The organism is Sinorhizobium sp., from assembly GCF_059070375.1.
In genome coordinates this window covers 2,732,699-2,789,121 of sequence record NZ_JCACWC010000003.1, presented here as the reverse complement: position 1 = coordinate 2,789,121, position 56,423 = coordinate 2,732,699, and the positions used below count along the sequence as shown (strand labels likewise).

54 protein-coding genes and 1 pseudogene (2 of these 55 running past the window's edge) are annotated in these 56,423 nt (G+C 63.9%); 32 read left to right on the top strand and 23 right to left on the bottom strand.

What is annotated here, in order from left to right:
* The 7 genes from AC5J09_RS25485 to AC5J09_RS25455 form a co-directional block, all read right to left on the bottom strand.
* On the bottom strand, positions 1–621 hold the 5' portion of the coding sequence (locus AC5J09_RS25485) for a branched-chain amino acid ABC transporter permease (RefSeq protein WP_494298830.1). 408 nt of this gene lie to the left of the window's left edge; the window shows 621 of its 1,029 coding nt (coding positions 1–621); it begins with the start codon at positions 619–621; its stop codon lies beyond the left edge, outside the window.
* 13 nt (positions 622–634) lie between these two features.
* On the bottom strand, positions 635–1,525 hold the full coding sequence (locus tag AC5J09_RS25480) for a branched-chain amino acid ABC transporter permease (RefSeq protein ID WP_018095856.1): 891 nt from the start codon (positions 1,523–1,525) through the stop codon (positions 635–637).
* A 3-nt stretch (positions 1,526–1,528) separates the two neighbouring features.
* Positions 1,529–2,236: an ABC transporter ATP-binding protein gene (locus AC5J09_RS25475; protein ID WP_411933753.1), complete on the bottom strand. Its 708-nt coding sequence runs from the start codon at positions 2,234–2,236 to the stop codon at positions 1,529–1,531.
* A complete protein-coding gene (locus AC5J09_RS25470; protein WP_100671952.1) occupies positions 2,229–2,963 on the bottom strand; it encodes an ABC transporter ATP-binding protein in 735 nt (244 codons plus the stop codon). The genes AC5J09_RS25475 and AC5J09_RS25470 overlap by 8 nt, the downstream gene beginning before the upstream one ends.
* A 51-nt stretch (positions 2,964–3,014) precedes the next feature.
* On the bottom strand, positions 3,015–4,187 hold the full coding sequence (locus tag AC5J09_RS25465; protein ID WP_324762214.1) for an ABC transporter substrate-binding protein: 1,173 nt from the start codon (positions 4,185–4,187) through the stop codon (positions 3,015–3,017).
* Positions 4,188–4,307: 120 nt separating this feature from the next.
* Positions 4,308–4,958 carry a cysteine hydrolase family protein gene (locus AC5J09_RS25460; RefSeq protein WP_275597455.1) on the bottom strand — a complete coding sequence of 217 codons (651 nt, stop codon included), beginning with the start codon at positions 4,956–4,958 and terminating at the stop codon, positions 4,308–4,310.
* Complete coding sequence (locus tag AC5J09_RS25455; RefSeq protein WP_494298829.1) at positions 4,948–5,763, bottom strand: N-formylglutamate amidohydrolase; 816 nt, start codon at positions 5,761–5,763, stop codon at positions 4,948–4,950. Before AC5J09_RS25455 ends, AC5J09_RS25460 begins: the two co-directional genes overlap by 11 nt.
* A gap of 158 nt (positions 5,764–5,921) precedes the next feature.
* On the opposite strand from AC5J09_RS25455, the gene AC5J09_RS25450 reads away from it, so the two are divergent.
* The 5 genes from AC5J09_RS25450 to AC5J09_RS25430 all read left to right on the top strand — a co-directional run bounded on the left by AC5J09_RS25450 (position 5,922) and on the right by AC5J09_RS25430 (position 12,273).
* Positions 5,922–6,824: a MurR/RpiR family transcriptional regulator gene (locus AC5J09_RS25450; protein WP_494298828.1), complete on the top strand. Its 903-nt coding sequence runs from the start codon at positions 5,922–5,924 to the stop codon at positions 6,822–6,824.
* Positions 6,814–8,127, top strand: a complete 1,314-nt coding sequence (locus AC5J09_RS25445) for a glutamine synthetase family protein (protein ID WP_275597458.1) — start codon at positions 6,814–6,816, stop codon at positions 8,125–8,127. The genes AC5J09_RS25450 and AC5J09_RS25445 overlap by 11 nt, the downstream gene beginning before the upstream one ends.
* Before the next feature lie 135 nt (positions 8,128–8,262).
* A complete protein-coding gene (locus AC5J09_RS25440) occupies positions 8,263–8,730 on the top strand; it encodes a group III truncated hemoglobin (protein WP_275597459.1) in 468 nt (155 codons plus the stop codon).
* A gap of 88 nt (positions 8,731–8,818) precedes the next feature.
* Positions 8,819–10,813, top strand: coding sequence for a transketolase (tkt, locus tag AC5J09_RS25435; protein ID WP_494298827.1), 1,995 nt, complete (start codon positions 8,819–8,821; stop codon positions 10,811–10,813).
* A 26-nt stretch (positions 10,814–10,839) separates the two neighbouring features.
* On the top strand, positions 10,840–12,273 hold the full coding sequence (locus AC5J09_RS25430; RefSeq protein ID WP_494298826.1) for a xylulokinase: 1,434 nt from the start codon (positions 10,840–10,842) through the stop codon (positions 12,271–12,273).
* 16 nt (positions 12,274–12,289) lie between these two features.
* On the opposite strand, the gene AC5J09_RS25425 is transcribed toward AC5J09_RS25430, so the two are convergent.
* The gene (locus tag AC5J09_RS25425) at positions 12,290–13,024 is read right to left on the bottom strand and encodes a GntR family transcriptional regulator (RefSeq protein ID WP_411921532.1); all 735 of its coding nucleotides are present in this window, start codon (positions 13,022–13,024) and stop codon (positions 12,290–12,292) included.
* Positions 13,025–13,522: 498 nt separating this feature from the next.
* On the opposite strand from AC5J09_RS25425, the gene AC5J09_RS25420 reads away from it, so the two are divergent.
* From AC5J09_RS25420 to AC5J09_RS25405, 4 genes are read left to right on the top strand one after another with little or no spacing between them, the layout of a single operon-like run.
* Positions 13,523–14,293: an SDR family NAD(P)-dependent oxidoreductase gene (locus tag AC5J09_RS25420; protein WP_494298825.1), complete on the top strand. Its 771-nt coding sequence runs from the start codon at positions 13,523–13,525 to the stop codon at positions 14,291–14,293.
* Between the two features lie 57 nt (positions 14,294–14,350).
* Positions 14,351–15,316: a substrate-binding domain-containing protein gene (locus tag AC5J09_RS25415; protein ID WP_494298824.1), complete on the top strand. Its 966-nt coding sequence runs from the start codon at positions 14,351–14,353 to the stop codon at positions 15,314–15,316.
* Between the two features lie 53 nt (positions 15,317–15,369).
* Positions 15,370–16,875 (top strand): sugar ABC transporter ATP-binding protein, encoded by a 1,506-nt coding sequence (locus AC5J09_RS25410; RefSeq protein ID WP_018095842.1) that lies wholly within the window; start codon positions 15,370–15,372, stop codon positions 16,873–16,875.
* Positions 16,872–17,864: an ABC transporter permease gene (locus AC5J09_RS25405; protein ID WP_494298823.1), complete on the top strand. Its 993-nt coding sequence runs from the start codon at positions 16,872–16,874 to the stop codon at positions 17,862–17,864. The genes AC5J09_RS25410 and AC5J09_RS25405 overlap by 4 nt, the downstream gene beginning before the upstream one ends.
* A gap of 240 nt (positions 17,865–18,104) precedes the next feature.
* Here the strand turns inward: AC5J09_RS25405 and AC5J09_RS25400 are convergent, their stop codons facing one another.
* The 15 genes and pseudogenes from AC5J09_RS25400 to AC5J09_RS25330 form a co-directional block, all read right to left on the bottom strand.
* A complete protein-coding gene (locus AC5J09_RS25400; RefSeq protein WP_026168682.1) occupies positions 18,105–18,863 on the bottom strand; it encodes an SDR family NAD(P)-dependent oxidoreductase in 759 nt (252 codons plus the stop codon).
* Positions 18,864–18,893: 30 nt separating this feature from the next.
* On the bottom strand, positions 18,894–20,423 hold the full coding sequence (locus tag AC5J09_RS25395) for a xylulokinase (RefSeq protein WP_494298822.1): 1,530 nt from the start codon (positions 20,421–20,423) through the stop codon (positions 18,894–18,896).
* Entirely contained in the window at positions 20,420–21,967 is a 1,548-nt protein-coding gene (locus AC5J09_RS25390) for a xylulokinase (RefSeq protein ID WP_494298821.1), read from the bottom strand. Before AC5J09_RS25390 ends, AC5J09_RS25395 begins: the two co-directional genes overlap by 4 nt.
* Positions 21,968–21,971: 4 nt before the next feature.
* A complete protein-coding gene (gene deoC / locus AC5J09_RS25385; protein WP_411921539.1) occupies positions 21,972–22,712 on the bottom strand; it encodes a deoxyribose-phosphate aldolase in 741 nt (246 codons plus the stop codon).
* Between the two features lie 2 nt (positions 22,713–22,714).
* Positions 22,715–23,605: an SIS domain-containing protein gene (locus tag AC5J09_RS25380; protein ID WP_411921540.1), complete on the bottom strand. Its 891-nt coding sequence runs from the start codon at positions 23,603–23,605 to the stop codon at positions 22,715–22,717.
* A gap of 12 nt (positions 23,606–23,617) precedes the next feature.
* Positions 23,618–24,478, bottom strand: a complete 861-nt coding sequence (locus AC5J09_RS25375; RefSeq protein ID WP_494298820.1) for an MBL fold metallo-hydrolase — start codon at positions 24,476–24,478, stop codon at positions 23,618–23,620.
* Positions 24,475–25,407 carry a phosphoglycerate dehydrogenase gene (locus tag AC5J09_RS25370; protein ID WP_494298819.1) on the bottom strand — a complete coding sequence of 311 codons (933 nt, stop codon included), beginning with the start codon at positions 25,405–25,407 and terminating at the stop codon, positions 24,475–24,477. Before AC5J09_RS25370 ends, AC5J09_RS25375 begins: the two co-directional genes overlap by 4 nt.
* A 4-nt stretch (positions 25,408–25,411) precedes the next feature.
* Positions 25,412–26,365, bottom strand: a complete 954-nt coding sequence (locus AC5J09_RS25365) for a shikimate dehydrogenase family protein (RefSeq protein WP_494298818.1) — start codon at positions 26,363–26,365, stop codon at positions 25,412–25,414.
* Positions 26,362–27,015 carry a bifunctional 4-hydroxy-2-oxoglutarate aldolase/2-dehydro-3-deoxy-phosphogluconate aldolase gene (locus AC5J09_RS25360; protein ID WP_440852149.1) on the bottom strand — a complete coding sequence of 218 codons (654 nt, stop codon included), beginning with the start codon at positions 27,013–27,015 and terminating at the stop codon, positions 26,362–26,364. Before AC5J09_RS25360 ends, AC5J09_RS25365 begins: the two co-directional genes overlap by 4 nt.
* The gene (locus AC5J09_RS25355) at positions 27,012–27,656 is read right to left on the bottom strand and encodes a glucose-6-phosphate isomerase (RefSeq protein ID WP_494298817.1); all 645 of its coding nucleotides are present in this window, start codon (positions 27,654–27,656) and stop codon (positions 27,012–27,014) included. Before AC5J09_RS25355 ends, AC5J09_RS25360 begins: the two co-directional genes overlap by 4 nt.
* A 30-nt stretch (positions 27,657–27,686) precedes the next feature.
* Positions 27,687–28,451 carry an SDR family oxidoreductase gene (locus AC5J09_RS25350; protein ID WP_494298816.1) on the bottom strand — a complete coding sequence of 255 codons (765 nt, stop codon included), beginning with the start codon at positions 28,449–28,451 and terminating at the stop codon, positions 27,687–27,689.
* A 1-nt stretch (position 28,452) separates the two neighbouring features.
* Positions 28,453–29,181 (bottom strand): SDR family oxidoreductase, encoded by a 729-nt coding sequence (locus tag AC5J09_RS25345; protein WP_494298815.1) that lies wholly within the window; start codon positions 29,179–29,181, stop codon positions 28,453–28,455.
* A 17-nt stretch (positions 29,182–29,198) separates the two neighbouring features.
* A complete protein-coding gene (locus tag AC5J09_RS25340; RefSeq protein ID WP_494298814.1) occupies positions 29,199–30,293 on the bottom strand; it encodes a glycerol dehydrogenase in 1,095 nt (364 codons plus the stop codon).
* A gap of 35 nt (positions 30,294–30,328) precedes the next feature.
* On the bottom strand, positions 30,329–31,099 hold the full coding sequence (locus AC5J09_RS25335) for an SDR family NAD(P)-dependent oxidoreductase (RefSeq protein ID WP_411921549.1): 771 nt from the start codon (positions 31,097–31,099) through the stop codon (positions 30,329–30,331).
* 239 nt (positions 31,100–31,338) lie between these two features.
* Positions 31,339–31,524: pseudogene (locus AC5J09_RS25330) on the bottom strand (GntR family transcriptional regulator); the annotation flags it as partial.
* Positions 31,525–31,556: 32 nt separating this feature from the next.
* Between AC5J09_RS25330 and AC5J09_RS25325 the strand changes: the two are divergent.
* The 23 genes from AC5J09_RS25325 to AC5J09_RS25215 all read left to right on the top strand — a co-directional run.
* Positions 31,557–32,627, top strand: coding sequence for an Ldh family oxidoreductase (locus AC5J09_RS25325; RefSeq protein WP_411921550.1), 1,071 nt, complete (start codon positions 31,557–31,559; stop codon positions 32,625–32,627).
* A 60-nt stretch (positions 32,628–32,687) separates the two neighbouring features.
* Positions 32,688–34,040, top strand: coding sequence for an ABC transporter substrate-binding protein (locus AC5J09_RS25320; RefSeq protein ID WP_494298813.1), 1,353 nt, complete (start codon positions 32,688–32,690; stop codon positions 34,038–34,040).
* A 142-nt stretch (positions 34,041–34,182) separates the two neighbouring features.
* Positions 34,183–35,082: a carbohydrate ABC transporter permease gene (locus AC5J09_RS25315; RefSeq protein WP_411933770.1), complete on the top strand. Its 900-nt coding sequence runs from the start codon at positions 34,183–34,185 to the stop codon at positions 35,080–35,082.
* Positions 35,083–35,092: 10 nt separating this feature from the next.
* Positions 35,093–35,953 carry a carbohydrate ABC transporter permease gene (locus AC5J09_RS25310; protein ID WP_018095822.1) on the top strand — a complete coding sequence of 287 codons (861 nt, stop codon included), beginning with the start codon at positions 35,093–35,095 and terminating at the stop codon, positions 35,951–35,953.
* A gap of 4 nt (positions 35,954–35,957) precedes the next feature.
* Entirely contained in the window at positions 35,958–36,200 is a 243-nt protein-coding gene (locus AC5J09_RS25305; protein WP_411921554.1) for a hypothetical protein, read from the top strand.
* Positions 36,200–37,309, top strand: coding sequence for an ABC transporter ATP-binding protein (locus tag AC5J09_RS25300; RefSeq protein WP_494298812.1), 1,110 nt, complete (start codon positions 36,200–36,202; stop codon positions 37,307–37,309). Before AC5J09_RS25305 ends, AC5J09_RS25300 begins: the two co-directional genes overlap by 1 nt.
* Before the next feature lie 3 nt (positions 37,310–37,312).
* A complete protein-coding gene (locus AC5J09_RS25295) occupies positions 37,313–38,407 on the top strand; it encodes an ABC transporter ATP-binding protein (RefSeq protein WP_440852141.1) in 1,095 nt (364 codons plus the stop codon).
* The gene (locus AC5J09_RS25290) at positions 38,404–40,068 is read left to right on the top strand and encodes a GMC family oxidoreductase (protein WP_494298811.1); all 1,665 of its coding nucleotides are present in this window, start codon (positions 38,404–38,406) and stop codon (positions 40,066–40,068) included. The genes AC5J09_RS25295 and AC5J09_RS25290 overlap by 4 nt, the downstream gene beginning before the upstream one ends.
* Before the next feature lie 9 nt (positions 40,069–40,077).
* Positions 40,078–40,605: a 2,4'-dihydroxyacetophenone dioxygenase family protein gene (locus AC5J09_RS25285; RefSeq protein ID WP_411921558.1), complete on the top strand. Its 528-nt coding sequence runs from the start codon at positions 40,078–40,080 to the stop codon at positions 40,603–40,605.
* Positions 40,583–41,374, top strand: a complete 792-nt coding sequence (locus tag AC5J09_RS25280; protein ID WP_494298810.1) for an SDR family NAD(P)-dependent oxidoreductase — start codon at positions 40,583–40,585, stop codon at positions 41,372–41,374. Before AC5J09_RS25285 ends, AC5J09_RS25280 begins: the two co-directional genes overlap by 23 nt.
* 8 nt (positions 41,375–41,382) lie before the next feature.
* Entirely contained in the window at positions 41,383–42,378 is a 996-nt protein-coding gene (locus tag AC5J09_RS25275; protein ID WP_494298809.1) for a zinc-binding dehydrogenase, read from the top strand.
* Between the two features lie 29 nt (positions 42,379–42,407).
* A complete protein-coding gene (gene aldA, locus AC5J09_RS25270; RefSeq protein WP_494298808.1) occupies positions 42,408–43,844 on the top strand; it encodes an aldehyde dehydrogenase in 1,437 nt (478 codons plus the stop codon).
* A gap of 44 nt (positions 43,845–43,888) precedes the next feature.
* Positions 43,889–44,662, top strand: coding sequence for an SDR family NAD(P)-dependent oxidoreductase (locus tag AC5J09_RS25265; RefSeq protein ID WP_494298807.1), 774 nt, complete (start codon positions 43,889–43,891; stop codon positions 44,660–44,662).
* A 403-nt stretch (positions 44,663–45,065) separates the two neighbouring features.
* Positions 45,066–46,253 carry a sugar ABC transporter substrate-binding protein gene (locus AC5J09_RS25260; RefSeq protein WP_494298806.1) on the top strand — a complete coding sequence of 396 codons (1,188 nt, stop codon included), beginning with the start codon at positions 45,066–45,068 and terminating at the stop codon, positions 46,251–46,253.
* Positions 46,254–46,385: 132 nt separating this feature from the next.
* Complete coding sequence (locus AC5J09_RS25255) at positions 46,386–47,870, top strand: sugar ABC transporter ATP-binding protein (RefSeq protein WP_494298805.1); 1,485 nt, start codon at positions 46,386–46,388, stop codon at positions 47,868–47,870.
* A gap of 9 nt (positions 47,871–47,879) precedes the next feature.
* Entirely contained in the window at positions 47,880–48,929 is a 1,050-nt protein-coding gene (locus AC5J09_RS25250) for an ABC transporter permease (RefSeq protein ID WP_494298804.1), read from the top strand.
* 264 nt (positions 48,930–49,193) lie between these two features.
* On the top strand, positions 49,194–50,099 hold the full coding sequence (locus AC5J09_RS25245) for a LysR family transcriptional regulator (protein WP_100671947.1): 906 nt from the start codon (positions 49,194–49,196) through the stop codon (positions 50,097–50,099).
* 179 nt (positions 50,100–50,278) lie between these two features.
* Positions 50,279–51,223: an ABC transporter permease gene (locus AC5J09_RS25240; protein WP_018095808.1), complete on the top strand. Its 945-nt coding sequence runs from the start codon at positions 50,279–50,281 to the stop codon at positions 51,221–51,223.
* Positions 51,220–52,038, top strand: coding sequence for an ABC transporter permease (locus AC5J09_RS25235; protein WP_494298803.1), 819 nt, complete (start codon positions 51,220–51,222; stop codon positions 52,036–52,038). Before AC5J09_RS25240 ends, AC5J09_RS25235 begins: the two co-directional genes overlap by 4 nt.
* Complete coding sequence (locus tag AC5J09_RS25230; protein WP_494298802.1) at positions 52,035–53,663, top strand: dipeptide ABC transporter ATP-binding protein; 1,629 nt, start codon at positions 52,035–52,037, stop codon at positions 53,661–53,663. The genes AC5J09_RS25235 and AC5J09_RS25230 overlap by 4 nt, the downstream gene beginning before the upstream one ends.
* A gap of 1 nt (position 53,664) precedes the next feature.
* A complete protein-coding gene (locus tag AC5J09_RS25225) occupies positions 53,665–54,528 on the top strand; it encodes a serine hydrolase (RefSeq protein WP_324762208.1) in 864 nt (287 codons plus the stop codon).
* 23 nt (positions 54,529–54,551) lie between these two features.
* The gene (locus tag AC5J09_RS25220; RefSeq protein ID WP_494298801.1) at positions 54,552–56,096 is read left to right on the top strand and encodes an ABC transporter substrate-binding protein; all 1,545 of its coding nucleotides are present in this window, start codon (positions 54,552–54,554) and stop codon (positions 56,094–56,096) included.
* A 163-nt stretch (positions 56,097–56,259) separates the two neighbouring features.
* Positions 56,260–56,423 carry the beginning of a M20 family metallopeptidase gene (locus tag AC5J09_RS25215; protein WP_494298800.1) on the top strand. 1,297 nt of this gene lie beyond the right edge of the window, so the window shows 164 of its 1,461 coding nt (coding positions 1–164); it begins with the start codon at positions 56,260–56,262; its stop codon lies off the right edge, out of view.

Here is a 56,423-nt window from a genome sequence, read left to right as displayed (position 1 = left end):
GCCGAGAGCCGCCGCGGCGACCTCGTCCTCCCGCGAGGCGCGCAGCAGCTTGCCTGTCCGCGATTCCTTGAAGGCAAGCGCCACGACCACCACGATCGCCGCGACGATGGCGGCGATCGGCATGTCCGTCGTCTTCGGCAGGCCGAAGAGCGTGCGCGGGCCGTTGGTGAAGGCGCTCCAGTTGTTCATGACCGTGTAGAGCACGACGAGCAGCGCGAAGGAGGTGATCACCGACGCCGCATCCGAAAGCCGCATCAGCGGATAGGCGACGACGGCCGCGACGACGGCGGCCAGCACGCCCGCCGCGAGCATGGCGAGGAGCGGCGAAACTTCCACGACCTTCATGAAATCGTAGAGATCGGGCAGCGCCATGCCCTTCATCTGAGCCGGGATGGTGAGCACGGCGGACGTGTAGGCGCCGAGGCCCATGAAGCCGATATGGGCGAAGGAGAGCAGGCCCGAATTGCCCATGAAGGTCTGCAGGCCGATGACCAGCACGAGCGAGATCAGCAGGTTGGTGGCGATACGGTCATAGAGGCGGATGCCGAGGAGCTGGCTTCCGACGGCGATGATGGCGATGACGCCGATGAGGATGAGGGCGGTGAAATAGGAGTGTTTCATGGTCGCGCTCCCCTCAGGTCCGCTGTCCGCTCGCCGGACCCCTGATGAGGCCGTCGGGGCGCCAGAGCAGGATCAGGATGACGAGGCTGAAGGTGAAGGCGTCGCGGAATTTCAGCAGATCCTGCGACAGGGTGTAGTTGAGCGTGGTGTCGATGAGCGCGAGCAGGAAACCCCCGACAACGGCGCCGGGCAGGCTCCGCATGCCGCCGATGACCGTGGCGATGAAGGCGACGAGCAGCGGCTCCAGGCCGATGCCCGGAACGACGGTGCCGATGCGGCCGATCCAGAGAATGCCGACGACGCCGGCGAGGAAGCCGGAAAGGGCGAAGGCGGACGAGATGATGAGGTTCGCCGGCACCCCCAGCATGCGCGCCATGGTGAAGTTCGTCGCCGCTGCGCGCATCGCGATGCCGAGCGTCGTCCTGCGCATCAGGAAGGCGACGCCGGCGAGCAGTGCGATGGAGGCGGCGATGGTGATGAGGTTGCGGACCGGGGTGATCGCACCGGCGATCGAGACAGTCTGCGAGAAGATGTCCGGCAGCGGCACGTTGCGTGGTCGCGGCGAGATGAACAGCAGCGCCGCGTTCTGCAGCAGGTTGGAGAAGGCGAAGGAGGTGATCAGCACCGCCGTCACCGATTTGGCCCGCACCGGACGGAAGGCGGCGTAGTCGGTGATGATGCCGAAGAGGATCGCCATACCGACGGCGAGCACCGCCATGACGAGCCAGGGCAGGCCCGAGCCGCTGGCGAGAAACATCGTATAGCCGGCCACCATGATGAGTTCGCCATAGGCGAAGTTCACGAGGCGAAGGATGCCGTAGATGATGACGAGGCCGAGTGCCATGAGCGCATAGGCGCCGCCGAGGCTGAGGACGTCGATGACGAACTGGATCGCGAAAGCCATGGATCAGCCTCCCAGATAATGCGCGCTGAGGTCGCTGGTCGAGCGGATTTCCTCGGCCGTGCCGGATGCGACGATGGCGCCGAGGCGCATGACGAAGGCGCGGTCGGCGACGGCGAGCGCCTGGTTCACGTTCTGCTCGACGAGCAGGATGGTGAGGCCGGATTTCTTCAGTGCCTCGATCATCTCGAAGATGCGTTCGACGATGGCCGGCGCAAGGCCGAGCGAGGGTTCGTCCAGAAGAAGCACCCGTGGCCTTGCCATAAGCGCGCGGGCGATGACGAGCATCTGTTGCTCGCCGCCGGAGAGCGTGCCGGCCGCCTGTTTCGAGCGCTCGGCAAGGCGCGGGAAGAGCGTGTTCAGCTTCTCGAGGTTGTCGCGGTTGCCAGCTTGGTCGCGGCGATGGATATAGGCGCCGAGCATCAGGTTTTCGGCGACCGTCAGGTCCGGGAAGACGTCGCGGGTTTCCGGCACGGTGGCAAGGCCCGCGCGCACGACCTGTTCGGGGCTCGCCGCGGTGATGTCCTTGCCTTCGAGCGTGATCGTGCCGCCGGAGGCTTTCAGCGCGCCGGCGATGCACTTGATGGTCGAGGATTTGCCGGCACCATTGGCGCCGAGCAGGCTCACCAGCTCGCCCTTTCGAAGCGTGAAGCTGATGCTGCGCACAGCGCGGATCGCGCCGTAGCTGACGGAAAGGTCGGTGACGTCAAGCATGGGCCGCCCCCTTGCCGAGATAGGCTTCGATAACGGCCGGGTGGCTGCGGACATGGGCGGCGTCGCCCTCCGCGATCGTGCGGCCGGAGGCGAGCACATGCAGCCTGTGGCAGAGGCGCATGATGAGACCCATGTCGTGGTCGATGATGAGAAGGCCGAGGCCGCGTTTCTCGGGCAGTTCGGCGAGGGTGTGCAGCAGGGTTTCCGTCTCGGCATCGTTCATGCCGGCGGCGGGCTCGTCGAGCAGCAGAAAGCGCGGTTCGGCGGCGAGCGCCCGGGCGATTTCGACGCGGCGCTTGTCGCCATAGCTGAGGCTTTCGCCAAGCTCGTCCGCCTTCGCCGTCAGGCCGAGTTCGGCCAGCAGGTCCTTCGCGCGTTCAGCCGACACAGCGCGGGAGGCGCCCTTTGCCAGCGCCGCCGCCTCGACATTCTCCAGGACGGTCATCGAGTTGAAAATGCGCACGATCTGAAAGGAGCGGCTTACGCCCGCAAGCGCGATCTCGCGCGGCGAGAGACCCGACAGGGTGATGTCGCCGGCGGCGATCGTGCCGGTCGCCAGCTTCACCTGGCCGGTGATGGCATTGATGAGCGTCGTCTTGCCGGAGCCGTTCGGCCCGATGAGGCCGACGACCTCGCCGGCGGAGACCGAGAGCGAGACATGGTCGAGTGCGCGCAGGCCGGTGAATTCCACCGACACGTCGTTTACCGCGAGACGCGTTTCAGACATGGCTTTTCCGAGGTGATGGGGCCGGCATTGCGGCCGGCCCGAATTGACCGATCAGGGCTTAGGCAGGGATTCCGGCTTACGCCATCCAACAAAGCTCGGCTTGCCGCCCTTGAGCTCGATCAAGGCCGCTGCCTTGTTCGGCACATGGCCTTCGTCGTTCGTGCCGTAGTCGAGATCGCCGGTCAGCAGCTTGAACTGGCCATCTTCAAGTGCCTTGGCGAGCGCTGCGCCTTCGGTCGTTCCGGCCGCCTTGACCGCCTCGGCGAGCAGCATGATCGTATCCCAGCCCGTCGAGACGAAGGACGTGTCCGGCGCCTTGCCGAACATCTCCTTGTAGAGCTCGATGAACTTCGGCATGTCCGGATGCGCTTCCGGGCCCATCCAGGTATGCGTGACGAAATAGACGTCATTGCCGAATTTTTCGCCGAGCGCCTCGTGCATGGCCGGGTCGTCATAGGCGTCGCCACCGAGAACCGGCGCATCGTAGCCGACTTCGCGCAACGCGCGGATGATCACACCGATGTCCGTGCCGTAGGAGGAGACGAAGATCACGTCCGGCTTCTTGCCGAGCGCCTGGAGACGGGCGAGCTGGGCGGAAAAATTATTGTCGCCGTTCGTGTAGGTGTCTTCGAGCAGAATCTCGCCGCCATCGGCCTTGAATTGCTCCACGAAATATTTCGAGAGCGATTTGGTATAGGCGATGAACTGGTCGGTGACGACGTAGGCCGTCTTCCAGCCCTTTTCCTTGACGGCGAAATCGGCGGCCGTCGCACCCATCGTGGTATTCCACATGGAGAGCGTGAACTGCTTGTCGCCGAGCGACCAGGAGGAATAGAGCGGGTCGGAGGCGCAGGTCGAGATGCCGACGAGGCCCGCCGACTGCGCCTCACGGCTCGCGGGCGAACCGAAGTCGAAATCGCACGGTGCGACGATGATCTCGGCGCCCTTGTCGATCAGTTCGACCGCGACGTTGCCGACCGTCACCGGATCCGACTTGCCGTCGATATTGACGAATTCGACCTGCTTCCCCAGCAAGCCGCCATTGTCGTTGAGATACTTCACGGCGACCTTCGCGCCGTTGTAGCCGGGCGTGTCGAGGGGAGCCTGAATGCCCGTCATCGAGAGTGCGCCGCCGATCAGGATCTTGTCGTCGTCGGCAATGGCTGTGGAAGAGGCAAGCGCGAAGCTTGCCGCTGCCAGAAACAGTCTGGAAGTCTTGATCATGGTCGTTCCCCTTATTGATGCCATTCGGCGGTGATCGTTGTGCGGCCTGGTCTTTTGACCTTCTTGTGCGGACCGCCCTCGTATGCTCCCTATTTGCCTCCCATCGGCCGTTCGGAAAGGTTACTGCCCGATTTCCTTCAAAAGATCGTCGGTCGATATCTGGCGGCAATAGCCCTTGATTGCGCTCAGCGAGGTGTAGTGGCGTTCCTCCGAATAGGTGCCGCAGGCATCCGGTACGAGCGTCACCAGATAGTTGAGGTCGCAGGCGTCGCGCACTGCCGATTCCACGCATTGGTCGGTCAGGAGGCCGCACAGCACGATCTGCCTCACCCCGAGATTACGCAGCACATAGTCGATATGGGTGGAGACGAAGACACTGGAGGAACTCTTCGGGAAGACGATCTCGTCCTCCAGCGGTTCGAGCTCGTCGATTACCTTACCATCCCAGGAGCCTTTCGGCACGTTGAAGCCGGTGATCTTGTAGTCGAGGCTGCGGTCACGGCCGTCTTTCGTCAGGCTCTCGATCGTCGTGTGCAGCACCTCGATGCCGGCCTTGCGGAAACCGGCGAGCAGGCGCTGCATGTTCGGTATCGCCACCTCGCGGATACGGTTGAAGTAGTAGCCGTACTTGCCGGCAATATCCGCATCGGAGACATCCTTGAACTCGCCCCCCTCGCGGCTGACGGAAAAGTTCTGCACGTCGATGAACAGGATGGCGGAAGCGGCCGGGTCGAGCGGCACGTCGCGGGTGGTCGGATGGTCAGCGGCCATCATTGGTTCCTTCGATGCTTTCTGCCGCAAGTCGGAGGGGGCCGGCCAGCCGGTCCGCCCATTCCTGTTGTCCGCGGGCGTCGTTGATGAGGTCGTTGCGCACTTCGAGAAGCACATGCGGAATGCCGCGCCGCTCGCCGTGCACGGGGATCGTGTAGTCGGAGAGATCGTCGACGTGGTACGGCTCATTGAGCCTGACGGTAACGTCCGGATTGGCGGCGCGGAAGACTTCGGCCAGCCGTTCGGCGAAACGGGCGTCGCGATTGTAGAGAAGGCCGAGTTCGAAATCCCGGACGGCGCCGGTCGCGCGCATGACGGGCGTGAAGCTATGTACCGAGACGAGGAAGAGCGGCTTGCCGGCCGCCTGTCGCTGGTCGAGCGCGACGGCGATCGCCTCGTGGAGCGGCTGATGGATTTCCACGTAGCGGCCGCGACGTTCGCGATCGGACAGGTCGGCGTTGACCGGAACGACGGTCCCGTCGCTCTGCGCCACGAAGCAGTCCGTCGCTTCCAAGGGGCGATTGCAGTCGATGACGAGCCGGCTATAGCGCTGCAGGACGAGTGTTGCATCGAGGCGCTCGGAAATGCCGCGCGCAACACCCTCGGCGCCGACGTCGTAGGCGATGTGACGGTCCATTTCCTCGGGTGCAATGCCGAGATCGCCAAGCGCTGCAGGCAGCGCGCGGCCCGCATGTTCGCAGGTCAAGAAGATCGCCGATCGGCCGGGCGGATTGATCCATTCTACGGGATCCGGGTCACCCGCCTGCAGCAATCTGGTCGTGTCGCGATCTGCGAGCCTGAGCATGAGATGAGATCCGTCGTACGGTCCGGCGCGGGCCGGCGGCGCGGCCTTCAATGGCGAACAGTCAAAGAAATTTTTCAATCATAGTCAATCTGATTTTTCTGTTTGACTAATTTTTTTCAGGACGCGAATATTCGTTCCAACCAAGGGAAGACACACCGATGAGCGATGGGAAATCGTCGACGACGATCCGCACGAGGATCCGCGAGGCCGCCGGGCAGCTGACGGCCAGCGAGCGAAAGATCGCCAATGCCATTCTCGCCGATTACCCCTTCACCGGCCTGGAAAGCATTCAGGAACTGGCGGCCAAGACTGGCGTCAGCGCGCCCTCCATCACCCGTTTCGTCAGTAAGATCGGCTGCGGCGGTTTCCAGGACCTGCAACGGCAATTGATCGCCGAGCTGAAGGAGGGCCGGCGCTCGCCCCTCGACCTGAAATCCAGCCAGAGGCCGGTCGGCCATTTGGAGTTCCTGTCGGAATATGTGGCGCGTGTTTCGGTCGTCATGGGTGAAATGACGGGAATGGTTTCGCAGGCACAGTTCGACATTCTGGCCGAGCTTCTCGCCGACCCGTCGCGCAACATCTTCCTGCTCGGGGGGCGTGTCAGCAACAGCATCGCTTCCTTCCTGTCGATCCATCTCCGGCAGATCCGCAGCGGCATCTACCACATGGCCGACAACCCGGAATTCTGGCCGGAGCATGTGCTGCGCATGCGCCGGAAGGATGTCGTGCTGCTGATCGATTTCCGGCGTTACCAGCTCAGCCTCGCACGCCTTGCCGAGAACATCGCCCAAAAGCGTGGCGCGACCATCGTCGTCGTCACCGACAAGTGGATGTCGCCGGCTGCCCGCAACGCCGATCACATCGTCGCTCTGCCGATCGACGCCGGCACGGCCTGGGACACGGTTTCCGCTGCCATGGCGCTCGTCGAGGCACTCATCGTGCGCGTCTCGGAGACGGACTGGGAGGCGACGCAGAAGCGTATCAAGGATTGGGACGGCATCCGCTTTGCGATGCCGGGCTACGACCAGGACAGGATCAACGGGGACGCAGATGAAACGTGAGGAAATGATGGTCGCCTGCTGCGGCGATCTCTCGGGCAAGGTGCGCGGCAAGGCCTTTCCGCTGGCGCAGATGGACAAGCGCTTGCAGCGGGGCGTCGGCTGGACGCCGACCAATGTACAGATCACCTGCTTCGACGCGATCGCCGAAAGCCCCTTCGGCTCGCTCGGCGACCTCGTGCTCATTCCCGATCCGTCGACCTGCGTCAGCTTCGAAAGCGAGGAGGGGGCGCCGAAGGAGAACTTTGTTCTCGGTAACATTCGCTATACCGACGGCCGCCCCTGGGAATTCTGCACGCGCTCTATTCTCGAGGCCGCCCTGGAGCGGCTGCAGAGCGTGGCGGGTGTCACGCTGTACGGTGCCTTCGAGCATGAATTCCAGCTCAAGCACCGCGTTGGCGAAGTCGGCAAGGCCTTCACGCTCGGAGGGTTCCAGGAGGAACGGCATTTCTGTGAGGCGATCATCGCGGCAATGCGCGAGGCTGGCGTGACGCCCGATACGATCCTGAAGGAGTTCGGCGCCGGTCAGTTCGAGGTGACGATGGGCCCCCAGAGGGGCGTCACCATCGCCGACCATTCGCTGATTACCCGCGAACTTGTCGGCCTCGTCGCGCGCGAGCTTTCTTATGAGCCGACCTTCACGCCGATCCGCGATCCGGCCGGGGTCGGCAACGGCGTGCATGTCCACTTGAGCATGCTGGATTCGGCGGGTGCCCCGGTCACTTACGATCCGAACGGCAAACATGAGCTTTCCGAAGTTGCGGGAAAATTCGTCGCCGGCATTCTGAAATATCTCGACTCGATCATTGCGATCACGGCGCCGAGCGTGGTCTCCTACCTGCGTCTCACACCGCATCGCTGGAGCGCAGCCTTCAACAATCTCGGTTTTCGGGATCGCGAGGCATCGGTGCGCATCTGCCCGGTTTCCGACATCAGCGATATCGCCCGCGCCGCCCAGTTCAACTTCGAGTTTCGTGCGGCCGATGCGACCGCCAATCCGCATCTTGCCCTCGCGGCAATCGTCCATGCCGGGGTACAGGGCATCGAGGAGGGGCTCGCGGTGCCGGAGGCGACGCAGGAAGATCTTTCGCTCCTGAGCGCGGAGGCCCTTGCCGCCCGCGGCTACGTCCGCCTGCCGCAGACACTCGAAGCGGCCCTCCAGCGCTTCAAGGGCAATGCGACCGTGTGCAGCTGGTTCCCCGAAGGCTTTGCCGACGTCTACGTCAAGCATAAGGAGGGCGAGATCGCCTATCTGGCGGACAAGACGCAGACGGAGATTTGTGCGGCCTACGACAGCGTCTATTGACGGCAACTGCCGCCGCTGCCGTTTACGGCCTGATCCTCGTCGGGCAGATTGCCGCATTCTGCAGTTCGGCTTTGGGCGCGACGTCCGCAATCCCTATATAGTGGGCAGCAGATGCGACCGAACCGGGCGGATGGTATGAGCGACGAATTGCAGGGCCACGCTGTGCAAAGCCCCGCTATGCGCGAAAGCGCAAAAGCGGAGATGAAGGCACTCGGGATCGATGAAGCGTTCATCGGTAGGCTGGTCGACACGTTTTATGCGCGTGTGCTCGCGCATCCGGAGCTTGGGCCGGTATTCGACGCAAGGCTTTCGGGACGCTGGCCGGAGCACATGGAGAAGATGAAAAGCTTCTGGTCCGCCGTTGCCTTCCGCAGCGGCGCTTACGGCGGAAAGCCGGTGCAGGCGCATCTCGGCGTCGCCAATATGTCTCCGGAACTCTTTCCGAAATGGCTGGGGCTCTTTGCTGGGACGCTGGACGACATTGCACCGAATGAGGAAGCGAAGGCCTGGTTCATGGCCACGGCAGAGCGCATCGCGCGTAGCCTGACGCTCTCGCTCTTCTACAATCCGGCGCTCGACGACCCGGCACTCAAGCGCTCCTGAAGTTCGCCTTGGCGATTGCCAACGAATCTCCCTTGTCATGTTGTACTTACAACATTATAGGATGAGGAGAGATCTGGAGGCTTTATATATGTCCGACCGCCGCGTGTTGGCGAACGCCATTCGATTCCTGACCGTTGATGTCGTGCAGAAGGCGAATTCGGGCCACCCCGGAACGGCCATGGGAATGGCGGACATTGCCGAGGTTCTGTGGAACGACTTCCTGCGGCACAATCCGGCCAATCCCAAATGGATCAACCGCGACCGTTTCGTGCAGTCGAACGGACATGGGTCGATGCTGACCTATTCGCTGCTTCATCTCTCCGGCTACGGGCTGACGGTTCAGGATCTGAAGGATCACCGCAAGCTGCATTCCAGGACGCCAGGCCATCCGGAATACGGCATCACGGCAGGGGTCGAGACGACGACCGGTCCGCTCGGCCAAGGTTTTGCTACGGCGGCCGGCATGGCACTGGCGGAAAGGAAGCTTGCGCAGGAGTTCAACCGCGACGGCTTTCCCGTGGTCGATCACTTCACCTATGTTTTCGTCGGCGACGGCTGCCTCATGGAGGGCGTAGCGCAGGAGGCGGCCTCGCTCGCCGGCACTTTGAAGCTCAACAAGCTCATCGCCGTCTATGACGACAACAGCATCTCCATCGACGGCGAGACGCCGGGCTGGTTCGCCGACGACACGGCCGCTCGTTTCCGTGCGCTCGGCTGGAACGTCATCGCGGACGTGGACGGGCACGATGCGGAGGCAATCACCGCGGCCTTCGATGCCGCGCGCCGCTCGAGCGACAAGCCGACCATGATCTGCTGCAAGACGATCATCGGCTATGGCTCGCCGAACAAGCAGGGCAAGGAGGAGGTGCACGGGGCGCCGCTTGGCGTGGAGGAGGTGGCCCGCACCCGCGAGCACCTTGGCTGGAAGCATGAGGCTTTCATCGTGCCGGATGCCGTGATGCGGGCATGGGACGCCCGCCCGCGCGGCGAAAGGGCGGAAGCCGAATGGAATGCCCTTTTCGCGGCCTATGAGGCGAAGCATCCCGAACTGGCCGCCGAGCTGAAGCGGCGTACCGCAGGCCGGCTGCCGGACGAGTTCGATGCGGTTGTGGCAAACGAGGCAGAGCGGGTTCTAGCTCACGAACCGGTCGCGCAACCGATCCGCAAGGCTTCCAACCGCGTTCTCGGCAATCTCATCCGAAGCGTGCCGGAGGTGATCGGTGGTTCGGCCGACGTTTCGATGTCGACGCTGGCCTGGACAGGTGCGGCGCGTTCTATCACGCCGGACGATTTTTCAGGAAATTTCGTGCACTATGGCGTGCGCGAGTTCGGCATGTCGGCAATGATGAACGGCATGGCGGCCCATGGCGGTCTCATCCCCTACGGCGCCTGCTATCTCGTGTTCAGCGATTACAGCCGCAATGCCGTGCGCCTTTCGGCGTTGATGGGCCTCAAGACTATCTTCCTCTTCACGCACGATTCGATCGGAGTGGGCGAGGACGGTCCGACGCATCAGCCGTGCGAGCAGCTGGTGGCGCTCCGCGCTATCCCGAACATGTCGCTGTGGCGGCCGGGCAGCGAACTGGAGGCGCTCGTTGCCTGGGAATCGGCGCTGAAGCGTGAAGGGCCAAGCGTTATCGTTGCCGCGCGACAGGACGGTGCGGTTTTCGCGCATAGGAGCGCCGATCTCGACGGTATCCGTCGCGGCGGCTACGTGCTGCAGGACGGGGGCGGCAGGCCCGATATCGTCCTCGTCGCGACCGGCTCTGAGATCGGCCTTGTTCTCGAAGCCGCGGCGGTGCTGGAGGGCCAGGGCAAGGCGGTTCGGCTCGTATCCATTCCCAATGGCAATCTCTTCGCAGCGCAGGACCGTGACTATCAGGAAAGCGTGCTGGCTTTCGGCACGCCGACGATATTTGTCGAGGCGGCCTCTCCGCTTTATTGGTACCAGTTCCTCAAGGGACCGGGTACGGTCGTCGGCGTCGACCGATTCGGCGAATCCGCGCCCGGGCCGGAAATCTACCGCGTCATGAACCTGACGGCTGAACGGATCGTATCCGAGGCCGGTCGGTTCCTGTGCTGACACCTTGATCCAATGACGGGGAAAGCATGTATCTCGGCATCGACCTTGGCACCGGTTCGGTCAAAGCGCTTCTGATCGACGGCGACGGCAAGGCTGTCGCCGAGGCCGCGCGAGCCTATCCCGTCTCCTCGCCCGTGCCGGGTCATGCCGAGACGTCACCCGCGGACTGGTGGGCACAAACCGTGGCGGCCGTGCGCGCCTGCTGCGAGGGGCACGGCGGCGACGTCCGCGGCATCGGCCTGTCGGGCCAGGCACACGGTCTTGTCGCCATCGGTGCAGACGCCAAGCCGCTGCGGCCTGCCATTCTGTGGGCCGACCAGCGGGCGACCGCCGAAATGGAGGCGGTGCTTGCCCTCCCGGAAACGGTGCGGCGTCCGCTGGCCAATCCGGTCGTCAGCGGGATGGCCGGTCTCTCCCTTCTGTGGCTGCGGCGGAACGAGGCGGCCACCTATGGTGCGATTCGCCGCATCCTCGCCCCCAAGGATTGGCTGCGGCTCGTCATGACGGGCGAGGCCGCGACCGAGCCCTCCGACGCGTCGATGACACTGCTCTACGATGTCGGGGCCGAACGCTGGGCAAGCGATGTCCTCAGCCACCTGGCGATCGATCCCGCGATCCTTGCGCCGATCGTCGAATCCCATTCGGTCGCCGGCAGGCTGAGTGCAGCTGCGGCCGCAGAGCTTGGCCTTGCTGCCGGCACGCCGGTGGCCGCAGGCCTTTCCGACACGGCATCCTGCCTGTTCGGCATGGGCCAGACGAAGCCCGGCTCCACCATCCTCCAGGTGGGATCGGGCATCCAGATCATGTCGGTGGTCGAAACCATCGAACCGCGGGTCCAGCCCTTTTATAACAGTTATCGGGGCATCGGCGGCAATCTCTACTCGATGGCCGCCCTCCAGAACGGCGGCACGGCATTCGAATGGGCCCGCACCGTTCTCGGCGCCTCCTGGCCGGAGATGTACCATGCGGGCTTCGAGGAGAACGAAGGCCATGGCGGCGTCATCTTCTTGCCCTATGTGACGGGCGAGCGAGCGCCGCTGCTCGATCCGAACGCCTCCGCCGCCTGGGCCTATATGCGCCTTGGCTGCACGCGCAGCCAACTGATCCGATCGGTCTTCGAAGGCGTTGCCCTCGCCGTGCGCGACAGTTGGGATGCCCTGCGCGCTGTCGGTGTGTCGGCGGATCGGATACTCCTGACCGGTGGCGGCAGCACGGACACGCGCTGGCAGCAATTGCTGGCGGATATTCTGGAGGTGCCGCTTGTGCCGGCACACGATCTCGGCAATGCCACGATCGGCGCGGCCTATCTCGGGGGCATGGCTGCCGGCCATTGGCGCTCAATCGAGGACATCCCGTTGCCGGACAATTCCGGCAGTCTGATCGAACCCCGGCCGTTCGAGGAGCTGGACGCACTCCTGCCCCGGTTTCGCGCCACCTATCGTGGCCTCAAGCACGTCTGAGAATGCCGCGCCGCTCTCAATAGGTCCGGTGCAGGTCGATGGTCAGCCGGGTCCGATCGGGATGGTGCCAGGACTCGTAATATTCGAGCACCTGCTTGTTCTGGTCGTAGGTGACTTCCCGGTTGAACAGGACGTAACTGTTCATTTCCACATGTAACTGGGCGGCGATCGCCTCTTCATTGATGCGAGCGAGCTCGACCTGCCGTCTGCCGGTCGTCGCCACGGCGTTGTAGCGCTCGGCAAGATACTGGTAGAGGGAGACGTCCTCGAGCTCCTTCGACTGCAACAGATCGGGAAAGCGCGAGTAGGGCAGGAAGTTGCGCACCACGAGGAAAACCACCCCGTCCGCATAGCGCAGGCGCTCCAGAAACACCGCATCGTTTTCGCCGATCTGCTCCGCGACATGGGCGGGCGGCTTGATGCGCTCCTGCTTCAACACGCGGGTCGTCAGCTTGAACCCGGCCTTGGCCATGCTTTCAAGCAGGGGATCGAGCTGCTGAACGAGCGCGATCGGCACCTTGCGTTCCAGCACGAAGGCGCCGCGGCCGCGCTCCGTCTCGATGAGATTGTCGTGGGCAAGCGACTGAAGCGCCTGCCGGACGACGCTGCGCGAGATGTCGTACTGCTGACAGAGCTCGCCTTCGGTCGGCAGCTTGCTTCCGGGAGGGTAAGCGCCGGATTCGATCGCGGCCCGCAGCGCCCCGGCGAGCTGAAAATAGAGTGGGATGGGTGAACTGCGTTCGATGCTCATGCGAATCTCTGCCTTTCGTACCGTGGCGGATAACTCTGCCCGTCATACCCATGACCTGACAAGCGGACATCTGTAAATGCGTCCGGACGGGTTGCACGGGGCGTTGACACTCACAACTCGTTCCGGTAACGATGTACGGACAACATTACAAAAAGCCTTTCTGATATAACAGATTGTGCGGGGACATCAAATACGGGAGTGGCGGAGGTGAATCCGAGTAAAGCTGTCGCCGAGCGCATGCCGGATCGCGCCGATGCGGGGTGAGGGTCGGTCGTTTTTGCCCGCGCCACGCAGGTGAAGAACGTGTGGCTGCCTTACGGGGAGTAGGGCAGGGAGGAAGGCGGGCCGCCGGCCCGCCTGCAACATGTGCCGGGCGCGACGAGCTCCCGCACCGCAAATCGAAGACCGACGGTTCGCAGCCGAGGGCCGCGCAGTTGCGCGGCCTCCCCAACGCGCGCTCCTAGGTCAGGTTGCGACATGCACAGAGGGAGGACAGGGGTGTATCTCGAACGCTTCAGGCTCGACGGCGAACTTGCGGTCGTCACCGGAGGAGGACGCGGCATAGGACTCGCGAGCGCCGATGCGCTCGGCGAGGCAGGCGCGCGCCTTGCCATCATCGAACGCGATCCGGCGCTCCTTGAAGAGGCCCATGCGATCCTTCTGGCGAAGGGCTACGACGTTTCCGTGCACCAGGGCGACGTTACCGATCCTGCCCGCATGCAGGCGATCGCGGACGAACTAACCGCGAACGGCGGCGCTTCCATCCTCGTCAACAATGCGGGCATCGCGCTCAGTGATATTCCAGCCGAGGACATGGAGGACGAACGCTGGCTCAAGGTCATCGACGTCAACCTGAATGGCGTCTACTGGTGCAGCCGCGCTTTCGGCCGGCAAATGCTTTCGGCCGGTCGCGGATCGATCGTCAATGTCGGCTCCATGTCCGGCTTCATCGTCAACCGGCCCCAGCCGCAGGCGCATTACAACGCCTCGAAGGCCGCCGTACACCACCTGACCAAGTCGCTCGCCGCTGAATGGGCGCCGCGTGGCGTGCGGGTCAACGCGGTCGCGCCCACCTACATCGAAACGCCGCTCAACGCGCTCGTCGAGAACGACAGGCCCATGCTCGACCGCTGGCTCGATTCCACGCCCATGGGGCGCATGGGCAAGGACCACGAGGTCGCAAGCGTGATCCTCTTCCTGTCCTCCCGGGCGGCCAGCCTGATGACCGGATCGATCGTGCTTGCGGATGGAGGATACACGCTCTGGTGATCGCATCCATGCCGCATGCCGGAACGAACGAATAGCAATCAACAAGGAGGAGTTACAATGTCCCGCATCAAGACGCTTTTGGCAGGGTCCGTGGCCCTGTTCGGCCTGACCTCTGCTGCCGTGGCCGAGGAGTGCAAGGTGGGCCTCACCATGCCCTCGCTCAACGCGCCCTACTTCGCGGCGCAGGTCGCTGCGGTTGAAAAGGCAGCCAACGACCAGGGTTGCGAAATCACGACGGCGGACAGCCAGAATGATTTTTCCAAGCAGATCAACGACGTCGAAGACATGATCGCCAAGGGAATCGACATCCTGATCCTCAACCCGCGTGACCAGGAGGCGCTCGTTCCGGTCGCCGACGCCGCTACCAAAGCCGGCGTGAAGGTCGTCGTGATGGATTCCACGCTGAACCCGAAGGCCAACGTCGTCACCCAGGTCCGTTCCTCGAATGACGAGAACGGCCGTCTCGTCGGCGACTGGATCGCCAAGAAGATGAAGGGCACGCCGATCAAGATGCTCCTCCTGTCCGGCAACCAGGGCAATCCCGGCGGCCTCGATCGCCGCATGGGCGTCATCAAGGGCATCGTGGAAGGCCAGCTCGTCAACGAAGGTGCGGTCAACCTCCAGGTTCTGGGCCAGGGCTGGGGCGACTGGGCGACGGACGGCGGTCTGAAGGCTGCGGAAGACCTGTTCCAGGCCCATCCGGACGCCAACCTCGTTGTCGGCGAAAACGACTCCATGGTCCTCGGCGCGGTTCAAGCCGCGAAGGCTGCCGGTCTCGATGGCATCCTGTTTGCCGCCGCGGCCGACGGGCAGCGCGAGGCGCTGGAGATGGTCAAGGAAGGGACCTACGGCGCCACCGGCCTAAACGATCCGGACCTCGTCGGACGAACAGCCTTCGATATCGCCTACAAGGCCTTCAAGGGCGAGCTTCCGGCCGACTTCCCGAAGCTGCACCTGACACCGGCCGACGTCATCTCCGCGGACAACGTCGACAAATACTACAACCCGCAGTCCGTATTCTGATCGACAATGAAGAAAGGGATGCACCGGGTCTCCGGTGCATCCTTGGAGAGCCAATGACCGTACTTGTCAGACTGTCCGGCATCAGCAAAAACTTTAGCGGAGTACAGGCCCTGAAGGGCGTCGACTTCGACCTGAGGGCCGGCGAAGTCCATGCGCTGGTCGGTGAGAACGGCGCGGGAAAATCCACTCTGATGCGCGTGCTTGCCGGCGAAATGAAGCCGACCTCCGGGACCGTCAGCATTCACCGCGAGACGACGCAGCACTCCGCCCCGCGGGACGCCGCCGGCCGGGGTATTTCGGTGATCCATCAGGAACTGGCGCTGGCGCCCGACCTGACGGTCGCGGAAAACATCTTTCTCGGGCGCCTGCCGCGCATCGTCAATCACCGCCGGCTGCGCAAGGCAGCCAGCGAAATCCTCGAACGTCTCGGCTTCGACATCGACCCCACCACCCACGCCGGACGCCTGACAGTCGCTCACCAGCAGGTCGTGGAAATCGCCAAGGCGCTCTCCAACCGGGCGCGCATCATCGTCTTCGACGAGCCGACCGCGGTGCTTGCCAACAGCGATGCCGAGCGCCTGCTCGCGATCATCCGCGAGTTGCGCGCGGGCGGTACCGGTGTCGTCTACATCTCGCACCGTCTGAACGAGGTCTTCGACCTTTCAGACCGCATCACCGTCATGAAGGACGGCTCGCATGTGGAAACGCTGGAGACCTCCGCCACGGATGTCGACGCGGTGATCGCACGCATGGTCGGGCGGCAGATGTCCGCGCTTTTTCCATCCAAGGCCGGGCGTGTTCCGGGTGACGTGATCGTCCGTGTGCGCAACGTTGCGCGCGGCCGCAAGGTCCGCGACGTCAGTTTCTCGGTTCGCGCCGGCGAAGTCGTCGGCCTCGGCGGTCTCGTCGGTTCGGGCCGTACGGAAGTCGCTCGCCTCGTCTTCGGTGCCGACAAGATGGATTCGGGCACTGTAGAACTCAACGGCAAACCGCTCCATCTCTCCTCACCGCGCGAGGCCGTGCGCGCCCGCATCGGCCTCGTTCCGGAAGACCGCAAGCAGCAGGGCGTCATCCTCGATGCGCCGATCCGGATCAACACGACGCTTGCCAAGATCCGCAGCATATCCCGTCTCGGCTTCCTCGACGTAGGCAAGGAGCGGCAGGTCGCCGTGGCGCTTGGCGCCGAGATGCGGCTCAAGGCGTCGAGCGTCGACGCGCCGGTTTCGAGTCTTTCGGGCGGCAACCAGCAGAAAGTGGCGCTTGCCAAATGGTTCCACGCCGATTGCGACCTGCTCATCCTCGACGAACCGACGCGCGGCGTCGACGTCGGGGCGAAGGGCGAGATCTACAATCTGATCAACGACCTCGCCAAAGCCGGGAAAGCAATCCTCGTTATTTCGTCCGAACATCAGGAACTGTTCGGCATCTGCGACCGCGTTCTCGTGATGGCGGAAGGGGCCATCGTCGGCGAACTCACTGAAAGCCAGTTCACCGAGCAGCAATTGCTGACGCTGGCAATGACCCGGTCGGCCCGGGAAAGGAATGAGACAAGCCCATGAGCATTACGTCCGCAAGCGCCGCCGCGCCCTCGTCGTTTACGCCGCGCGTTCTGGACGCGATCCGCCACTACGGTACGTTCGGCATCTTCCTGGTGCTGGTGGTCGTCGCGTCCTTCTGGTCCGATGCGTTCCTGACGGAGCGCAACCTGATGAACGTCGTGCGCCAGGTCGCCTCCGGCGCCGGCATCATGGCCGTCGGCATGCTCTTCGTCGTGCTCACGCGCGGCATCGACCTTTCGGTCGGCTCCATCGCCGCCGTCGGATCGGTGCTCTGCGCCCACCTTATCGCAACACAGGGCTATGGCGTGCCGATGGCGATCCTGCTGGTCATTCTGACCGGCGCCGCCTGTGGCGTGGTCACCGGTTTCTTCGTCGCCTACATGCGGTTGCCGTCCTTCGTCATCTCGCTGGCGATGATGGCGATCGCCCGCGGCATCTCGCTGATCATCAGTGCGGGGCGCCCGATCACCATGGGATCGCCCGGCGCGTCGCTCGTCGATTTCGGCAGCGGCTTTCTCTTCGGTATTCCACAGCCAGCGATCCTGATGCTGGTCATCTATGCAATCGGGGGCGTGGTGCTGCTCTATACGAGCTTCGGCCGCATCGTCACCGCGATCGGCTCGAACGAGGAGGCCGTGCGGCTCTCCGGCGTGCCGGTCGAGCGCTATGTCCTGTCGGTCTATGTCATCAGCGGCGCACTCGCCGCGGTCGCGGGCATCGTCGCCGCGGGCCGGACGGGCATCGGCACGCCTCAGGTCGGTGTCGGTGCGGAGCTCGATGTCATCGCGGCCGTCGTCATCGGCGGCGCGAGCCTCATGGGCGGGCGCGGCGGCATGTTCAACACGCTGCTCGGCGCGCTGATCCTCGGTATCATCACCAACATCATGAACCTCGCCGGCGTGCCGGGCTATCACCAGAACGTCTATCTCGGACTGATCATCATCCTGGCAATGCTCATACAGTTCGTCACCGCCCGGTCGCGCCGTTAGGCCCCGCAAAGCGGGCGAGGCGACGTGCCCCGCCCGACGCTGGTGATCATGGCGGCGGAGGCGCTCGCCACGCGTCCCTTCGCCCCGCTTGCGGGGAGAAGGTGGCCGACAGGCCGGATGAGGGGCAAGTCAGCCAGAGCGGGACGAGGAAAAGTGTGCGCGCTTTGCCCGCATCCCCTAACTCTTGGAATAGATTACGCTCATGATTTTCAGCTCGATCCGACCTGAAATCACCTTGATCTAGAAGCCGCCGACCACGAAACCGCCATCGACTGGCAAGTCCGCGCCGGTGATGAATTCCGCGGCCGGCGAGGCGAGGAAGAGGGCGGTTCCGACCAGGTCGTCCACGGTGCCCCAGCGCTTGAGCGCCGAACGCTGGGCGATCTTCTCCGCCGGCACCGGGTCGGTCCAAAGACCCTTCGTCATGTCGGTCTTGTGGTAACCGGGGGAGATGGCGTTGACGCGGATGCCGTCGGGGCCGAAGGCGTGGGCAAGATGGCGTGTGAGGCCGAGCACGCCCGATTTGCTGGCGCCATAGGCCGGCACGAGCGGATCGCTGACATAGCTCAGCATCGAGGCCGTGTTGAGAATGACACCGCGCGAGGCCTTCAGGAGCGGCAGGACGGCCATGGCAAAGCGCATCTGGCTATTCAGGTTAACGTCCATCACCTCCATGTAGGTGGCGTCCTCGAATTCCGACTCGGGCCGGGCAATGCCTGCGCCGTTGACCAGAACGTCGAGCTTGCTCAGCGTCCTGGCGAAGGCGTTGATCGCTGCCGGGTCGCGCACGTCGACACGCTCGAAGCGGATTGCCTCGTTTTGGGGATCGGCCGCGGCAGCCTTGAGCTTGGTTTCCGAACTGCCGAGTGCGATGACCGAGCCGCCGAGCCGGGCAAAGCCCTGTGCAATGGCAAGGCCGATGCCGGACGAACCGCCGGTGACGAGAATGTCCTTGCCGGCAAAAAGGTCCGGACGAAACGTATCGACGATGTCTTTCATGAATTCCTCCTCAGGCATGATACTCGTTGTTCAGGTCCGCGTGCCGGCCGGATGGATCCGGGCGGCAAGCGCATCCATGTCGTCATAAAGCGCCATGCTGTGATGATAGAGCCGCTCGAAAACCGGCTGGACATGGCTGTAGACCTCGACCCATGCGGGGTCCGGCGCGATTTCTTCCGCATAACGCACATAGGCGTCCGCCGCGTCGTCCGGCCGGGAAAAGCGACCTGTCGCGGTTGCGGCCATGGCCGCGCAGCCCATGAGGCCGCATTCCGGCTCCTGCGGCACCATCACCGGTGTGTCGAAGACGCTTGCCTTGATCTTGAGCCAGAGCTTCGTGCGGGCACCGCCGCCCGCCGCTATCATGCGCTCCAGGCGCTTGCCCGAGCTGTGCTCCATGATACGGATATGACGCGCCATGGCGAAGGCGATCCCTTCCAGGATGGCCCGGTGCAGGTGCTCCATGCCGTGTCCGGCGCCGAGGCCGAAGAACTGTGCCCGCGCATTGCGATGCTGACCTAGGCGTTCGCCGGTGAGAAACGGCATGAACAGCAGTGCCTCGCAGCCGGCCGGCGCCTTCTCGGCGCGCGCGACGATGTCGCCGTAGCTCAGCGCGCCGTCATGGAAGGCGCGCCGCGCCCAGCGCATGCCGTCGCCGCCGGTTTCGAGGAGCACGAAGGGCGCCCAGTTGCCTTCGATGGTGGCGACGTTGGAAATCTCCGGATCCAGCAAGGGCTTGTCGGCGATCATCGTGACGATGGCACCGGTGCCCGTGCTGTCCGATCCGAGGCCGGGCCGGCAGACGCCCGAGCCGAGCAGCGCCACCGGATAGTCCGCTCCGCCAACCATGACGGGCGTGCCGGCGTTCAGTCCTGTCGCGAGCGCGGCCTGGTCCGTGACGCGGCCGATGATTTCCAGGGGGTTGCGGATGGGCGGAAGCAGCCGGGCATCAAGTCCCATTCGCTCGATCATCGCCGGCGACCAGCCGAGCGTTGCGGGGTTCATCAGAAAGCTGCAGGAGGCGTCGCCGGTATCCATGGCGATCTCGCCGGTCAGCCGCAAGTTGATGTAATCCTTGGGCATGATGGCGACGGCGCTGCGCCGATAGGCCTCGGGGTCGGCATCGCGCACCCATTGCAGCTTGAAGCCCGGCCAGGCCGGCGTCGGCGTGTTGCCGCTTTCTGCGAGATAGCTGTCGGGCTCGTTCTCCGCCTCGAAACGGCGCACGAGGTTCAGCGTGCGCTTGTCGTTCCAGAGCGGTGCGGTATCGCGCGTCAATTGCCCGGCATCGTCGATGAGCACGAGACCGTGCATCTGGCCGCATACGGCGACGATGGAGATGCGCTCGCGCGCGCCTTCCGCCTTGTCGAGTACGGTTCGGATGGCGATGCAGGCCCCCTCCCACCAGTCGAGCGGTCGCTGCTCTGCCCAGCCGAACTGCGGCACGATCTGGTCGTGCTCGCGCGCGGCGATTTCGACGATCTTCCCGCTGGTGTCGATGAGCGCCGCCCGCACGCTCCCGGTACCGACGTCGATCGCAAGAAAGAGTTCTCCGGTCATGTTGCGGCCTCCCTCAATGCGGCGAGTGCGCCGGACAGTTCGTGTTGCTGCTCGGCCGCGAGGCGATAGGCGGCAAGCGCGGCCCGGTAGACCGTGCGTGCATCCGGCGCGGGTTCACTGCGTCCTTCCGGAACGTGCAGTGCGCGGATCGGCAGGAAGTCCTCCCACAGCCCCATGCCGACGAAGGCCAGCGCCGCAGCACCGAGTGCCGCCGCCTGCTGATCGACCCTGGTCTTGACGATCGTGCAGTCGAAGACGTCGGCGAAGACCTGCCGCCAGAAGGCGCTGCGCGCGCCACCACCGACAATGATCATTTCCGGGCCGATCGCCGTCATGCGGCGCAACTCGTCCAATGCGATCCGCAGCCCGAGTGCCACACCCTCGAGCGTCGCGCGCAGGATGTCGGCACGGCCGTGCTGCAGGTCGAGCCCGACGAAGCCGCCGCGCACTGCCGGTCCGCCCTCGAAGTTCGTGCCGCCGCCGAGCGTCGGCACGAAGATCAGGCCGCGCGCACCGGCCGGAGCCTCGCCGGCGAGCCGGAAGAGCGCGTCATGGACGTCCATGCCTGCAACTTCGGCCGCATGCTTCACGTCCGGCAGCAGCGTGTCCGTCACCCAGTTGAAGCTCGTGCCCGAGGAAAAGATCGAGGTCGCCGAAATGAACATGCCCGGCGCCACATGGGCGAATACGAAGGGACGCACCCGATCGTCGAGGAGTGGCTCCGAAGCCGAAACGGTGATCCAGCTCGACGAGCCCATCGAGGCATAGGCGTCGCCCTCGAGAAAGGTGCGACCGCCAAGCGCCATGCAACTGTTGTCGACGCCGCCCGCGACCACTTTCACCCCGGGGGAGAGACCGAGCCGTTCGGCAATGTCGGGCAGGACCTCGCCGAGGACATCGGTGGAGGCGATGATGGGCGCGAACAGGTCCCGGCTCAGTCCCGCCGCTTCGACAAGTTCGCAGGCATAGCGCCCCGCCTTGAGGTCATAGACGCCGGTGCCCGAGGCATAGGACGGATCGGTGGCGATGCGGCCGGTCAGCCGCAGGTTGATGTAGTCCTTCGTGCCGATGATCGTCCGTGTCCGCGCGAAGATGTCGGGTGCGTTCCGGCGCAGCCACATGGCCTTGAACACGGTGTAGAGGGGGGCCGGAAAACCGTTGCCGGTCGTCCGGTACCAGGTGTCCGGATCGACGCGCGTGAAGAAATCCTCCGCTTCCGCGACGGCGCGTCCGTCGGACCAGATCGGTACGAATTCCTGCAGCAGCGCGCCGTTTTCGTCGAGCGGAAGGCAGCCGAGGCTGTGGCCGGAAACGGCAATGGCACGGATGTCGCCGGCTTTTACCGCGGCATTCTCGAACAGAATCCGGAGGCTGGCGCAAATTGCCTCCCACCAGTCTTCGGGACGCTGCTCGTGACAGGAGGACGAGGGGTAGAACGTTCTGTAGGAAACCACCTCTTCCGCAATGCAGGTCCCGTCCGGACGGAATATCGCGGCCTTGACACCGCCGGTTCCGAGGTCGAATGCCGCAACGGTGTCGCCCATGGCGTCAGCCCGCCTTACCGGCAATGTCGAGGCGGCCGCCGGGCAGGGCGGCGCACTGGCGCACGAGGTCGACGGCGACCTGCGTATTGATGCCGAACCGGGTGACCCCCAGACGCATCATGCCGGCGATGGCATCGAGCGAACGGATGCCGCCGGAGGCCTTGATCTCCACCGCGCCCCCAACGCTTTCGACGATGAGTTTCAGCTTTTCCAGCGTCGTGGCGGTCGGCGTCCAGCCGGTGCCGGTCTTCACGAAGGCGGCTCCGCTTTCGGCTACGATCGCCGAAGCCGTCCGGATCTCCTCGTCCGTCAGATGGGCGAGCTCCAGGATGACCTTGAGCGGCACCGGGGCAATAGCCTCTGCGACGGCGCGTATCTCGTTGCGGACATAGCCGAAGTCGCCGGATTTGAGGCGGCCGACATTGATCATCATGTCGAGTTCCTGCGCGCCGTTCCCGGCAAGCTCCACAGCCTCGGCGGTCTTGGTTCGGGTGCTGTGGCCGCCCGAGGGAAAGCCCACCGGACCGCCGACAAGCGTCAGGCCGCCCGAGGGGACGAGGCTTCGCAGCAGCGGCACGAAATTCGGCAGGGCATGCGCAGCGATGAACCCTTCCGCAACCGCGATTTCCGCCAGTTCCCGCACGTCCGCTTCCGTGTGGAAGGCCTGGACGGCGCTGATATCGATCAGGGCGGCGAGATCGCGAGGGGCGAGGGAGGCCGGCGGCTGGCGGCGGGTGTCGTTCATCTCTATGTCTCTGTGCTGGTGCGTAGGTAACGAAGATTGCGCTTCATGCCGGTGAAAAGATCGACATGCTCTGCGCCCCGGCGCAGTGCGACGCTGGTGGACAGGATGTCGACGACCGTCAGCGCGGCGATGCGGGAGATCGTCGGCGTGTAGATGTTGGTGTTTTCCAGCGTCTCGACCATCAGCACGATATCGCAGAATTCGACAAGCGGGCCGTCCGACCCGACGATGCCGATGACCAGACAGCCGCTCTCGCGCGCCCGGCGCGCGGTTTCGATGATCGCCAGCGTCGCGCCGGTATTGGAGATGACGACCGCGACGTCGCCGGGCTTCAGCATGGAAACGACCATGATCTGCTGGTGGGCGTCTGTTTCCGCGCCGCAGGGGACCCCGAAGAGGGGAAACTTCTGCTGGGCGTCGCGTGCGACGATGCCCGATGCGCCGAAGCCGAAGAACTCGATGCGGTTGGCCTTGGCAAGCGCGTCGACGGCTCGGTCGACCTGGACCGGGTCGAGATGATTGCGCACCCAGTCGAGGCTCGTGATCGTATAGTCGAAGATCTTCTCCGATACCTTGGCCGGATTGTCGCCGGCGTCGATGACCGAGTGGGTCGCGGACATGCCGAGCGCCAGACTCTGGGCGAGGCGGAGCTTGAAGTCCTGGTATCCAGTGCAACCGATCGAGGTGCAGAAACGGATCACCGTCGGCTGGCTCACCTCCGCCCATTCCGCCGCCTCGGCGATGGTCGCATTGATCACGCGCTTCGGATCGGCCAGAACGAGTTCGGCGACCTTGCGGTCCGACTTGCGCAAGTCCGCGCGCTTCAGCCTGATGACTTCGAGTATGTTGTTGTTGCCGCCGATCGTTTTGGGCTGGAGCGCATTGGTCGACATGGAGATCCCCGGTTACTTGGACAGTCGGTATTCGACCGACAGCTTTGCCCGATGGAGCCGTACCCTGCAATCGGCGGCCGCCGATTTGGCGTCGATCACCCGGGGGTCTTCGGTATTGAAGGCGAACATGCCGTAGTGATGGGCGATCATGTCGGACGCGCCGATCCGCTCCGCCAGCAGGCATGCTTCGTCCAGCGTCAGGTTGCCGGCAATGCCGGCCTGCGTAAGTTCGGCGCGGCGGCCGTTGACCGGCAGGAGCGCCAGGTCGACCCGGAGGGGCGACACCTCCTCGACGAGTCCCTCGTAAGGGATCGTGTCACCGGAATGGTAGAGGCGTGCACCCTCGGCCGCGATCACATAACCGAGGAACCTGTGCCAGCCCTCGGGGGTGCGTTCGAGTGTTTCATGCGCGGCGCGGATTGCGGTGACGCCGAGGCCGGCAAGAGGTTCGATGCGCTCGCCCGCGTCGACTGCAATAAGCCGTTCCGGGCCGACGCCGATACGCTCCTGCGCGGCAGCCAGCGCGGCGCGGGGCACGACGAAGCGGCAATCCGGGTTGGCCGCGGCGATCGGCATGAGGGTCTGCGGATCCATGTGGTCGGTATGCTGATGGGTCACGAGCACGAGGTCGACCGGGCCGAGCCCGGACGGCGCGACCGGGGCCGCCATCATGCGGTCGTGCTCGAAGCGCTGGCCGCGGTATTTTTCCGCGAGGCTGTCGGAGAGATAGGGATCGATGACGATGCGGAAGCGGTTCGTCGCGATCACGAAACCGGCCTGCCCGAGCCAGTAGAAGCGGATGCCGTCGGCCGGCGGCACGGCGAGCCGCTCGGTAAGCGAACCCGAAAAGGGCACAGGCGACAGCGACATCATGCGCTCTCCTCCTCGAGGGCCGAGAGAAGGTTGGCCACCGCAATCGCGGTCGCCTTGCTGACGCTCTCGTCGGTCAAGCCGCCGATATGGCTGGTGGCGATGACGCGCGGATGGCTGGCAAGGGAGCCGGCCGCCGGCGGTTCCTCGACGAAGACATCGGTCGCATAGGCCTGCAGCCGGCCCTCGTCGAGTGCGGCGCGCACCGCCTCCTCGTCCACCAGTGTTGCGCGCGCGGTATTAACGAGGATGGCGTGCGGGGGCACTGCCGCCAGACGCGCCGCATCGACGATCGGCCGGCCATCGGCCGGTGCCGGGCAGTGCAGTGAGACGATGTCCGCCTCCGCGAAGACCTCGTCGAGGCTCCCCCATTTGAACGGCCCATACACTTCGACATTCGGACGGAACGGATCATGGGCGATGACGCTGGCCCGCATCGCCGAGACCGCGCGTGCGACGCGCTTTCCGATCGCGCCGCAACCGATAATCCCGACGCTTCGTTCGGCGATTTCCTTGCCGCGCGAGCGGGGCCAGCCGCCGGCGCGGATGCCGGCGGTTTCGGTTGGAATGTGACGCAGGGCGGCAAGGATAAGCCCGGCCGCAAGTTCCGCCACGCCGACTGCGTTGGCGCCCTCGGCCTTGAGGACGCGTATGCCCCGTCCCTCAAGCAGGGAGAGCGGCAGATTGTCGATGCCGGTGCCGTTGCGGCTGATCGCCCGCAGACTGTCGGCGGCGGCGATGACCTTGCCGGAAACGGGCTCGACGCCCGCCAGCCAGCCGACACAGCCTGGCACGAGATCGATCAGTTCGGCCTCGTCCGGCATACGGCCCGGCGTGGAGAATACAAGCTCGAATCCAGCCTGCCGAAGCGGCTCGAGTTCCGGCGGCGGGGCGAGGGAGAGCGAACGGGGTGTCACGAGAATGCGCTTCACGGCGTCACCCCTTTGCCGCCTCGATGGCGATCCGCGAAATCTCGTCGAAGGCCGGCCCGGAGGTCGGAATGACGATATCGAACACTTCCGCGATGACCTGAGTCCAGCCGTGCAGGAAATAGGTCCATCCGTCCTCCACCTGCAGCCCGCGCGCGGCCTGCTGCCGTCGCGCCTGATCGAGAAAGACGAGGTCGCCGCGATAGTTGAGGTCCCAGGCGACGGCACGCTCGGGGAAAAGGCCGGCATCGGTGATCGGCGAACCCGGCGCGTCCTTGCCCAGACCGGTCGCGTTGATCACCATGGAACCGGGCTTCAGCGAGGCCATGGCCGCATCGTTCAGCTCCGGCCTGTCGGCCAGGACATAATCGACCTTCACGCGGGCGCCCATTGCCTCGTGAATCCGCTTCAATTCCTCGAGGCGGGGGCGCGACCGATTGGTCACGACGATGCGGGAGGGTAAATCGTCCCCGCGCTTTTCCTGCATGAGATGCCAGGTGATGGCGATGGTCGAACCGCCGGCTCCCATCGACAGAACTTCCGCGCCGGTTTCGGCGAAATGGCCGGCCGGCAAGAAGCCGTCGATGGCGAGACCCGATGAGATGGGATCCTTGGCGTGGCAGACGAGCTTGCCGCCGCGTTTGGACAGGCAGCTCGTCTCGTGCATCAGCAGTGCATGCGGATCGATCACGTCGAAGAGATCACGTGCCGCATTGAACAGGTCGATCTTGTGGGTCGTGACCAGCGCGCCGAGCGACAGCGGGTCCGATTTGATGAAGGAAACGGCCTCGCGGTAGGCCGCCGGATCGGCATGAAGCGGAAAGTCGATACCTTTCAGGACCGCGTCCTTCAGGCCAAGGTGACGCGCCCAGGCGGGGAAGACCCGCATGATCGAGCTCTTCGCCGTCGTCACGCCGATGAAATAGAAAGTTGGCTGGGTTGCGGGCTGGTAGCGGCTCATCGGGTCACCTCGCGTATTTCCTTCGCCCGTGCGACTGCCGCGCGCGCCTTTGCCGTGATGTCGGCCCAACGACCTTCGCCGATGTCGGCCTTGGTGGCGATCCAGGTGCCGCCGACGGCAGCCACCGCGCCAAGCTTCAGCCATTCATGCATGTTGTCGAGGCTGACGCCGCCGGTCGGCACGAAGCGGGTGCCGAGATGGGCGAAGGGAGCACTGATCGCCTCCAGCATCGACGGGCCCCCGGCCGCCTTGGCCGGAAAGAATTTTGCGAGCTTCAGGCCGTTGCGGGATACGGCCGTCAGGTCGGAGGGCGTCATGATGCCTGGAGCGAATGGAAAATCCTTGGCCTTGGCGGCTGCGACGATCTCTGCGTCGAAGCCGGGCGCGAGGCCGAAGCGCGCACCCGCACTGATCGCTGCGCGCAAAGCATCCGGCGTCAGGATCGTCCCGGCGCCGACCAGCAGTTCCGGGCGCTTCTCGGCCATGATCGCGATCACCTCGGCGGCTGCTTCGGTGCGGAATGTGATTTCGGCAAGCGGCAAGCCGCCTTCGAGAAGCGCATCGGCCAGCGCGACGGCGTCGGAGGAGCGCTCGATCGCGATGACCGGAACGACGCCGAGAGTTGCGGCTGTGTCGAACGGGGCAATCATGCGGTTTTCTCCTTCTTTTCGCGGCCATAGAGCGCGGCGACCGTCGCCGCGTCGCGCATCCGCCAATTGGGATTGTCGACCTGCTTCCAGCCGCCCTTGCCGTCATCGATGATGCGCGCACGCATGCCGCCCGCCTTGGCGATGCAGTCGTAGTCCTGGCCAGAGTCGGCAGGGTAGCAGAAGAGCATCACGAGCTCGTCGTCGCCGATATTCACCGACCGGTGGATCCAGTATGGCGGCACGTAGCAGACCGTCTGCGCGTCGATGGGCACGACGCGGACTTCGCCCTCCGGAGATTCCAGGAGCATGAGGCCGCGCCCCTTCTGGCCGTAGTAGATTTCCGGCCGGTCCGACTGCTTGTGAATGTGGCCGCGGGTGACGAAATACTCTTCGCCCACCTTGCCCGGCAGCATGCCGGTGATACCGAAAATGAGGTCGCCGGTGCGTTCGTTGGGGCGGAATTCCGAGACCTCGTAGACGACCGTATCGTTCCAGGTTTCCTGCATGGCAGAGAATGCCGCCTCGTCGGCATAAAGACCGGCGAGATCGCGGAAGCGTTTCTGATAGGCGCCCGTTGCATCGCTCATGGCACCGGTCCGCAGATCGACCTGGCACCCTGCGGGCTCAAATAGCTTTGTCAAAGTAATTCCTCGTATGTCTCGTTCTTGGTATCAGGCGATCGTATAACCGCCGTCGATCATGAGGTTCGCGCCGTTGACCATCGCGGCCGCGCCGCTGGCGAGGTAGAGTACCGATGCGGCGATCTCCCACGGCTTGGCGAAGCGCCGCGTTGGGATGGCGGCGCGGGCGCGCTCGCCTTTCTCTCCAGCCCAGCCGGTTAGCCCGAGCTCCGTTTCGACCACTGTCGGCGAGACCGCGTTGACGGTGACGCCGCGTGGACCCCATTCCAGCGCCATGCAGTTCGTCATGCCGATGATGCCCGCCTTGCTGGCGCAGTAGGCAACATGGCCCTCGATGCCGATGACCGCCGCCTGGGAGGCCATGTTGACGATGCGGCCCGACCCCCGATCCAGCATGCCGGGGGCGATCGCGCGCGCCATGAGGAAGGCACCCTTGAGATTGACGGCGAGCGTACGGTCCCATTCGACCGTCGGATAGCTTTCCGCAGGGGCAAGCGGCCCGATGCCGGCATTGTTGATCAGAATGTCGATCCGGCCGAAGGCTTCGGTCACCGACTTGACGGCGCGCTCGACTCCCTGCTCGTCCGTCACGTCCGCCACATGGGCGATGTGGCCGGTGCCGAGCGAAACGGCCACATCCGAAACGGCGGCGTCGCGATCCAGAAGCGCGACGCGCGCCTTCTTCGCGGCGAAAGCTTCGGCAACTGCCCTGCCGATGCCGGTGGCGGCGCCCGTGACCACGACGGTCTTGCCGCTGAAATCGAGCAGGTCGTCGGAGGAGGGGACTTCCGTCATGTCAGAATTCCTGGCCTGTGTGGGTGATCGTCATCTCCTGGAGATTGACGTCCTGCGGCAGCTCGTAGGCAAAGAGCATGGTCCGCGCGATGTCGTTGGCATTCAACCCGCCGTCGAGCTGCTTGCGGCCGCTGTCCCAGAAGTCGTAGGCGTTCTGGTGGGTGATGGTCTTGTCGATCTCCGACTTCGCAACGCCGGGCGAGATGACCATGACGCGGACGCGATGAGACGACATGGTCTGGCGCATTCCTTCGCTGACGGCATGTACGAAATGCTTGGTGCCGCCATAGACATCATGGTGCGGATAGACCTTGCGGCCTGCGATGGAGGAGACGTTGATGATGGTGCCGTGGCGCCGCTCCTTCATGCCGGGAGCGACCGCGTGCATGCCGTTGAGAACGCCGAGGCAGTTGATATCGACGAGATCGCGCCATTGCGCTGGGTCCTGCTCGTCGAGCCGGGCGAGACGGGAGATGCCGGCATTGTTGATGAGGCAGTCGACCGGGCCGAACTGCGCCTCACCCTGCCGGATCGCGCTTGCGAGCGCATCATAGTCACGGACGTCGGCGGCGACCGCGAGCATGTTCGGAAGCGCCATCGCCTCGATCAGTTCGGATCGGCGGGCGATCAGGAGCAGGGGATAACCGGCGGCCGAGAAGACGCGCGCGGTTTCCTGTCCGATGCCGGCGCTTGCGCCGGTGATCATGACGAGCGGCTTTCTGCCGGTCATGGTTTGCCTCCCGTCGGTCAGTGGATGCTGCGTGAAAAAGCGTCGAGCGCCAGGATCGCGTCGCGCACGGCCGCTACGGTGATGACGACCGGCGTGGCATAGATGATGTTGCCGGGCCGGCAGGCGGCTTCCGCCACGCGCCCGATCTTGGCGGGCACGTCATCGACGACGCCGAGGTCCGCCAATTTGGTCGGCAGTCCGACGCTGCGGCAGAAGCGTATCATCGTCTCGATCTCGGATCGGTCGCGGTTTTCCAGCATCAGCAGGCAAAGCGTGCCGAAGGCGACCTTCTCGCCGTGGAAATAACCGTGCACCTCCTCCAGCACTGTCAGGCCGTCATGGATGCCATGCGCGGCCGAGCAGCCGCAATTCTCGAAACCGAGGCCGGATAGCAGCGTGTTGGCCTCGATGATGTTTTCGACCGCCTGGGTCAGCAGGCCGGCCTCGACGGCGATCTTCGCCTTGACGGCATCGCGTATCAGCACATCCTGGCAATGCCGGGCGATTGCCATCCCGGCTTCGGTAGCGGGGAAGCCGCCGGCCACATAATTGTCCGTGCGCGACTCGATGTTGGAGCGAGCCTCGAACCAGGTCGAAAGCGCATCGCCGATCCCCGCGACGAGGAAGCGTGCCGGCGCGGCTGCCACCAGCGCGGAATCGACGACGACGACGTCCGGGTTGCGGGGCAGGCGGAGCGCCTCCTCGTAGACCCCATGTTCGGTGTAGCGCACGGCAATCGCGCTGCAGGGCGCGTCGGTCGAGGCGATGGTCGGTGCGATGACGATGCGGGCTCCAGTGTCGATGGCGACGATCTTGGCTGTGTCGGCCGTCTTGCCCCCGCCCACGCCCACGAGAATATCGCTGCCCTGATCGATTGCGACCTTGCGGACGCGCTCGATCTCGGAGGTGCAGCACTCTCCGCCGAACCGCTCGAAGCGGATGTCGAGCGAGTCGCCGCAGCTTTTGCCGATGCGTTCGCTGAGTGCGTCGAACAGCACGCGGTCGATCAGGACGAGCGCGCGTTTGCCGAGCGGCGCCAGATAGGCCGCCAGCTTGTCGATCTCGCCCGCACGCTGGATGTATTTGTTCGGACCGCCGAATGCCCGTGCCATTCAATTGCTCCTATCGCTGCATGGTGATGTGTAGGTCAGTGGATGGTGTAGCCACCGTCGATGGTGAGCACCGAGCCGGTGATGTAGCTGGCGGCGTCCGAAGCAAGGAACAGCACCGCTGCCGCCACTTCGCTGGCCTTGCCCGCGCGGCCCAGCGGCGTCATGCCGAGCCAGATTTTCGACCATTCGGGATCATCCAGACCACCCTGCGTCATCGCCGTCTCGATATAGCCGGGGGCGACGGCGTTGATGCGGATGTTGCTCTTGGCGAATTCACCCGCGAGCGACTTCGTCAACATGTGTACGCCCGCCTTGCTGGCGTTGTAGGCGACCTGGTTCTGCGGCAGGTTGCTTATGTAACCCGAGATCGATCCGATGTTGACGATCGAACCGCGGCCGGCCGCCGCCATCGTCTCGATAGCCGCGCGACAGCACCAGAAAAGGCCGGTCAGATTGGTGTTGATCACCTCGTTCCAGGTTTCCGGCTCGAGTTTCAGGCTGTCGCAATGGCGCGCGATCCCGGCATTGTTCACGAGGATGTCGAGCCCGCCCAACTCTGCTGCTGCCTGCCTGACGACCTGCTGCGCAGCGGCCTCGTTGGAAATGTCAGCGGGCAGGTAGATCGCCTCGATCCCCTTCTGCTTCAGTTGCCGGACAGCCTTTTCACCTTCGTCGCGCGAGCGGGCGGAAATGGCCACGCGCGCACCGGCTTCGCCAAGCGCCTCGGCACAGGCGAAGCCGATGCCGCGACTGCCGCCAGTGATGAAAGCGGCGCGCCCATTCAGTCTGAAAAGCTCAGCGTACACTTCTCCCCTCCCTGGCTATGCGCATCCCGGCGCCTCTAAAAATGTAGTTTAATTACCTTGACAATCGAGTGTCAATCCGAAAATCTAACTATCAGAGGTGGAATTGCCGGATTACGCCGGGGATGAGTAAATTTATCCTGGCGCTGTCTCGGTTAAATGTAGCTAAGCTACAGGAGGGCTATTGCATGGGCGTCCTGCGTCAATGCCGTTTCCGGCCGAACCGCTGGAAGGGTGGGACCTCAGCGACGGGTTGCCCGGCGTCGTCCCTTGGTCGCCGTCGCCCCTTCAGCGTCGCGCGCCTTCGCTGCAGCCAGATAGTGCTCTCGCGTCGCCGCGATGTGCCGTCCCATGAGGTCGATTGCGGCATCGTCGTCACTGCTCGCGACCAGCTCGGCAAGGCACACATGGTCTTCGAACGAGGAGGCCCCGTCGCCCGCAATCTCCAGGTAGGCTTGATATGTCCGTCCAGATACTAGTTGCCCCTGATTTGCTCGAAGCGCGAGTCGAGAACGCCTTGCGCCAGGCCGGCGCTGCGCAGGACTCGGCCACTGCAGCGGTGCGGGCGATGATGCACGCCTCGCGCATCGGGGTGGACAGTCACGGCGTGCGGCTGGTGGTTCATTATGACCGCGTGCTGCGCGGCGGCCGGGTCAACGGCACGCCGAGCATGACGGTCCGCCGGACCGCGGCCGCCACGGCCGTCGTTGATGGCGACAACGCGCTCGGCCATCACGCGGCCTATGTCGCCATGGATCAGGCCATCGAACTGGCGCGCGAAAGCGGCATCGGCGCGGTCGGAGTCATCCGTTCCTCGCATTTCGGCGCGGCCGGCGCCTATGCACGGGTGGCCGCCGAGGCGGGCATGATCGGCTTTGCCACCACCAATTCCGACAGGGTCGTGGCGCCGTTTCAGGGTCGCGAGGCCTTCCACGGCACCAACCCCCTGGCATTTGCCGCGCCAAGCGGCGGCGCGCGGCCTTGGCTGCTCGACATGGCAACCTCGTCTATCCCGCTGAACCGGCTGCTCCTCTACAAGTCCCTCGGAGTGTCTTTGCCGGCGGGGGTCGCGGTCGACGAGGCGGGTCGGCCGACCGTGGAGCCTTCCGATGGCAGGACGCTTCTGCCGCTCGGCGGTGTGGATTTTTCCTTCAAGGGTGCAGCTCTTGCCGGCGTCGCGACGCTGCTGTCGGCCATCCTGCAGGGCATGACCCTCGATCATGACCTCATGCCCATGGTCGGAACGGATGATTATTCGACCCCGCGCGGAATGGGTCATTTCCTGCTTGCCATCGATCCGGACCGATTTGGCGGACGCGACGTCTTCAACAGGGGCATGGCTGCTTATCTGGAAGCCCTGCGGGCCGCGCCCGCGCAGGAGGGGGGTGAAGTGCTGGCGCCTGGCGACCGCGAATGGCGTGTCGAAGCCGCGCGTGCGCAAACCGGCATCCCGATCGATCCCGATACCGCGGCCTTTCTTGGTCTGCTGCGGGACCCGGCCGAACCGGCCGGAAGCTCCGAGGGGAGTTAGTTTCATAGCCAACACGTGCCGGGGCAGGGAGCCTCCGGCCATCAACTGGGGAGGAATAGAATGAAAACGATGCTGAAGCAGGGATTGCTGGCCGCAGCGCTGTTGACCTCGACGGCGCCGGCCGCCATGGCGCAGGAATGCGCGGATGCGGATCGCGTGCCGATCACATGGTCCACGATCGCGGGCTTCTACACGGATGCGATGGCGAAGCTGGTGTCGGGCTTCGAGGCGGGCCACTGCGTGAAGGTCAATGTCGTCAACATCGACAACTCGCAGCTCTACAACAAGCAGGTCATCGAAATGGTCGGCCAGACCGGTGCCTATGACGTCGTGACCCTCGAAACCTCCGAAAAGGCGGAATTCGCCGACAACGGCCTCATTCTGCCGATGACCGAATATTTCGCGGACAAGAAGGAGCAACTCGACGATGTCGCGCCGACGCTCGCAGCGTTGACGACGCAGTACAAGGGCGATGTCTGGGGCCTGCCTTACTACACCTACACGGCCGGTTACATCTATCGCGCCGACCTGTTCGACGACCCGACCGAAAAGGAAGCCTTCAAGAAGCGCTTCAACTACGACCTCGCCGTGCCGACCACCTGGGCGCAGCACCGCGACATCGCCGAGTTCTTCACGCGCAAGGCTGGCGAGACGCTGAAAGGGGAAAAGCTCACCAAGGACTTTTACGGCGTCGGCCTGATGGCTGGTCCCTTCCCGGAGATCCAGGACGAAATGTCCGGTGTGCTCTGGTCCCAGGGCGCCGACTGGTTGACGGACGAAGGCAAGGTGCCGGTCGATGCCGTCGAAAAGGCGATGAACGACTATCTGGAACTGGTCAAATACGCGCCGCCGGCCGCGCTTACCGTGACCTATGACGGCGTCATGAACCAGATGAAGGACGGGCAGATCGCCCAGACCTATTCCTTCTTCCTCGATCAGTGGCCGAATGCGGTGCAGACCGAAAAAGTACCGGGTGCCCAGATGGGCGTCGCCGAGGCGCCGGAGAAGAAAGCCTATATCGGCGGTTTCCTGCTGGCGGTTTCCGCATCATCCGCCCACCCGAAGGAGGCGATGGATTTCGTCGCCTATATCGGCGGACATGATGCGCAGATGGAGTTCGCCAAGGCCGGCGGGAGCTCCACGCTGATGAGCGTTCTTTCCGATCCGGCCTTCGCCGCACCGGAGAGCCGCGCGAAGACCGGCCATTTCGCAACGCTCCTGGAAATCTTCGAGTCGATGAAGGGCTTCCGCTCGAACCTGTTCGACACGCCGTTCGGCGCGAAGATCTACAACACGATGCAGATCCCGCTGCAATCGGCCGCTGCCGGCCAGATCTCGGCCCGCCAGGCCGCCGAACAGCTTGCCGGCGAAGTCGAGAAGATTTGCGGCGGCCCGTGCCCGATCGGGAAGTGATCGGAGGCATCCCTCAACGCAATGCATGGTGGGCGCCAGCCCACCATGCGGATCGATCGAAAGGCGCGGGCGACCCCGCGCAACCTTCTGGAGGAGTTTGATGTCGCAGTCGCTATCCGTGCCGGCGTCACGGGAAAGGGGAGTGGCCAGCCCGACTGCCATGTCCGATCGCTGGTTTTCGATCCTTCTCGTCGTGCCTGCGATGTTGGTCATTCTGGTCTTCGCCCTGCTGCCGCTCGCCTATGCGCTGGACGTGTCCTTTCGTTTCGCCGACCTGACGCGCGGCCGGATCGGGGACTTCGTCGGTCTCGACAACTACCGGGCGGTGCTGCACGACAGGGCCTTCTGGAGCTCCGTCTGGGTTACGCTCAAGTTCACGCTGACGGCCGTCACCCTCGAAATGGTGCTCGGCATCGCCATCGCCTTCCTGATTCACGGCGCCACGGCCGGCAAGGGCGTCATCCGCAGCCTGATGATCCTGCCGCTTGCCACCTCGGCCGCGGTGACGGGCCTTTTCTGGCGCTATCTCTACGACACCCAGTTCGGACTGATTAACTACTTCCTTGGCCTCGTCGGGCTGCCGGAGCCCAACTGGCTCGGCGACTATACGATCGCGCTCTGGTCGGTCATCCTGTTCGATGTCTGGCAATGGACGCCTTTCGTCGCGCTGATCGCGCTCGCCGGTCTCCAGGCCCTGCCCAAGGAGCCTTTCGAAGCCGCCGAACTCGATGGCGCCAGCACCGTCCGGGTGCTTCGCACCCTGACCTTTCCAATGCTGAAACCGGTGCTCTTCCTCGTCCTCGTCCTGCGCACCATCGACAGCGTCCGGCTGTACGACGCGGTGGCGGTGCTCACGCGCGGCGGACCGGGCACGGTGACCGAAACCATGACCTTCTATCTCTACCGTACGGGCCTGAAGCTGTTCCGGATGGACTATGCATCCACCATGGCGATCTTCTTCCTCTACGCCATGCTGGTCGCAAGCCTCTTCGCGCTGCGCCCGCTGCTCACCCAATTTTCGTCCCGCGCATCGGAAGGCTGAGGAGAGCGCCATGCTGCAACGTGAATCAAGTTTTGCCAAGGAAGCGCTCCGCTACGGCCTGATCGTGCTCGTGCTCGGCTTCATCGTCTTTCCGATCGCCTGGATGATCATCACCTCGTTCAAGCCCGCCGATGCGGTCATGGTGTCGCCGCCGCGCTTCCTGTTCACCCCGACGCTCGAAAACTACACGCACGCGATCTACGACAAGAACTTCCTGTTCTACATCAAGAACACGCTGTTCATCTCCGTCGCTTCGACGATCATCGTCGTCGTCACGGGGTCGCTCGCGGCCTATAGTTTCGCCCGCTACAATGTCGGCGACGGCCATCTGCTCTTTTTCATCCTGTCGACAAAGATGTTTCCGGCGATTGCAGTGATCCTGCCTTACTTCCTGATCTTTCGGGATGTCGGCAAGACCGGCATCGGCCGCTTCTTCGGCATCGGCCTCGACCAGCCGGGGGCTTTGATCATCTCCTATACGGTGTTCAACCTGCCTTTCGCCATCTGGCTGCTGGTGTCCTTCTTCCAGGACATTCCCCGCGAGCTCGAACATTCCGCCCGTCTCGACGGCCTGTCGCGGCTGAAGGTCCTGGCCAAGGTCGTGTGCCCGCTGGCCGCCCCCGGCATCGCAGTCACCGGGGTGTTCACGCTGATCTTCAGCTGGAACGAGTTCCTCTTCGCCTACATCCTGACCCGTAAGGCCGCGAGCACCGTGACGGTAGGCGTCGAGTCCTTCTTCACCCTGCAAGGCATTCTCTGGGGCCCGGTCGCGGCCGCTGCCACCATCAGCGTCCTGCCGATGCTGGTCTTCGTGCTGGCCATGCAACGCTACATGGTCCGAGGCCTGACCTTCGGCGCTGTGAGAGGATAAGGTCATGAGCTTCAGTCAAGGCTGGGACACCGGCTTCCGCGTCATCCTCATCTATGTCGGCATCGTTTTCGTCTGGCTCGGCCTGATCGAGCCGTATTTCACCAGCCGGTCGGTGTCCGTCATCGTCATGAACATCGTTGCGTTCGCGATCTCTGCGGCTTTCGTCGTCCGCGCGCGCAATCGCTTTATCGCCGAGCGTCGGCAGGCCGAGGCCGACGTTGCCGCCCTGATGCAGGAGGACGTCTGATGTACGAATTGAGATCCGTCCACAAGCGATACGGGCTTGCCAAGGTCGCGCTGCGCAAGATCGATCTTGCCGTGCGGGACCGGGAATTCCTGGTGATTTACGGGCCTGCCGGCGCGGGCAAGAGCACGCTTCTCAACATCCTGGCGGGGATATCCAAGCCGACCAGCGGCGACGTGCTGCGCAACGGTACGTCCATTCTGCGCGTGCCGCCGGAAAAGCGCGACGCGGCCATGGCTTTCGAGAATTATGCGCTCTATTCCCACCTTTCGGTCGGCGAGAACCTCGCCTTTCCGCTGAAGGCGCGCGGTTTCGACCGCGCCGAGATCGAGGCGCGGGTCAGGCGGATTTCCGGGATTCTCGGCATCGGGCACCTGCTCGAGCGGCGGCCGGGCTTCCTTTCCGGCGGGCAGCGCCAGCGCGTCGCGCTCGGCCGTGCGATCATCCGGCCGGCCGATATCTATCTTCTCGATGAGCCGGTCGGCCATCTCGACGCGAAACTGCGCCACAAGATACGCGCCGAACTGAAGGCGCTGGCGGAGGACCTGGCCGCGACTGTCGTCTTCACCACGACTTCGTCGCGCGAGGCATTGGCGCTGGGCGACCGCGTCGCCGTACTTAATGCCGGCAAGCTGGAGCAGGTCGGCAAACCCGCCGATCTCTATCACCGGCCCGCCAACGCCTTCGTCGCTTCCTTCGTCGGCGACCCGCCGATGAGCTTCATCTCCGTGAAGCCGCGGCGCAACGACGGCAAGGTCGATTTCGTTACGGCGGACGGAATGCCGGTGGCCTCGCTTGCGGCCGAGGCCGTCCGGGACCTCGACGACGAGCCCGGCTCGCGGATCCAGGTGGGTTTCCGCTCCAACGAGGTCCGGATCGCCCGGGAGGGAGATTCCAACGCGCTTCGCGGCCGCGTCGATGTCATCGAGAACCTAGGCTACATGAAGATCGCACTGGTTGGCATCGGCGGCGACCAGGTTTCAGTCTCGGTGCCCGCCGGCACGCCGCTCGGTGTCGGCGAAACGGTCGCCATCGCCTTCCCGCGCGATGCCATTCATCTGTTCCAGAACGCCCGGGCGGTCACGCACGCGACGCCTTCCGCAGGAGTTTGACAAATGGCATCCATCAGAGCTGAAAAACTCGTCAAGCGCTATGGCGCCTTCCAGGCCGTGCACGGCATCGATTTCGAAATTGCCGATGGCGAGTTCGTCGCCATTCTCGGCCCTTCGGGCTGCGGAAAGTCTTCGACGATGCGTATGATCGCCGGTCTGGAGACGATCACCGAGGGGGCCATCTATTTCGATGGCAGGCGCGTCAACGACGTGCGCGCCCGCGACCGGAACGTCGCCATGTCCTTCGAGTCCTACGCGCTCTATCCGACGATCTCGATCTACGAGAACATCGCCTTTCCGCTGCGTTCGGCCAATGTCGACAACAGGGAAATCGACCGCCAGGTCCGCGACATTGCCGAGAAGATGGAGCTGACGCCGCTCCTGAACCTCAAGCCGAAGGGCCTCTCCTCCGGACAGGCGCAGCGTGTCGGCCTGGCACGGGCGCTGGTGCGCAACCCTGCGGTATTCCTTCTCGACGAGCCGATCTCGCATCTGGATACGCGCCAGCGCTACCGCATGCGCCGCTTCATCAAGAGCCTCCACCAGAAGTTCAGCTACACCATGATCTACGTCACCCATGACCAGGAGGAGGCATTGGCGCTCGCCGACCGGGTCATGGTGATGAGCGACGGCGAAATCCAGCAGATGGCGGTGCCCGACGAGGTCTACGCCCGCCCGAAGAACGCGTTCGTCGCCGGTTTCGTGGGCGAGCCACCGATCAATTTCTTCGACTGCCGCGTGGTGGCGGCGAACGGCGGCTGGGGGATCGAGTTCGAAGGCCGGAAGCTGGTTTTGCCGGAGCGTCTTCATGCCGCCGCGCAGGCTATCGGCGAGGGGGGCCTCGCGGCGATCCGGCCGCACTTTCTTTCGATCGACGGCGACAGCCCGCTGCGCCTCGACGGCAAGGTCTTCATCACGGAAGAGTTGCAGGATCAGAATCTGATCTTCGTCGACGTCGGCGATACACGGTTCACCCTGGTCGCCCATCCGTCGGTCACGCCCAAGCGCGGCGAGGCGGTGCCGGTCTCGATCGACCCGGAGCACCTCTTGCTGTTCCCGCGGTCGCAGGCGGGCAAGGTCGAGAGTATCGTCGCATGAGCTACGACCACATCGTGGTCGGCGGCGGAACGGCGGGTTGTCTTGCAGCCGGGAAGCTTGCGGGCGAGCACGGCGCGCGGGTGCTGGTCCTGGAGGCGGGACCGGACGACCGCAATCCGCTGATCCGCATGCCCGCCGGCTTCGTCAAGCTTCTCGGCGTCGAGAAATACATGTGGTTCTACAAGTCCGTGGCGCAGGCCCGGCTCGGGGGCCGAAGGCCCATCGTGCCGCAAGGACGCGTGCTCGGCGGCGGTTCGTCGGTCAACGCGATGGTCTATATGCGCGGCCAGCCGGCCGACTACGACGGCTGGGCGGACGAGATCGGTGACGATCAATGGTCCTATGATGCGCTGCTGCCCTATTTCACGGCCATGGAGGACAATGCGCGGCTGAACGACGACTATCATGGTGTCGGCGGTCCGTGGAAAGTATCGGATCTCGAGCACATCTGCGAGCTCTCGCGCGCCTTCGTCCTGGCGGCCCAGGGCATCGGCCTGCCGCATAACGGCGATTTCAACGGTCGAAGCCAGCGCGGTGCAGGCGCCTATCAGGTGACGACGCGCGATGGTCGGCGCTGCTCGGCAGTCGATGCCTTTTTGCGCCCCGCCATGGCGAGCGGCCGGCTGGACGTGAAGACTTGCTGTCTCGTTCATTCACTCATCATCGAGAACGGCCGCGCCGTCGGCGTACGCTATTCCGGGAACGGTAGCGGACGGTCTGTCGCTGAAGTCCGCTGCGATGGCGAAGTGCTGCTTGCCGCAGGCGCCATCGCGACGCCGAAGCTTCTGATGCTCTCGGGAATCGGGCCCGCGGATCATCTGAAGTCCCATGGCATTTCGACGCTTGTCGATCTGCCGGGCGTCGGTGCCAACCTGCAGGACCACACGGAGACGCCGGTCGTGGCGCTTTGTAACGGTCCATTCGGCTATTACGGCCACGATCGTGGCTGGAAGCAGATGCGCAACGGCCTCGAATATCTTCTCAACCGTAGCGGGCCGGTGACGTCCAACGGCGTCGAGGCGGGCGCCTTTTTCGATCCCGACGATCTCTGCGGCGACCCGAAGGTTCAGCAGTTTTGCGTACCGACGGTCTATCTGGACAAGGACCATACGGACCAGGAGGCCAGCCACGGGCTCACACTGAATTCCTGCGTTGCCCGGCCGCGTTCGCGCGGCTCGGTACAGCTCGCCTCCGCCGATCCAAAGGATCAGCCCCTGGTCGATCCGAACTATCTGGCCGATCCGGAGGACCTGCGCCTGTCGATCGGCGGCGTTCGCCGCGCGCGTGAAATCCTGCGGCAGGAGCCCCTGCGGTCGATGATCGCGCGCGAGGTGTTTCCCGGTCCCGACAAGGTGTCCGATGCGGATCTCGCCGAACATGCTCGGCGGTTCGTCAAGACCGTCTATCACCCGGTCGGCACCTGTCGCATGGCCCGAGATGGCGACGCCGGCGGCGTGCTCGACGCCGAGATGCGGGTCCGCGGGGTCCAAGGGCTCCGGGTCATCGATGCATCCGCGATCCCGACCATCGTTTCCGGCAACACCAACGCCGCCGTGCTGGTCGTCGCCGACAAGGCGGTGGAGTTCATCACCGGCGGCAAGCGCCGCCAGCCTGCGGGAATCGCCCCCCGCAGCCCCTCGACAAATCGCCAGACAGCCTAGGATACAGCCATGCCCCCCATGAAGACCGATCCCAATCCGCGCATGCCCTATCAATATCCCATGCCGAAGGAGGCGTTGCCCGACATCGTCATTCCCGACGCGATCCCGGCCGACGACCGGGTGTGGGTACCGCAGGGGCAGAATGTCTGGTTTCGCCCGCTCTGTCTCAATCGTTCCGCCGGCTACTGGATGAACCTGCTGAAAGTTCGCAAATCCGGCGTGCTCAGCCGCCACCGGCATCCGCAGGCGGTCCATGGCTTCGTGCTGAAGGGCCGCTGGCACTATCTGGAGCACGACTGGGTGGCCGAGGAGGGCGGCTATGTCTTCGAGCCGCCGGGCGAAACCCACACGCTGGTCGTGCCCGACGACGTGGAGGAGATGATCACCTTCTTCCAGGTCAACGGCATCATGTACTACGTCGACGCCTTCGGCGAGCCGCTCGGCTTCGAGGACGTGTTCACCAAGATCGATATGTGCCGCGCCCATTACGACGCGGTCGGGCTGGGGGCGGATTATGTCGACCAGTTCATCCGCTGAAGAGCGGACCGGCGCGACCGGCAATCCCGCCGCCTACCTGCGCCCCGGCCTCTTCGAGGGTCGGAAGGTGATGGTCAGCGGCGGGACCTCCGGCATCGGGGCGGCGATCTGCGAGGCCTTCGCCGCACTCGGCGCGGACGTGCTGGCCACGGGCGTTACCGAGGCGGAGATTGCCGCCGCCAAAAACCGGCCTGAACTCCGGAAAGTGCGATTCGCCACGCTCGACGTGCGCGACAGGTCTGCCGTCGAGGCTCTGGTCGCCGATCTGCCGCGGCTGGACCACCTGGTGAACTGCGCCGGCGTGATCCGCCGTAACGACGAACTCGACCCGGATGTGTTCGCCGATGTCGTCGACGTCAACCTCAACGGCTCCATGCGCGTCTGTGCCGCCGCCCGGCCGCGCCTTGCGGAAGCCGCCGGCACGATCGTCAACACCGCTTCCATGTTGTCATTCTTCGGCGGAGGGCTGGTGCCCGGCTATTCGGCCTCGAAGGGCGGCATCGCCCAGCTCACCAAATCGCTGGCGATCGCCTATGCGGCCGATAAAATCCGGGTGAATGCGATCGCGCCCGGCTGGATCGCGACGCCCCTGACGACGGCCCTGCGCGAGAACCCGGAGCGCAATGCGGCCATCATCGGCCGCACGCCGCTTAACCGTTGGGGCGAGCCGGCGGAAGTTGCCGGTGGTGTTCTCTATCTATCCTCGCCGCTCGCAAGCTTCGTTACCGGCAGCGTGCTGGTCGTCGACGGCGGCTATCTGACCATGTGAGGCACGACGTGAAGGCTATCGTTCTCCCCGGACCGCAGGCACGGCTCGACGACGTAACGCTCGACGAGCTGCCAATACCCGAGCCGGGTCCCGGCGAATTGCGCTTCAAGGTCATCGCCGTTTCGATCAATCCGGTGGACTGGAAGCTGACCCTGGATCACAAGCCGGAATGGAGCTACCCGCATGTGTTGGGGCTCGACGCCGCCGGTGTCGTCGACGCGGTCGGGCCGGGCGTCGAAGGCTGGGAGGTCGGCGACCGGGCAGTGGTTCACAACAGCCTCTGGAAGGCCGGCGTCTTCGCCGAATATTGCCTCACACAGGCGCACGCCACGTCGCGTCTGCCCGACGGCGTGGGCTTTACCGATGCGGCGGCCATCCCCTGCGCCGGCTACACGGCCTATCAGGCGCTCTTCCGAAAGGCACGGCTCGAGGCGGGCCAGACCGTCCTTGTCCAGGGCGCCAATGGCGGCGTCGGCGGATTTGCCACGCAACTGGCCCATCAGGCCGGCGCGAAGGTGATCGCGCTGGCGCGGCCGGAGCATTTCGCCGCCGTTCGCGGCTTCGGCGCCGATGTCGTCTTGGACTACCGGGACGCGGACCTTTTGCGGAAGGTGCGGGCAGAAACCGAGGGCGGCGAAGGCGTCGATGTCATGCTGGAAGTCGTCAACCCCGGGGACGCCCGCAAGTCGCTCGCCTTTATTCACTACAATGGACATCTCGTATCGATCGACCCGCTGCCGGTCATGACCGACGTGCCGTCCTATACCTATGCCGCATCGATCCACGAGGTCGCTCTGGGCGGCGCCTATCATGCCGGCCACTTGCCGACCCAGTGCGATTTCGCCCGCATCGGCGATGACATGATGGCGCGTCTTGCGGCGGGCGGGATCGATCCGATGATCGAAGAGATCGTGGCGCTCGGGGATGTCCCGGACGCGCTGCGGCGGCTGCGGCGCCGGGCGGTGACGGGCAAGATCGTCGCCCGCGTCGCGCCGGATGCCTGACGAGAACAATGCAACACGGGAAAAACACCATGTCCAGGAACACGCACTACATCGACGGCCAGTTTGTCGAGGACCGCACCTCCGACCGCATCGCCGTGTACAACCCGGCAACCGCGGAGCAGATCGCGGAGATCCCGGATGGCCCGGCCGAGATCGTCGATGCGGCGGTCGACGCCGCGCGCAGGGCGCAATTCGCCTGGTCGGAACTGCCGCCCATCGAACGGGCAGGTTATGTCAAGGCGATCGCCGAGAAGATCCGCGGCAAGGTCGATGTTCTCGCCGAAACGATTTCCCGCGAACAGGGCAAGATACTATCCTTGGCCCGGGACGAGGTGCTCGGCATGGCCGGGCTGATGGACTACATGGCCGAGTGGGCGCGCCGTATCGAGGGCGAGATCATCGCCAGCGACCGAAAGGGCGAGACGATCTATCTCAATCGCGTGCCGGTCGGCGTGGTCGCCGGCATCCTGCCCTGGAACTTTCCGTTCTATCTGATCGGACGCAAGCTCGCCCCGGCGCTCGTTGCCGGCAATACGATCGTCATCAAGCCGAGCGAGGAAACGCCGCTCAATGCGTTTCTCTTCGCCGAGCTGGCGGATGAGGTCGGCCTGCCGAAGGGTGTGTTCAACATGGTTTCCGGGCGCGGGCGCACGACGGGCGCCGCCCTGTCCGGTCATCCGGGCATCGATCTCGTCAGCTTCACCGGCAGCGTGCCGACGGGCGTCGCCATCATGGAAGCCGCGGCGAAGAATCTCACACGGGTGAATCTCGAACTCGGCGGCAAGGCCCCGGCGATCGTATTGAAGGACGCCGACCTCGGCCTCGCGGTGGAGGCCATCACGGCGTCGCGCGTGATCAATACCGGCCAGGTCTGCAACTGCGCGGAACGCATCTTCGTCGAGCGGCAGGTGGCGGACGAATTCACGGAGCGCTTCATAAAACGCATGGCGGCCGTCACCTATGGCGATCCGATCGCCGAGCGGACCGTCGACATGGGGCCACTCGTCAATGCGGTCCAACTGGACAAGGTCGAGGCCATGGTCGACCGGGCACGCGAGGCGGGGGCCTCGGTGGTGCTGGGCGGAAAGCGCGCCGAGCGCAATCGCGGCCGCCACTATGAACCGACCGTGCTTACCGGCTGCACCCCGGACATGGAAATCATGCGCAAGGAGATCTTCGGTCCCGTCGCGCCGGTCGCCGTCGTCGAAGATGCCGACGAGGCGGTCCACTTCGCCAACGATACCGAATACGGTCTGACGTCATCGCTCTACACTCAGGATCTCAACAAAGCGATGCGCGTCACGCGGCGCCTGAAGTTCGGCGAGACCTATATCAACCGGGAAAACGGCGAGGCCTATCAGGGCTTCCATGCCGGGCGCAAGAAATCCGGGATCGGCGGTGCGGACGGCAAGCACGGCTTCTACGAGTACATGGAAACGCAAGCCGTCTATATCCAGCACGGCTGAGGTGGGAATGACGGACCGGCAGTGACCGGCCAGAAGGGAATAGTATGTACCTCAGAAAATTCGATCTTTCCGGCCGCGTGGCCGTGGTGACAGGAGCCGGGCAGGGGATCGGGCTCGCCTGCGCTGAAGCGCTTTGCGAAGCCGGCGCGGCGGTCGTGCTCACCGACGTCAGCGTGGAGCGCTGCGAAGCCGGTCGGGCCGCGCTGGCAGCCAAAGGATATGCCGTCGAGACCGACCTGATCGACATCGGCGACAGCGCTTCCATCAATGCGGTGGCGGACCGGCTGGCAGATGGCGGCAGGGCGGCCGACATCCTCGTTGCAAATGCCGGGATCGCCCATGCCGGCGTTCCAGCCGAAGAGCTCTCGGACGCAGACTGGGAGCGGATGATCGGCATCAATCTCAGCGGCGCTTTCCGGTCCTGCAGGGCCTTCGGCAGGCATATGCTGGCCAAGGGCGGGGGATCGATCGTCACGATCGGTTCCATGTCCGGCACCATCGTCAACCGGCCGCAACAGCAGGTGCATTACAATGCGGCCAAGGCGGGCGTCCATCACCTGACCCGCTCGCTTGCTGCCGAGTGGGCGACCCGCGGCGTGCGGGTGAACTCCGTCGCGCCGACCTATATCGACACGCCGCTTCTGACTTTCGCCAAGGAGGACAAGCCGATGTACGAGCAATGGCTCGACATGACGCCGATGCATCGCCTCGGCCAGCCGGACGAGATCGCCTCGGTCGTGCTCTTCCTGGCGTCCGACGCCTCCAGCCTCATGACCGGGTCCATCGTTGCCGCGGATGCCGGCTATACCTGCTGGTAAGAGCAATTCTAGGAAAAGTGCGTAGCGGTTTTCCGTCCGGGATCGCGGTTTGGGAGGAGGGGGACCCGATCCCGGTTTGATTTATCAGCATGACATGCTATACGTACAACATGATAAATAAGCACCGACAGTGAGTTTCTGTCGGTGCCTCTTGCTCCTGGGTTTTTCGTAGTCAAGCTACATATCCAGCATAGATTCCTGTCTGATTCATCTAGTGCTCCCTGGTGCACGGCCAAGTTTCTGGCGTTTTCCTGAAGCGAGGAATGGCTTGTCGCAAGCGAAATCACCAAAAAATGTAGTTGAATTACAAAATGGCATTGTCTAGCATGTCCTTGCGTGAGAGTGGGAAAGCCGGTCGGCGTTCGCCGCACGCGTGGAGGAGAATTCGAGAGGGAGGGGAGCTATGTTCAAAAAGCTCGCAAAATCATCGCTGTTCGCAGCGGCGGCCACTATCGCACTCTTGCCGATGCTGGGCGCTGCGCCGGCCGTTGCGCAGGACGGCGAAAATATCGACGTTACCATCGGCTGGGTGCCGCCGGACATTACCGGCGTCTTCAAGACGGCCACGAATTTCTTCGAACTGGCTGCCGAGGACGCCAATAAGAATGGTTTCAATGTCAAGGTTCTGACGAAGTCGCCCACCAGCCCCACGGCCTTTGCCGAGCAGGTCAGCATCATCGAGGACATGATCCAGCGCAAGGTCGACCTCATCGCCGTTTCCCCGGCTGAAGTCGCGACCGTCAAGCCGGCCCTTGTCCGCGCGACGGAAGCCGGCATCCCGGTCGTCGTCGTCAATCTGCTCGAGCCGATCGACGGCGTTGACGTCTCGTCCTACATCGGCTTCGACAACACGCAGGGCGCGGAGGTGAGCGCCTATTCGGTCGTAGACTATTTCGGCGGTCCGGGCGTGCTCGGTAGCGGCGACAAGGTCGATGTCGAACCCGGCACCTATCTCGACCTGAAGTTCTGGGAGGATATCGCTTCCAAGCTCTCGGCCGAGGAAAAGGCCAAGATCAAGGCGCGCGGTGCCATCATCGAGGGCGTTGCCGGCGGCTTCTTCTCGACGGCCCGCCTCGACGGATTCCGCAAGGTGCTCGAGCAGTTCCCGGGTATCGAGATCGTCGGCGGCACCTGCGCCGGCGACTGGAACCGCGAGAAGGGCACGCGTTGCGCCGAGGATATCCTGCAGGCCAATCAGGGCGATCTCGATTTCATCTGGGCGGCGTCGAACGAGATGGGCCTCGGCGCGATGCTCGTCGCCGGCTCGCAGAACCGGCTCGAAACCACACAGGACGGCGCGACTGTCGGTGACAAGAAGGTGGCGATCTTCACCAATGACGTCACGCCGGAGTCGGTCGACCGTATAGCCGAGGGCAAGATGATCGCCGAAACGACCCACGGCTTCGCCGATTGGGGTTGGTTCGGCACCAAGTTTGCCGTCGAACTCGCCTGCGGCCTGGAAGTGCCGAAGACCTTCGACATTCGCCCGCGCAGCGTTTACGAGGCGAATGCGCGCAACTTCTATCCGGAACCCAAGCTTGAGCCGATCGACTGGAAGACCATCCGGGCGAACTGCAAGAAAGCCGACTGAGCTTCTCCCAGGGCTGCGGAGCATCCTCTCGAGAGAGGGGTGCTCCGCGCCGCCGCTTGTATGCAGATGCAAACGGCATGCAGAGATAGAAAGGGCACGTTCCGTGCCAGTTCCTAGCGGTAGTTGTGGGGCATGGATCAACACGAAATCCTTCTGAAGTTCGAGAATATCGAGAAGCGCTTCCCCGGTGTCGTGGCATTGAAGTCGATCTCGCTCGAGGTGCGCGCGGGCGAGGTGCAGGTGCTTCTCGGCGAAAACGGCGCGGGCAAGTCGACGTTGATGAAGATTCTCGCCGGCGAGCATGCGCCGACGGGCGGGGCAATCGTGGTGGGTGGCCGGAAGGTTTCGGCGCTGACGCCGACGCTTGCCACGGAACTCGGCATCGGCCTCGTGCATCAGGAACTGAGTCTTATCCCGGCGCTCAGCGTCGCCGAAAACATCCTGCTCGGCCGGATGCCTCGCAAGGCTTTCGGCAGGATAGACTGGGGCAAGGCCTACGAGGATGCGCGCCGCGCACTCGAGGCGCTCGGCGTTTCCATCGACCCGACGGCCGAAGTGCGCACCCTCGAAGTGGCCGAGCAGCAATTGATCGAGATTACCCGCGTCCTGGAGCGCGGCCCGCGCATCCTTCTGCTCGATGAGCCCACCTCGGCACTCTCGGATAATGAGCGCAGCCGGCTCTTCGATGTCATTCGTCGCCTGAAACAACGCGGTCACGGCATCATCTACATTTCCCATCATCTCTCGGAAATTCCGATGATCGCCGATCGCGTGACGGTGCTGCGCGACGGCCTCGTCGTGGAGACGCTGCCCGCCGACAAGGCGGACGAGGCGACGGTGATCAGGCTGATGGTCGGCCGCAGGCTGGAAGAACAGTTTCCCAAGGAAACGGTGGAACTCGGGGCGCCCGTGCTGGCCGTCGAAAACCTCGCCTCCGGCCGCACGCTCAAGGATCTTTCCTTCATCCTCCGCCGCGGCGAAATTCTCGGCATCTACGGGCTTATGGGCGCGGGACAGGCCGAGATTGCCAACGCCCTGTTCGGCTTGCAGTCGGTCAAGACCGGCTCGATCGAGGTCGGGGGCAAGCGTGCGGACTTCCGGCATTCCTCGGACGCGATCGCGGCCGGCCTCGGCTTGATCTCGCGCGACCGCCGGCAGAGCCTCGTGCCGATGCAGCCGGTCGGTCCCAATCTCAGCCTCTCCTGGCTTTCCGGGAAGTCGCTTCTGTCGCGCCTCGATCTTACGCGCGAGCGCGAGGAGGGCAGCCGCTACATTTCCGATCTGCGCATCCGTCCGGCGTCGACCACGCACAAGCTGTTCTTCTTCAGCGGCGGCAACCAGCAGAAGGTCATTCTGGCGCGGTGGATGTCGAGCGGCGCGCGGATCCTGATTTTCGACGAGCCGACCCGCGGCATCGACGTCGGCGCCAAGGCAGAAGTGTTCGCGGTGATGAGCCGGCTGGTGTCGGAAGGCGCGTCAATTCTGATGATCTCTTCGGAGCTCAACGAACTGATCGGCATGGCGGACCGCGTGCTGGTCATGCGGAGCGGACGCCTCTCGGCGGAGCTGCCAAGGGAAGAGATATCGCAGCAGAACCTGCTGCGGTATGCAAGCTAGGGAGTGGGAATGGATATGCGTGCGGAAAAGAATCCGGACATCCCGGCCGGTGCGGCTGGTGCCCGTAAGGCGAAGTTGAAGGCGGTCGTCTTCCAGGCTGGTCCGCTGATCGCCCTGGTCCTGCTGATGGCCTATCTCGCCTTTGCCACATCCAACTTCCTGACGTTCGACAACCTTTCCAACGTGGCGCGGCAGTCCGCATTCGTCGCCATTCTCGCGGTCGGGCAGACATTCGTTATCCTGACGGGCGGCATAGATCTTTCGGTCGCGGCCATTGCGGCGCTTTCCGCCTCGATAACCGCCGTCCTGCTCACGCAGCCGCTCGTGCTGTTCGGTATCGATTTCGGCTTCGTGCCGCCGCCGGCGGCGATCCTCATCGGGATCCTGATCGGCATGGGCGCCGGTGCGCTCAACGGCTGGCTCATCTCCAAGTTCAAGATCCCGGATTTCATCGCGACGCTCGGCACGATGACGGCGTTCCGCGGCGCGGCGCTGCTGGTCACCGACGGCCTGCCCGTCCCCTCCTTCAATGCCGGCCGGCAACTTCCCGAAAGCCTGATCTGGGTCGGCGGCGGCCAGCTCTTCGGCGTGCCGGTGAGCGCGCTCATCGCTCTCCTCTGCGCGGCTGCCGGCTGGTACGTGCTTCGCTACACCGCGCTCGGGCGAGCGATCTATGCCGTCGGCGGCAACCGTGCGGCCGCCCATTCGTCCGGCATCAGCATTTCCCGGACCAAGATCACGACCTATGCCATTTCCGGCCTGCTGGCGGCGATCGCGGGTATCATCCTGGTCGGGCGCCTCAACTCCGCCAATGCGCTTATGGCGGATGGCGAGGAGCTGCGTTCCATCGCCTCCGTCGTCATCGGCGGCACCAATCTCTTCGGCGGCGAAGGCGGTGTGTGGGGATCGATCATCGGCGCGGCCATCATCGGCGTGCTCGGTAACGGCCTCAACCTGCTCGATGTCAGCCCGTTCTGGCAGCGCATCGCGCAGGGCGTCGTCATCGTGGTCGTGGTGATCTTCGACCAATGGCGCCGTCGCAGCATGACCCGCGTTTGAGGTCCATGAAGAGCAAGCCTCGAGCCCGGCGCTGCAATAGAGCGGAGGCGGGAAAGAGTGCGCGGTTTTCCGTCGGGACATGCCTAGATTCAAAGCGACAGAGCGTTTCAGTCTTTAAATGACACAGTGAAACGCTCTATCTGGCGGTCACCTATTGCTTTGTCGGCGGCGAAGAGCTTCCTCTGTCGAAGATACCGCCGGCCTTCCAGCAGGGCATTTCCGGCTGGCCGGGACGAACATGCCGCCATCGAAGGTGTTGACCCCATGAACATCAAGCAACTGGAAGTCCTGCGGACACTCCTTGCAACCGGATCGACCATCGCAACCGCGAAGGCCATGGGTCTCAGCCAGTCGGGAGTGAGCCGCATGCTGCAGCAGCTTGAAAGCGATTTGGCCATCACGCTATTCGCCCGCGACAAGGGCCGGTTGATTCCGACTCCGGAGGCGACGGTTCTTGGGCGTGATGCGCAAAACGTCCTGCTGGCCATCGAGCGCATGTCCGGCCATGCGGAGGACCTTCGCAACGGCTCCTCCGGGCCGGAGATCGTCCGCATCGGGCTGCCGAGCAGCATGTGGGAAAATTTCGCACCCGCCATGTTGATCGATTATGTCAGGGATTTTCCCGGCGTTCGCATCGAAACGTTCTTCGAGACGACCACGGCGATCACCAAACTGGTCGAGGAACGCGTGATCGACCTCGGTTTTTTACGGATCGAAGGTGAAACGGGGCCGGGCATTGCGATCGACAAGGTTGCGACCGGTGAAAGCGTCTGCGTCGTTCCGAAGGATCACTCGCTTGCCGAACTGCCCGAGATCACCATCAAGCATTTGAGAAACGTGCCGCTGATCCTGATTGGTCGGCAACGGCCGAACCGCATGGCGCTCGACCAGGCCTTTCAGCGGGCGGGGGTAAAGCAGATGGTCAAGATCGAAACCCACACCAACAGTTCGGCGTGTTCCTATGTCGCGCATGGACTGGGCGTGTCGATCATCAGCAGCTTCTATGCGAATCTCTACCGTCACTTGCCCGTCGTATACCGGCCGTTCGTGCCTCGCGCGACACAGGAATTCGGATTGGTGCGTGCCGCCGGAGTTCCGCTCTCCATCGCCGCCCAGGCGCTCAGCGACGCCCTGAAGAAGCAGATCCGGCTTTCGCAAGAAGATCAATAAAAGCAAAATATTGGCTCTTTTTAAGCCCTCCGTTCCATTGCTCCGCAATCTTCCAAAGCCCGCATAAGGCTATGACGAATATGCATAATATTGCGCAGCATTCCTCATTCCCGCATAGTCTGGGCCGAAGAAACCGATGATGGCTCGATTTCAACTCGACCATCAATCGTGGGGAACCGATGCTACGCTTTATCCTGAGCCGTCTGATGATGGCGATTCCGACGATCGTGCTTGTCGCCGTGGCGGTCTTTGCACTGATCCGCTTCATTCCCGGTGACCCCGCCGCGTTGATGCTGGGGGACATGGCTCAGCCCGATCAGATCGCAGCAATGCGCGTGGAGCTCGGTCTCGACAAGTCCATGCCCCAGCAATTCCTGATCTGGGCCGGCGATGTGCTGCGAGGCGATTTCGGCCGCTCGATCGTCAATGACGAGGCCGTGCTGCCGCTGGTCGTTTCGCGCTTTCTGGTGAGTGCGGAGATCGTGGTCGTCGCCGTGCTTCTGGCAAGCCTGATTGCCGTACCGGCCGGCGTAATTGCCGCGTGGCGTCAGAACAGCCTGACGGACCTGGCTCTGGTTGGAACGGCAACGGTTCTTCTGTCCATCCCGACCTTCTGGCTCGGCTTGCTACTGCTGTTGCTTTTCGGGCTTGAACTCGGCTGGCTGCCTGTTCTGGGCTATGTCTCGATCGGCGACAATCTGACCGCCGGTCTGCTCTATCTCGTCCTGCCCGTCGTGACGCTGGTCATCCATGAAGCGGGAGTGCTGATCCGCATGGCGCGTGCCTCAACGTTGGAAGTGCTGCGTCTCGATTACATTACCCACGCCCGTGCGAAAGGGCTGTCGGAAAGCGCCGTGCTCTGGCGCCATGCGTTCAAGAACGCCTTCGGTCCGACCTGGACGATGATCGGTCTCATCCTGGGCAATCTGCTGGGCGGCATTGCCGTCATCGAGACGGTCTTCACCATTCCGGGGCTCGGCCGACTGATGGTGGACAGCATTTTCGCGCGCGACTACCCGGTCATCCAGGGATGCCTTCTGTTCGTTTCGCTCTCCTATGTGCTGGTCAACCTCGTCGTCGACCTTCTCTACCCTCTCTTCGATCCGCGTGTTGTCGCCGAATGAAAAAGTTCACCCTCAACGGACTGATCGGCGGCATCCTGACCGCCATCCTGATCGTCACCGCTGCCGTCGGTCTTTTCTGGACACCGTTCGACCCGATGAAACTCTCCTTCACCGCGCGGCTTGCAGCTCCCGGCAGCGCGCATCTGCTCGGCACCGACGAATTCGGCCGGGACGTCTTGAGCCGCCTGATGGTCGGCGCCCGAGCCAGCGTGTGGATCGGCGCGCTCACCGTCGGCTTCGCCACTATCTGCGGGACGCTCATCGGCCTCACCAGCGGTTATGCGCGCGGCTGGGTGGACGGCATCATCATGGCTGTCAACAACGCGCTTCTCGCTTTTCCCGGCATATTGCTGGCGCTCGGGCTGCTCGCCGTCTTCGGCGCCAACCAGTACGGCATCATTTTCGCGCTCGGCATCGCCTATACGCCTTCCATGGCGCGCGTCGTGCGCGGCGCCGTGCTTTCGCTGAGGGAGCGGGAGTTCATCGAGGCCTCGCGCGTGATGGGCAATGGCGAACTTTATACGATGTTGCGCCATATCCTGCCGAATTGCGTGGCGCCGATCACGGTTCTCGCCACCTCCATGTTCGGCTGGGCCATCCTGTCGGAAAGCGCGCTCTCGTTTCTGGGCCTCGGCGTGCCGCCGCCGGCGCCGACCTGGGGCAACATGCTGGCGGCCGGGCGGCCATTCCTCCAGCAGGCCGCATGGCTCGGATTGTTCCCCGGCCTGTGCATCGCGCTGACGCTGCTTGGCATCAATCTTCTGGGCGACGCGCTCCGCGACCGGCTCGACCCGCGCATGAGGGGCCTGAAATGACGATGGACAAGCTTCTCACCGTCTGCGGCCTTTCGCTTGAAGTCGCAAGAACCGGCCATCAGGTCGTCAAGTCGGTCTCCTTCGACCTCGCGCCGGGCGAGATCTTCGGCATCGTCGGCGAAAGCGGCTCCGGCAAGACGCTGGCGACCCGAGCTCTGATCTCGCTGCTGCCGCCGACCATCAAGGTCGCCGGCGGGTCGGTGTCCTACAGGGGCCGCGACGTGCTGAAGATGAAGGAAAATGAGCTTCGCCATCTGCGCGGCGCAGAGATCGGCGTCGTCTTCCAGGAGCCGATGACCTCGCTCAACCCGTCGATGACGATCGGCCGGCAGCTGGAGGAAGGCCTCATCCTGCACACCAAGGCCTCGGCGCAGGAGCGACGCACCCTCATCCTCGACATGTTGAAGCGGGTCGGAATCCGCGATCCGGAGGGGGCGCTTGCCTCCTATCCGCACGAGTTTTCGGGCGGCATGCGCCAGCGCATCATGCTCGCCTCCGTCATGCTCTTGAAGCCGTCGCTGCTGATTGCCGATGAGCCGACCACTGCACTCGATGCCGTCATCCAGCGCGACGTGATGGAACTGATGGTGGAACTGACGCGGGCGGAAGGTACGGCCGTTTTGCTGATCAGCCACGATCTTCCGATGGTGGCGCGCTACACGAGCCGTATCGTCGTGATGGAAAAGGGCTCGATCGTGGAACAGGGCCGGACCGAGGACCTGCTCAAGGCACCGCAGCACCCCTACACAAAGAAGCTCCTCTCCTCGCTGCCCTTCCGCGGCCGGCCGCGCCAGATCGACATGACGAGGGTACCCATGATCTCGGCCCGCGATATCATCGTGGACTATGCAGGCCGAAAGTCGCTGTTCAGGAAGAACAGGCCGAAGCGCGCGCTGCATGGCGTCAGCATCGACATTCACGAGGGCGAGGTCGTGGCACTCGTCGGCGGTTCCGGTTCCGGCAAGACGACGCTCGGCCGAACCATTGCCGGTCTCGTCACGGAAAGCGAGGGCCGCATCCAATTCCAGGGACGGCCACGCACCGAAAACTGGACCGATTATCGGCTCAACTGCCAGATGGTGTTCCAGGATCCCTATTCATCGCTCGATCCGCGCATGACCATCGACGCGCTGGTCGAGGAGGCGCTGAGGCTGGTCCCGGGCCTCGATGGCAAGGCCAAGCGCAAGCGTACCCTGGAAACGCTGGAGGAAGTCGGCCTCGGGGTCGACTATGCCGGCCGCTATGCGCACGAACTCTCCGGAGGTCAGCGCCAACGCGTCGCCATTGCGCGTGCGATCGCGCGGCGGCCGCGCTTCCTGATCGCGGACGAACCGGTATCCGCGCTCGACGTGACGGTCAGGGCGCAGGTCCTCGATCTCTTCTCGGATCTGCAGAAACGCTACGGCTTTTCCTGCCTGTTCATCAGTCACGACCTCGGCGTCGTCGAACAAGTGGCCGACCGCGTCGTCGTCATGCAGGACGGCCGGATTATCGAGGAGGGAGACCGCGACACGATCTTCGACAGTCCGAAGGAAGCCTATACGCGCCGGCTTCTCTCGGCCATTCCCGCCCTCGACCAGAACGAAAAGGGCGGCGTGACACTCAAATGGCGTCTGGAGAATTGATGTGGATAGGCTAACCGATTCTGGCCCGGTGAAGGAAAGGCTTGCGGAGATCTGCGAGGCGCAGCCTTTCGTGACACGCTTCGTTGTGCGCAACCTCAGGACCGGAGAGACGATCGAACGCGGGGCCGACGAGGAAACGCCTTCTGCCAGCACGCGCAAGACCTCGATCATGATGGCGGCGCTGAAGGCGGTGCACGAGGGGCGGCTGGATCTCGACGAGCCCATCACTTACGAAGCCCGCTTTGCCGAGGAAGTCGCGAGCGGCATGTTCCGGTATCTGACGCCCGGGATCGTGATTTCGTTGCGCGACGCGATAACCGGTATGATGGTGCTGAGCGACAATGTCTGCACCAAGATGGTGTTCGAGCGTCTGACGCTGGAGGAAGTGGACAGCTACTGCAAATCGATCGGCATGCACGGTACGCATCATCGCTTCCTCATTCCGCCGCTGGCCCTGCCGCCGGACCATTCGCTTACCTCGGTCACGACCACGACAGCCCGCGACCAGGCCTTCCTGTTGCAGACGATCCTGGACGCGCAGACCTCTCCCGACGCGATCGCGAAGCTCGGCACATCGCCGCAGTTGTGCGCCTATGCCTTGCAGACGCTGAAGAACCAGATCCTGCGCTATGCCATTCCGTCGCGCCTGCCGTTCGGCACGGTGGTTGCGCACAAGGGCGGCACGGGCAAGCGCGGCCGCATGAATGCCGGCATCGTCTATCGCGATGGCGCCCCCTTCTACATCATCTCCGCCTATACCGACGAAGTGCCGCAGGTCATGCCGGACGGCACACCGGGTTACACGATGGCGCTCGAGACGATCGGCAGGCTCTCGCGTGCCTGCTGGGACGGATTCCACTCATAACGATCAATAAAGAGGGTAGAACAATGAAAAAGCTTCTTCTTGCGGGCGCCGCACTGCTCGCCACGGCCAATATGGCAGCAGCACGCGACATCACGATCGCGCAGAGCTCCGATCTGCGCAGCAACAATCCGGGCGTCAACCGCGATGGCAATACCGACAGCATCATCCTGCACATCGTCGAAGGCCTCGTCGGCTACAACAATGTCGGCGAAGTGAAGCCGCTCCTAGCCAAGAGCTTCGAGATGTCGGCCGATGGGCTGACCTATACGTTCAAGCTGCGCACCGACGTGAAATTCCACAACGGCAAACCGATGACGGCCGACGACGTGGTGTGGAACTGGACGCGCTACCTCAAGCCCGAGACGAAATGGACCTGCCTGAAAGATTTCGCAGAAGGCGGGGCCGCGCCTGTCGCCGGCGTCAAGGCCACAGATGCGGCAACCGTCGAGATCACGCTCGCAAAGCGGTCGGCCGTTTTCCTTGGCCTGATGTCGCGTCCCGAATGCGGCTTTACCGGCATGATTTCGCCTGAATCCGTCGCTGCCGACGGCAGCTTCGTCCAGCCGATCGGGACCGGCCCCTTCATGTGGGGGGAATGGAAGAAAGGCGAGTACATCCATCTCGAGAAATTCCCGGATTATGTATCGCCGGCAAACGAAGGAAAGCCGGATGGCATGGTCGGTTCGAAGCGGCCCCTTGCAGACGGTGTCAAGTTCATGGTCATTCCGGATGCCTCGACCGTGAAGGCAGGTCTGGAATCCGGTGTGCTCGACACGGCGGAAATCTCGCCGGATCTCATTCCCGAATTCCAGTCGAGCGAAACGATGCAATTGATCGTCGCGCGCAATAACGGCAAGAACCTCTTCTACATTCAGACCCGCGACAAGGTCCTGAGCAATCCGGGCGTGCGCCGCGCCATGGCGATGGCGCTCGATCTGGATCAGCTCGTTGCTGCGGCCTCCAACGGCACGGGCGAGGCGAACGGCTCGATGGTGTCGCAGGACTCGGTCTATTTCAGCGAAACGCAGAAGAAGCGTCTTCCCTATGACATCGAGGCCGCCAAGAAGGAGCTGGCGGATGCGGGCTACAACGGCGAGCCGATCTCGATCATCGCCAACAAGCGCGGCAATGTGCCGAGCTTCCCGGCCGCCGTCATGGCGCAGGCGATGATGCAGCAGGCCGGCCTCAACGTACAGATCGAGGTTCTGGATTACGCAACTCAGGTCGACCGCCGCCGTTCCGGCAATTACCAGGTCATTTCGCAGTCGGTCGCGCCGCGTCTCGACCCCGCCCTGATGTATTCCTTCTACGTTGGCGACAAGGACGAGAACGCTTCCCTGATGTGGGACGATCCGAAGGCTATAGAACTGATGAACGCAGCCTATGCCGAGGCTGATCAGGGCAAGCGCCAGAAGATCTTCGACGAGTTCCACGAGCTCATGCTGAAGGAAATGCCGGGCATCTTCCTTTATGACATGGTCGATGTCTGGGGCGCGACCAGGAAGCTGAAGGGCCAGCCGGTCTGGCAGTCGAACGCCCGCCTTTGGGAAGTGTCGGTCGCCGACTGAGCCCCCTGATCGCCTGCGCCGGGCGGCAGAACACCGACCCGGCCAATCCATCACCCATCGGACCGACCCGGCGAAGCGACCTTTGCGTGTCTGAAGAGACGCGCAGCGCTGCAGGCGCCGGGGCGATCTCCTGCGCCCGCCCTTCGAAATACGAGGACATGCCATGAACCGAAAGGACGTGATCTCGATCGCCACGGCGATCGAATCGATGAAACCGGAGTTTACCCGCTTGAGCGACAGCATCTGGGATTTCGCCGAGCTGAAATTCGAGGAGCAACGCTCGGCCGGGCTGCTTGCCAAGGCTCTCGAAGACAATGATTTTTCCGT

Excerpts from the sequence above, each read along its gene's own strand:
- AC5J09_RS25410 (WP_018095842.1), top strand. The coding sequence starts at position 15,370 with ATGACCGTACTTGTCAGACTGTCCGGCATCAGCAAAAACTTTAGCGGA.
- AC5J09_RS25465 (WP_324762214.1), bottom strand. The coding sequence starts at position 4,187 with ATGATCAAGACTTCCAGACTGTTTCTGGCAGCGGCAAGCTTCGCGCTT.
- AC5J09_RS25220 (WP_494298801.1), top strand. The coding sequence starts at position 54,552 with ATGAAAAAGCTTCTTCTTGCGGGCGCCGCACTGCTCGCCACGGCCAAT.
- AC5J09_RS25375 (WP_494298820.1), bottom strand. The coding sequence starts at position 24,478 with ATGATGTCGCTGTCGCCTGTGCCCTTTTCGGGTTCGCTTACCGAGCGG.
- AC5J09_RS25325 (WP_411921550.1), top strand. The coding sequence starts at position 31,557 with ATGTCCGTCCAGATACTAGTTGCCCCTGATTTGCTCGAAGCGCGAGTC.
- AC5J09_RS25395 (WP_494298822.1), bottom strand. The coding sequence starts at position 20,423 with ATGACCGGAGAACTCTTTCTTGCGATCGACGTCGGTACCGGGAGCGTG.
- deoC (WP_411921539.1), bottom strand. The coding sequence starts at position 22,712 with ATGAACGACACCCGCCGCCAGCCGCCGGCCTCCCTCGCCCCTCGCGAT.
- AC5J09_RS25365 (WP_494298818.1), bottom strand. The coding sequence starts at position 26,365 with ATGAGCCGCTACCAGCCCGCAACCCAGCCAACTTTCTATTTCATCGGC.
- AC5J09_RS25310 (WP_018095822.1), top strand. The coding sequence starts at position 35,093 with ATGCTGCAACGTGAATCAAGTTTTGCCAAGGAAGCGCTCCGCTACGGC.
- AC5J09_RS25255 (WP_494298805.1), top strand. The coding sequence starts at position 46,386 with ATGGATCAACACGAAATCCTTCTGAAGTTCGAGAATATCGAGAAGCGC.
- AC5J09_RS25380 (WP_411921540.1), bottom strand. The coding sequence starts at position 23,605 with ATGTCGACCAATGCGCTCCAGCCCAAAACGATCGGCGGCAACAACAAC.
- AC5J09_RS25445 (WP_275597458.1), top strand. The coding sequence starts at position 6,814 with ATGAAACGTGAGGAAATGATGGTCGCCTGCTGCGGCGATCTCTCGGGC.
- AC5J09_RS25280 (WP_494298810.1), top strand. The coding sequence starts at position 40,583 with ATGTCGACCAGTTCATCCGCTGAAGAGCGGACCGGCGCGACCGGCAAT.
- AC5J09_RS25470 (WP_100671952.1), bottom strand. The coding sequence starts at position 2,963 with ATGTCTGAAACGCGTCTCGCGGTAAACGACGTGTCGGTGGAATTCACC.
- AC5J09_RS25460 (WP_275597455.1), bottom strand. The coding sequence starts at position 4,958 with ATGGCCGCTGACCATCCGACCACCCGCGACGTGCCGCTCGACCCGGCC.
- AC5J09_RS25400 (WP_026168682.1), bottom strand. The coding sequence starts at position 18,863 with ATGAAAGACATCGTCGATACGTTTCGTCCGGACCTTTTTGCCGGCAAG.
- AC5J09_RS25340 (WP_494298814.1), bottom strand. The coding sequence starts at position 30,293 with ATGGCACGGGCATTCGGCGGTCCGAACAAATACATCCAGCGTGCGGGC.
- AC5J09_RS25350 (WP_494298816.1), bottom strand. The coding sequence starts at position 28,451 with ATGACGGAAGTCCCCTCCTCCGACGACCTGCTCGATTTCAGCGGCAAG.
- AC5J09_RS25230 (WP_494298802.1), top strand. The coding sequence starts at position 52,035 with ATGACGATGGACAAGCTTCTCACCGTCTGCGGCCTTTCGCTTGAAGTC.
- AC5J09_RS25265 (WP_494298807.1), top strand. The coding sequence starts at position 43,889 with ATGTACCTCAGAAAATTCGATCTTTCCGGCCGCGTGGCCGTGGTGACA.
- AC5J09_RS25405 (WP_494298823.1), top strand. The coding sequence starts at position 16,872 with ATGAGCATTACGTCCGCAAGCGCCGCCGCGCCCTCGTCGTTTACGCCG.
- AC5J09_RS25245 (WP_100671947.1), top strand. The coding sequence starts at position 49,194 with ATGAACATCAAGCAACTGGAAGTCCTGCGGACACTCCTTGCAACCGGA.
- AC5J09_RS25240 (WP_018095808.1), top strand. The coding sequence starts at position 50,279 with ATGCTACGCTTTATCCTGAGCCGTCTGATGATGGCGATTCCGACGATC.
- AC5J09_RS25480 (WP_018095856.1), bottom strand. The coding sequence starts at position 1,525 with ATGGCTTTCGCGATCCAGTTCGTCATCGACGTCCTCAGCCTCGGCGGC.
- AC5J09_RS25430 (WP_494298826.1), top strand. The coding sequence starts at position 10,840 with ATGTATCTCGGCATCGACCTTGGCACCGGTTCGGTCAAAGCGCTTCTG.
- AC5J09_RS25320 (WP_494298813.1), top strand. The coding sequence starts at position 32,688 with ATGAAAACGATGCTGAAGCAGGGATTGCTGGCCGCAGCGCTGTTGACC.
- AC5J09_RS25345 (WP_494298815.1), bottom strand. The coding sequence starts at position 29,181 with ATGACCGGCAGAAAGCCGCTCGTCATGATCACCGGCGCAAGCGCCGGC.
- AC5J09_RS25285 (WP_411921558.1), top strand. The coding sequence starts at position 40,078 with ATGCCCCCCATGAAGACCGATCCCAATCCGCGCATGCCCTATCAATAT.
- AC5J09_RS25450 (WP_494298828.1), top strand. The coding sequence starts at position 5,922 with ATGAGCGATGGGAAATCGTCGACGACGATCCGCACGAGGATCCGCGAG.
- AC5J09_RS25390 (WP_494298821.1), bottom strand. The coding sequence starts at position 21,967 with ATGGGCGACACCGTTGCGGCATTCGACCTCGGAACCGGCGGTGTCAAG.
- AC5J09_RS25475 (WP_411933753.1), bottom strand. The coding sequence starts at position 2,236 with ATGCTTGACGTCACCGACCTTTCCGTCAGCTACGGCGCGATCCGCGCT.
- AC5J09_RS25290 (WP_494298811.1), top strand. The coding sequence starts at position 38,404 with ATGAGCTACGACCACATCGTGGTCGGCGGCGGAACGGCGGGTTGTCTT.
- AC5J09_RS25415 (WP_494298824.1), top strand. The coding sequence starts at position 14,351 with ATGTCCCGCATCAAGACGCTTTTGGCAGGGTCCGTGGCCCTGTTCGGC.
- AC5J09_RS25260 (WP_494298806.1), top strand. The coding sequence starts at position 45,066 with ATGTTCAAAAAGCTCGCAAAATCATCGCTGTTCGCAGCGGCGGCCACT.
- AC5J09_RS25300 (WP_494298812.1), top strand. The coding sequence starts at position 36,200 with ATGTACGAATTGAGATCCGTCCACAAGCGATACGGGCTTGCCAAGGTC.
- AC5J09_RS25235 (WP_494298803.1), top strand. The coding sequence starts at position 51,220 with ATGAAAAAGTTCACCCTCAACGGACTGATCGGCGGCATCCTGACCGCC.
- AC5J09_RS25455 (WP_494298829.1), bottom strand. The coding sequence starts at position 5,763 with ATGCTCAGGCTCGCAGATCGCGACACGACCAGATTGCTGCAGGCGGGT.
- AC5J09_RS25250 (WP_494298804.1), top strand. The coding sequence starts at position 47,880 with ATGGATATGCGTGCGGAAAAGAATCCGGACATCCCGGCCGGTGCGGCT.
- AC5J09_RS25440 (WP_275597459.1), top strand. The coding sequence starts at position 8,263 with ATGAGCGACGAATTGCAGGGCCACGCTGTGCAAAGCCCCGCTATGCGC.
- aldA (WP_494298808.1), top strand. The coding sequence starts at position 42,408 with ATGTCCAGGAACACGCACTACATCGACGGCCAGTTTGTCGAGGACCGC.
- AC5J09_RS25295 (WP_440852141.1), top strand. The coding sequence starts at position 37,313 with ATGGCATCCATCAGAGCTGAAAAACTCGTCAAGCGCTATGGCGCCTTC.
- AC5J09_RS25425 (WP_411921532.1), bottom strand. The coding sequence starts at position 13,024 with ATGAGCATCGAACGCAGTTCACCCATCCCACTCTATTTTCAGCTCGCC.
- AC5J09_RS25360 (WP_440852149.1), bottom strand. The coding sequence starts at position 27,015 with ATGATTGCCCCGTTCGACACAGCCGCAACTCTCGGCGTCGTTCCGGTC.
- tkt (WP_494298827.1), top strand. The coding sequence starts at position 8,819 with ATGTCCGACCGCCGCGTGTTGGCGAACGCCATTCGATTCCTGACCGTT.
- AC5J09_RS25305 (WP_411921554.1), top strand. The coding sequence starts at position 35,958 with ATGAGCTTCAGTCAAGGCTGGGACACCGGCTTCCGCGTCATCCTCATC.